The sequence below is a fragment of the Pseudomonas sp. GW460-12-10-14-TSB1 genome (genome assembly GCF_017349775.1).
In the GTDB taxonomy this organism is placed as follows: domain Bacteria; phylum Pseudomonadota; class Gammaproteobacteria; order Pseudomonadales; family Pseudomonadaceae; genus Aquipseudomonas; species Aquipseudomonas piscium.
The window spans coordinates 1-55,930 of record NZ_JACNAC010000007.1 but is presented as its reverse complement, the minus strand read 5'-3'; the positions used below and the strand labels follow the sequence as shown (position 1 = coordinate 55,930).

The following is a 55,930-nucleotide window of genomic DNA, read 5'->3' as shown; positions in this document are numbered from 1 at the left end:
CATCTACGGCGCCACCTTCTTCATGCTCACCGGCTTCCACGGCGCCCACGTGACCATCGGCACGCTGATCCTGTTCGTGATGCTGATGCGCATCATGAAGGGGCACTTCGACGCCGAGCATCAGTTCGGTTTCGAGGCGGCCAGTTGGTATTGGCACTTCGTCGATGTGGTGTGGATCGGCTTGTTTGTCTTCGTTTACGTGCTTTGAGCGCGGCGTTACCAGGGCGCGTGCGACACCAGCTGGCCGCTGAAGAAGCCCCAGGCGATCAAGCCGACGGTGAGCGCGGCCAGGCACACACGTACGGTCAGCGACCTGAGCAGGCGATGGGAGCTGCTGTCGTCCTTGACCAGAAAGAACAGGCCGCTGAACAGGCTGATGAGCGTGGCTATCAGCAACAGGACGATTGCCGCTTTAAGCATGGTGGGCTCCAGGGGAAACGCGATGCGCTTGAGTATAGCCAGTCGATCTCGCCACTTTCGGGCGCTGCCATGAACGGCTTTCGCCCGGGCGTGCTGCCGACCCTGGTGGTGCTGGCGTTGCTGCCGGTGCTGGTGACGCTCGGGTTCTGGCAACTGGGCCGGGGCGAACAGAAGCGCGAGCTGCTGGCCAGCTACGCCGAGCGGCGGGTGGCCGAGCCTTTGACCCTGGATGAGCTGCAGGCTGCCAACGATCCGGCTTTCCGCCGGGTGCAGTTACACGGCCGCTTCGATGCGGCCCACAGCCTGCTGCTGGATAACCGCATGCACGAAGGCAAGGTCGGGGTCGAGCTGCTGCAACCCTTTCTTGACCAGGCCAGCGGCCAATGGCTGTTGCTCAACCGTGGCTGGCTGCCCTGGCCGGACCGGCGCACGCCACCCGCATTCAATACCCCAGAACAGTCCCTGAGCCTCGACGCCTGGGTCTATGTCGCCCCCGGCGCGACCTTTCAACTGCATGCCGATCCGCTGAATGCCCAGTGGCCGCGGCTGGTGACGAGGGTCGATCCGGCCAGGCTCTGGAGCGAGCTGGGGCGCAGCGGTTTTGCCTATGAGCTGCGCCAGGAGGCTGGCCCGGGCGCCTACATGACCGAATGGCCGGTGGTGGCCATGGGGCCGGAAAAACATCTGGGCTACGCCGTGCAGTGGTTCGCCATGGCGCTGGCCCTGTGCGCTTTGTACCTCTATCTCGGATGGCATAACGCAAGGGAGAAACACCATGGGAGCGGCCATGAATCCACCCAACATTACTGAGGCCCAGGCGCCGCACAACCGGCGCCGCGGACGCTGGCAGCTGCTGCTGATCGTGGCCATGGTGATCGGCCCGATGATCCTCGCCACCGGCATGTACAAGTTGCAGTTCTGGGTGCCGGAAAGTCGCAGCTACCACGGCGAGCTGATCGGTAACGGCCAGAGCCGCGCCGACATCGGGGTCCAGGCCGACGAGAAACGCTGGCAGATCCTGGTCACGGCACCCAAGGACTGCGCCGAGGATTGCCAGCAACTGGTGTACCTGGCGCGGCAGATCCAGATCTCCCTGGGCCGCGATGCCTCCCGGGCCAGCCACGCCCTGGCCGCCGCCCAGCCGCTGGACGCCGACTACCAGGCCAAGCTGCAGCGCGAGTACCCGCAACTGCAACGCTACCCACTGGACCTGCCGACCTTCACCAAGGGCGCCAACGACCAGGGTGCGCCGCTGCTGTGGATAGTCGACCCGCACGGCAACCTGGTCCTGCGCTACGACGCCCGGGTCAAGGGCAAGGACCTGCTCAACGACCTGCGCCATCTGCTGAAACTGTCGAACATCGGATAAGGGCATCGTCATGGCCAAACCTGGATTTCGCCTCGCCTTGTTTGCCACCTTGCTGGCGCTGATCGTGGTACTGCTCGGCGCCTACACCCGGCTGACCCACGCCGGCCTCGGCTGCCCGGACTGGCCGGGTTGCTACGGCTTCATCAGCGTGCCGAAAAGCGAAGCCCAGCTGGCCCATGCCGAGCTGCATTTTCCCGACACCCCGGTGGAAGCCCACAAGGGCTGGAACGAGATGATCCACCGCTATTTCGCCGGCACCCTGGGCCTGTTGATCGTGCTGCTGGCGGCACGTTCCTGGACCCATCGGTATCATCCCGGACAACCGCTGAAACTGCCGCTGTTCCTGCTGTCGGTGGTGTTCGCCCAGGCCTTGTTCGGCATGTGGACGGTGACCCTCAAGCTGTGGCCGCAGGTGGTCACCGCGCACCTGCTGGGCGGCTTCGCTACCCTGAGCCTGCTGTTTTTGCTGACGCTGCGCCTGTCCGGGGTGCTGCCGGCGCTGATCGTGCCGCGCCGCCTGCAATACTGGGCCACGGCCGGGCTGGTGCTGGTGATCGGGCAGATCGCCCTGGGCGGTTGGGTCAGCTCCAACTATGCGGCGATGGCCTGCATCGACCTGCCGACCTGCCACGGCCAGTGGTGGCCGGCGGCGGATTTCGCCAACGGCTTTCACCTGACCCAACACATCGGGCCCAACTACCTGGGTGGGCAGCTCGACAGTGACGCCCGCACCGCCATCCACCTGACCCATCGCATCGGCGCGTTGCTGGTGACCCTGGTGTTGCTCGGTCTGGCCTGGCAACTCAAGCACGTGGGCATGACCCGCCTCGCCGGGCTGGTGCTGGTGGCGCTGGCGGCGCAGATCGGCCTCGGCATCAGCAACGTGCTGTTCCACCTGCCACTGCCAGTGGCCGTGGCGCATAACGCGGGCGGCGCTGCGCTGCTGCTGACCCTGGTGCTGGTCAACTATCACGCCCGCACCAGCCTGGTCCGCGCCCGCTCGCACCTGCCGCTGGGCTGGCGCCTGAGCCCGCGTAAACATGCCGCCGGGCCCATAACCATAAAAGGAGAGATGCCATGGCGACTCTGATCGGCGAGCGTCACCGCCAGGCGATCTGGCGTGACTACCTGGAGCTGACCAAGCCCAAGGTGGTGGTGCTGATGCTCATTACCTCGCTGGTGGGCATGTTCCTCGCCACCCGCGCCGGGGTGCCGTGGACGGTGCTGGTGTTCGGCAACCTGGGCATCGCCCTGTGCGCCGGCGCGGCGGCAGCGGTGAACCATGTGGTGGACCGGCGAATCGATGCGGTCATGGCGCGCACCCACAAACGGCCGCTGGCCGAAGGCCGGGTATCGCCGCCGGCGGCGCTGGGTTTCGCCCTGCTGCTGGCCATCGCCGGGCAAGCCTTGCTGCTGACGTTCACCAATCCGCTGACCGCCTGGCTGACCCTGGCGTCGCTGCTCGGTTATGCGGTGATCTACACCGGCTTCCTCAAGCGGGCGACCCCGCAGAACATCGTGATCGGCGGTTTGGCCGGGGCCGCGCCACCGCTGTTGGGCTGGGTCGCGGCCACCGGCCATGTGACGGCCGAACCGCTGTTGCTGGTGCTGATCATCTTCGCCTGGACCCCGCCGCACTTCTGGGCCCTGGCCATTCACCGCAAGGAGGAGTACGCCAAGGCCGACATCCCGATGCTGCCGGTGACCCACGGCGAGCACTACACCAAGGTGCATATCCTGCTCTACACCTTCGCCCTGCTGGCGGTCAGCCTGCTGCCCTATGCGATCCACATGAGCGGCATGCTCTACCTGATTTGTGCCCTGGGCCTGGGCGCGCGCTTTCTGCAATGGGCCTGGGTGCTGTACCGTGGCAGTCGGCCGCACGCGGCGATCAACACCTTCAAGTACTCTATTTATTACTTGTTCCTGTTGTTTATCGCGCTGCTCGTAGACCACTACCTATTGTTGAACCTATGACTCGAACTCAGAAAACCGTCTTTATTCTCGTGGCGCTGGTGGCCCTGGTGCTGGGGCTCACCGTCAACAAAGTGCTGACCGGCAAGAACCAGGGGGACCCGACCGCGTTGATCGACGCCGGGATCATCCTGCTGCCCCAGAGCCGCAACCTGCCGGATGTGAAGATGACCGACCAGGAAGGCCAGCCGGTGGTGCTCAATGAGCTCAAGGGCAAGTGGAGCCTGCTGTTCTTCGGCTACACCTTCTGCCCGGACATCTGCCCGACCACCCTCGCCCAGCTGCGCCAGATCAAGAGCGAGCTGCCCAAGGAGGCGGTGGACAACCTGCAGGTGGTGCTGGTCAGCGTCGACCCGAACCGCGATACGCCGCAGCAGCTGAAACAGTACCTGGGCTACTTCGACAAGGACTTCAAGGGCCTGACCGCGACCTCGGTGGCGGACGTGCAGAAGCTCGCCAATGCGGTGAGCATCCCCTTCATTCCGGCGGACACCAGCAAGCCCAACTACACCGTCGACCACAGCGGCAACCTGGCGGTGATCGGCCCGGACGGCACCCAGCGTGGCTTCATCCGCGCGCCGCTGAACAACCAGAAACTGGTGGCCCAGCTGCCGGTGATGTTGCAGCGCAAGTAATTCAAGGGGACCGCGTTATCGTTCATCGCGGGCAAGTCGGATCGCCGCCCGCTCGCTCCTACCAGGCTTCTGTAGGAGCACAGCTTGCGTGCGATGGGAGCACCGCGGTATCTCGTAAAACGAACAAGGGCGCCAATAGGCGCCCTTGTAGTGTCTCGGACCGGTATCAGAACGCCGGCAGAACGGCACCTTTGTACTTCTTGAGAATGAATTGCTTCACTTCCGGGCTGTGCAGGGCGGCAACCAGCTTCTTCATGGCGTCCGAATCCTTGTCGTCAGGACGGGCCACCAGGATGTTCACGTAAGGCGAGTCCTTGCCTTCGATCACCAGGGCGTCCTTGGACGGGTCCAGCTTGGCTTCCAGGGCGTAGTTGGTGTTGATCAGCGCCAGGTCGACCTGGGTCAGCACGCGCGGGATGGTCGCGGCTTCCAGCTCACGGAATTTCAGGTCCTTGCTGTTCTCGGTGATGTCTTTGACCGTGGACAGGATGTTGTTGGAGCCCTTGAGCTTGATCAGGCCGGCCTTGGCCAGCAGCAGCAAGGCACGGCCGCCGTTGGTGGCGTCGTTGGGGATCACCACGTTGGCGCCGCCTGGCAGTTCTTCGAGCTTCTTGAACTTGTTGGAGTAGGCGCCCAGCGGCTCCAGGTGCACGCCGGCGACGCTCACCAGGTGGGTGCCCTTGGCCTTGTTGAACTCATCCAGGTACGGCTGGTGCTGGAAGAAGTTGGCGTCCAGGCGCTTTTCGGCGACCTGCACGTTCGGCTGGATGTAGTCGGTGAAGACCTTGATCTTCAGGTCCACGCCTTCCTTGGCCAGCGCCGGCTTCACGAATTCGAGGATCTCGGCGTGAGGCACCGGAGTGGCGGCCACGGTCAGGGTGTCAGCGGCGTGCGCGGAGAACGCGGCAACGGCGGCGAAAGCGACGAGTAGTTTTTTCATCCAGCTAGCTCCTTGTGAGGCGCCCGGTGCCGGACGCCTGCCGGCCAGGGCCGACTTATTTTCGGGAAAAGTGCACCACCAGCTTGTCGCCGACGGTTTGCAGAACTTGAACCAGCACCAGCAACAGCACCACGGTGACCACCATCACATCGGTCTGGAAGCGCTGGTAACCGAAGCGGATCGCCAGGTCGCCGAGACCGCCCGCGCCTACCACGCCCGCCATGGCGGTGTAGGAAACAAGGGTAATCGCTGTCACGGTAATTGCCGCGAAAATACCCGGACGGGCTTCTGGCAGCAAAGCGTTGGTGATGATCTGCCGGGTGGTCGCGCCCATCGATTGGGTGGCTTCGATGATGCCGCGGTCCACTTCGCGCAGGGCGGTTTCCACCAGGCGAGCGAAGAACGGCGTGGCGCCAACCACCAGGGGCGGAATCGCGCCGGCGACACCCAGCGAGGTGCCGGTGATCAGCACGGTGAACGGAATCATCACGATCAGCAGGATGATGAACGGCAGCGAGCGCAGGATGTTCACCAGCAGCGACAGCAGGGCGTAGAGGCTCTTCTGCTCCAGCAACTGGCGTGGGCTGCAGAGGAACAGCAGCACGCCCAGGGGCAGGCCCAGCAGCACGGTGAACAGCAGCGAGCCACCGAGCATCAGCAGGGTGTCGCCGGTGGCCAGCCAGATTTCGTACCAGTCGATATTGGCGAAGAAACTTGTCAGCAGTTCCATTAGCGCAGCACCTCCATGTGGACATCCGCCGCGGTGAAGTGGGCGAAGGCCGCCTCCATGTCACCGCCGGTGATGGCCAGGGTCAGTTGCCCGTAAGGGACGTCTTTGATGCGGTCGATGCGGCCGGCGAGGATGCTGTAGTCCACCCCGGTTTCGCGGGCCACGGTGCCCAGCAGCGGCGCGTAGGTAGCATCGCCCTGGAAGGTCAGGCGCACGATGCGGCCCGGCACGTGGGCAAAGTCGTCGCGCTGTTCGCTTTCGTCGATCTGTTCGTCTTCCTGGACGAAACGCTTGGTGGTCGGGTGCTTGGGATGCAGGAACACCTCAGCCACCGAACCCTGCTCGACGATCACTCCGGCATCCATCACCGCCACCTGGTCGCAGACACGACGGATCACGTCCATCTCATGGGTGATCAGCACGATGGTCAGCTTCAGTTCGCGGTTGATCTCGGCCAGCAGTTGCAGGACCGACGCGGTGGTCTGCGGGTCCAGGGCGCTGGTGGCTTCGTCGCACAGCAGGATCTTCGGTTTGGTCGCCAGGGCGCGGGCGATGCCGACGCGCTGCTTCTGCCCGCCGGACAGCTGGGCTGGGTACTTCTTGGCGTGATCGGACAGACCGACGCGGGCTAGCAGCTCGGCGACGCGCTGGTCGATCGCGCTGCGCGACAGCTCGCCGGCCAGGGTCAGCGGCAGCGCGACGTTGTCGGCCACGGTCTTGGAAGCCAGCAGGTTGAAGTGCTGGAAGATCATCCCGACCTGCTGGCGGAAGCGGCGCAGGCCGTTGGCGTCCAGGGCGGTGACTTCTTCGTCGTCGACGACGATCTTGCCGCCGCTGGGGTTTTCCAGGCGGTTGATCAGGCGCAGCAGGGTACTTTTGCCCGCGCCGGAATGGCCGATCAGGCCAAATACCTGGCCATTCTCGACCTTCAGAGTGGTCGGATGCAGGGCGGGAATATCCTTACCGGCGACCCGGTAGGTTTTATGGACGTTTTGAAACTCGATCACGTAGCGAACCTTGTGGGGCGCGTTAGAAAAGGATCAGCGGTTAGCCGGGCGCGCATTTTAGCCTGTCCGTATAGAGGTTCTTAGCATTTATTTTGTATTCATCCTTCGATTTGGCAATAACGCGATCAAAGGTCATGGCACCGGCTCTGGGGGCGGGAGCCCAAGGCGATTGTGGCGAGATGTTTGTGTAGGAGCACAGCTTGCGTGCGATGGGGGCGCCACGGTTATCTGTAGTACCGCGTTATCCTTCATCGCGGGCAAGTCGGATCGCCGCCCGCTCGCTCCTACAGAAGCGGGCTTGCTTGCGACTGGCGTTATTGGGGCTTGCGCGGGCTCAACACCATCTGTGCCGGGACGTGGCGCAGGATCTGCCGTTCGATGTTCAGGTCGTAGTCGGCATCGAGCTTCTTCACCCGCTTGCTCAGCAGGGTCTTCAGCCAGGGGTAATCCTCGGTGCGTGGCGCCTGGATGCTCACGTCGCACTGGTAATTCACTACATCGGCGGCGATCCCATCGAGTTGTCGACGCAATTGCTTGATATCGCTGAGGTTCAGCGCAATGGTGGTGCTCTCGGCGGCCGGGTCGATCAGCTTGGCTGGCGGCCGGGCTTCAGCGGCCTTGAGCGCGGCTTCGGCTTTTTCCAGCTCGGCTTTACGGGCCTGGGTGATGGCGCCATCGACGCCACCGGTCAGGGCCGGAGCCTTGGGCATCAGCGCGCGGGCGCGGCTCAGGGCCGTGGCGGCGGCGTTGACATCACCCTTTTGCAGCACGATCTGGCTGCGCTGCAGGTAGGCTTCGGCCAGCTGGCGCTGGTATTGCTCGAGCTGCGGGTCGTTGGGCGACTGGGCCTGCAAGGCACTCAGCTGGTCTTCGGCGGTGGCCAGCTCGCTGCTGGCGATGTTTTGTTGCAGCTGTGCGATGGCCGTGGCGCGGGCGTCGGGCACTTCAGCCGGCGGCGTGCTCTGGCAGGCGCCCAGCAGCAGGGAAAATGCGACAAGGAGCAGATAACGGGAGGCGAACGGCTTCATTCCTGCGACTCTCTAATTGCGCAAAAAGCGAGCAAGTCTACACCCCTCGACGGGGCAGGACAAAACTCAGCAGAAACAATGCGGCCGCCGTAACCACAATCGACGGCCCCGCGGGGGTGTCCTTGAACCAGGACAACGCCAACCCGCCACAGACCGCGAGTATGCCCAGCAGGCTTGCGCCCAGCGCCATCTGCTCCGGGGAGCGGGCGTGACGTTGAGCCGCAGCCGCGGGGATGATCAGCAGCGAAGTGATCAGCAGCACCCCGACGATTTTCATCGCCACTGCGATCACCACCGCGATCAACAGCATCAGCGCCAGGCGCAACGACGCCACCGGCAAGCCTTCGACCCTGGCCAGCTCCTCGTGCACGGTGATCGCCAGCAACGGTCGCCACAGGGCCACCAACAGCAGCAGGACCGCGGCGCTGCCGCCGAGAATCCACGCCAGGTCGCCGGGGCTGATCGCCAGCAGATCGCCGAACAGATAGGCCATCAGGTCGATCCGCACGTCATGCATGAAGCTTAGTACCACCAGCCCGAGGGAGAGCGTACTGGGGGCGAGAATCCCCAGCAGCGTGTCGGAAGCCAGTGGCTGGCGCTGTTGCAGGGTGACCAGCAGCACCGCCAGCAGCAGGCAGCCGACGGTCACCGCCACCGCCGGGCTGACATCCAGCAGAAAGCCCAGGGCCACGCCAAGCAAGGCGGCATGGGACAGGGTGTCGCCGAAATAGGCCATGCGCCGCCAGACCACGAACGATCCCAGGGGACCTGCCACCAGCGCCAGCGCCAGACCTGCGAGCAGGGCGTAGAACAGAAAATCAGCCATGCTTGCAGCTATCTCCGTGAACATGAACGTGGCCGGCCGCGGCCCCGGTGACTACCGAGCCGTGCAGGTCGTGGGCGTGGTCGTGATGGTGGTGGTAGATCGCCAGGCTCGGCGCGTTCTGGCCGAACAGCTCGACGAAGGCCGGGTCGCCGCTGACCTGTTCCGGGTGACCGGAGCAGCACACGTGGCGATTGAGGCAGACCACCTGGTCGGTGGTGCTCATCACCAGGTGCAGGTCGTGGGAAACCATCAGCACGCCGCAGCCGTGGCGGTCGCGCAAACGGGTGATCAGGCTGTACAGCTCGGCCTGGCCGGCGACGTCGACGCCTTGTACCGGTTCGTCGAGTACCAGCAGTTCCGGCTCGCGCAGCAGGGCGCGGGCCAGCAGCACACGCTGCATCTCGCCGCCGGAAATGCTCTGCACCGGGCTGTCGATCACCTGTTCGGCGCCGACTTCGTTCAGCGCGGCCAGGGCTGTCGCGCGGTCCACGCCGGGCACCAGGCGCAGGAAGCGCAGCACCGACAGCGGCAATGTCGGATCGACGTGCAGCTTCTGCGGCATATAGCCGACCCGCAGCTTCGGCTTGCGCCAGACGCTGCCGCTGTCGGGCTTGAGCAGGCCGAGCACGGCGCGCACCAGGGTGGTCTTGCCGGCGCCGTTGGGGCCGATCAGGGTGACGATCTGCCCTGGCTCGACACTGAGCTGGATATTGTCCAGCACGGTCTGCCCGGCAAAGGTCACCGCGACCTGATCGAGGCGGATCAAGGCATTGCTCATCAAGCCCCCTGGCAACCCGAGCAGAGGCCGACCACTTCGACGGTCTGGCCTTCGACGACGAAACCGACATCACGGGCGCTGCTGATGATCGCGTCGCTGATGGATTTCTGTTCAAGCTCGATGGCTGCGTGGCACACGCGGCAGATCAGGAACTGACCCTGGTGCGCGTGTTCCGGGTGGTTGCAGCCGACGAAGGCGTTGAGCGAGGCGATGCGGTGCACCAGGCCGTTTTCCAGGAGGAAATCCAGTGCGCGGTACACGGTTGGCGGCGCGGCGCGGCGACCGTCCTGTTCGCTGAGCACGGCGAGGATGTCGTAGGCACCCAGCGGCTTGTGGCTTTGCCAGACCAGCTCCAGCACCCGCCGACGCAGGGCGGTCAGGCGCAGGCCTTGGCGCGCACACAGGGCATCGGCCTCGGACAATGCGCTGTGCACGCAGTGAGAGTGGTCGTGGGGGCGACTGGCGAGAGGGGTTTTAGGCATGAGCGGCGACGATAATTGTGAGAGACGTTATTATGTTACCCGTTCTCGCCTCTTCGAGTGGTCATCGTGTCCCGACTTTTTGCCCTTTTTGTCGCTTTTACCGCCAGTTTGTTCGTGATCAGCTCGGCCCAGGCCGAAGTCCGGGTCCTGACCAGCATCAAACCCCTGCAATTGATCGCCGCCGCCGTCCAGGATGGCATCGCTGTGCCCGAGGTTCTGCTGCCGCCGGGCGCCTCGCCGCACAACTATGCGCTGCGTCCTTCCGACGTGCGCAAGGTGCAGTCGGTGGAGTTGCTGTACTGGATCGGTCCGGACATGGAGAGCTTCCTGCCGCGGGTACTCAAGGGCCGCACGCTGCCATCGCTGGCGGTGCAGGACTTGCCTGGCCTGAAACTCCGTCATTTCGCCGAAGATAACCACTCGCACGCCGAAGAAGCCGACGAGCATGACCACGATCACCGTCCGGGCAGCCTCGATGCGCACCTGTGGCTGTCGCCGGTCAACGCGCGGGTTATCGCCGACCGCATGGCGGCCGACCTGAGTGCCGCGGACCCGGCCAACGCCGCACGTTACCAGAGCAACGCCAAGGCTTTCGACGCACGCCTGGATGCCCTGGATGCCCGTTTGAAAGCCCGCCTGGCCCCAATCGCCGGCAAGCCTTATTTCGTCTTCCACGAAGCCTTCGATTACTTCGAAGATGCTTATGGCCTCAAGCACGCAGGCGTGTTCAGCGTCGCGGCCGAAGTGCAGCCGGGCGCGCAGCACGTAGCGGCGATGCGCACGCGCTTGCAGGAAGTCGGCAAGACCTGTGTGTTCAGCGAGCCACCATTGCGCCCGCGCCTGGCCGAAACCCTGGTGGCGGGCTTGCCGGTGAAGCTGGCGGAACTCGATGCATTGGGCGGTTACACCCCGGCTACCGCGCAGGGTTACGAGCAGGTGCTGGAGAAACTGGGCAACGATCTGGCGGGCTGCCTGGAATCGTTGTAACGGCTGCTGACGCTATCGCGGGCAAGCCTCGCTCCTACAAGGGATCGTAGGGGCGGGCTTGCCCGCGATGCGTTCAGATGGCGAACGGTAATGGCGCGCTGACCTGCTGGCGCTGGGCCAGGCGCAGCTGGAACTCCATCGGGTCGTGAATCAGCACGTCTTGCCCGGCGAAGGACTCGGCGGCGATCAGGCGTGACAGCCAGAAGCGCACGCAGGCCACCCGCAGCATGGTTGGCCACAGCTCGGCTTCGGTGGCGGTGAACGGGCGCAGGGTCGCGTAGGCGCCCAGCAGGGCCCGGGCCCGCGGACCGTCGAGCAGGCCGTCGGCGTCGGAGCACCAGTCGTTCAGGGCAATCGCCACGTCGTACAGCATCGGCCCGGAGCAGGCGTTGTAGAAGTCGATCAGCCCGGTCAGGTGCGTGCCTTCGAACATTGCGTTGTCGCGGAACAGGTCGGCGTGGATATTGGCCCGCGGCAGCGCGAGGATCCTGGTCTTCTGCTCGGCGATTTCATCCAGCGCCCGCTGCAGCAGGTCCCGCGCCTGCGGGTCGAGATGGGAGAGCATCTGCGCGCCTTCTTCCTGCATCCAGTCCAGGCCACGATCGGTCTTGCGCTTGATCATGTTGTCCTTGGTCGCCAAGTGCAGATGGCCCAGCAACTCGCCGACCTGCGCGCAATGCTGGGCATTGGCTTGCTTGATGTGCTTGCCGGCCAGGCGCGGCTGCAGCAGCGCCGGCTTGCCGGCCAGTTCGCGCAGGGCCACGCCGTCGGTGGTGCGCAGGGCGTAAGGCACCGGCAGGTTGGCGTCGTGCAGCACGTCCAGCAGTTCGATGAAGAACGGCATTTCCTGGACCGGGCCGCGCTCGACCAGGGTCAGGACGAACTCGCCCTGTTCCAGGCTGATGAAGAAGTTGGTGTTTTCGCTACCAGCGGCAATCCCCTGGAAGTCAAGCAGGCGGCCGAGCCCGTAAGGGGCGAGAAAGGTTTCCAGCTCGGGCCGAGCCAGGGGAGTAAACACAGACATGGTTAAAAACTGCCAGTACGGGCGCTGCTGTCGAGCCAGCGCCGGTTGAAGTTAGGAGCGGCTTACCACTCGAAAATTTTCCACGCCGGAATCAGCATATCCGGCTGGTCCGAACGAATGAAGTTGCCATCGGAACCGTCGGCGCGCACCAGAAAGTAGGGTTTGCCGCCCTTCGGTGTGACCTTGATGGCGTACAGGAAACCGTTCTGGCGGTATTCCTGGATGGTCTTGTCGCCTTCCGTGCGAATGGTTACTTCCGGATCCGCCGATGGCGCATCCTCCGCGGCAATCACGGCCATCGGCGCGATTGCAATCAGGCTGGCCAGCAGCAAGCGATTTAGTGTGCGCATGATAACCTTGTCCCTTTGTCGTCAACGGTCCCGCTATTCTAGCGCCGGACCCGCCGAAAAGGTTGATCCTGCTCATGAGCCAAGCCCCCCTCGTCCTGGTGGACGGTTCGTCCTACCTGTACCGCGCCTTCCACGCGCTGCCACCTTTGACCACTTCCAAAGGCATGCCGACCGGTGCGGTCAAGGGCGTGCTGAACATGCTCAAGAGTCTGCGCAAGCAGTACCCGGACAGCCCGTTCGCCGTGGTGTTCGACGCCAAGGGCGGGACTTTCCGCGATGACATGTACGCCGAGTACAAGGCCAATCGCCCGAGCATGCCCGACGACATGCGGGTGCAGATCGAGCCGCTGCACGCCAGCGTGATCGCCCTGGGCTTTCCGCTGCTGTGCGTCGAGGGCGTCGAGGCGGACGACGTGATCGGCACCCTGGCCCGCAGCAGCGCGGCGGCCGACCGGCCGGTGGTGATCTCCACCGGCGACAAGGACATGGCGCAGCTGGTGGACGGGCACATTACTCTGGTCAACACCATGTCCGGTAGCAGCATGGACGTGGAGGGCGTGAAGGAGAAATTCGGCGTCGCTCCCGAGCAGATCATCGATTACCTGGCGCTGATGGGCGACTCCTCCGACAACATCCCGGGTGTGCCGGGCATTGGCCCGAAGACCGCTTCCGGCTTGTTGGTGGGGGTCAACGGTGGCCTGAACGAGCTGTACGCACAGCTCGATATCGTCCCGAGCCTGCCGATTCGTGGGGCCAAGACCCTGCCGGCCAAGCTCGAAGAGCACAAGGAAATGGCTTTCCTCTCCTATCAGCTGGCGACCATCAAGGTCGATGTGCCGCTGGATGTCGGCCTGGATGACCTGCACCTGGGCGAGCCAGACCGTGACAAGCTGGTCGAGCTGTACAGCCTGCTGGAGTTCAAGAGCTGGCTCGACGAGCTGCAGCGCGATGCCAAGCGCCTGGAACTGAGTGCTGCTGCAGCGCCCGAGCCGGTGGCCGACCTGTTGACCCAGGCCGAGGCCGAGATCGAAGCACCGGTGGCCGTTGAAGCGCAGTACGAAACCATCCTCGATCAGACGCGTTTCGATGTCTGGCTGGAGAAACTGAAGAACGCCAAGCTGTTCGCTTTCGACACCGAAACCACCGGCATCGACGCCCAGCAGGCGCAGCTCGTGGGGCTGTCCTTCGCCGTGCAGGCCAACGAAGCGGCTTATATCCCGCTGACCCACTCTTACATCGGCGCGCCGGAGCAGCTGGACCGCGACACTGTCCTGCGGGCCTTGAAGCCGATTCTCGAAGACCCGAACAAACTCAAGGTCGGCCAGCACGCCAAGTTCGACATGAACATCCTGGCCAACTGCGCCATCGGTGGCGATCAAGCCAGCGGCATCACGGTGCGCGGGGTTGCCTTCGACACCATGCTCGAATCCTACGTACTCAACTCCACAGCCACCCGGCACGACATGGACAGCCTGGCGGAGAAATACCTGGGCTACACCACCGTGAGCTTCCAGGACATCGCCGGCAAGGGCGCCAAGCAGCTGACGTTCGACCAGATCGCCCTCGAGCAGGCCGGGCCTTATGCCGCCGAGGACGCCGATGTGACCTTGCGTCTGCATCAGGCCCTGCATGAAAAGCTGGCCGCGATCCCGAGCCTGGCCAGCGTACTCAGCGATATCGAAATGCCTGTGGTGCCGGTACTGGCGCGCATCGAGCGCCAAGGGGCGCTGGTGGATGCCGAGCTGCTGGGTGTGCAGAGCATCGAACTGGGCGACAAGATGGTGGCGCTGGAACGGGAAGCCTTCGAGATTGCCGGCGAAGAATTCAACCTCGGCTCGCCCAAGCAACTGGGGGTGATCCTCTACGACAAGCTCGGCCTGCCGGTGCTGAAGAAGACCGCCAAAGGCCAGCCGTCGACCGCTGAAGAGGTGTTGGCCAAACTGGCCGAGGACGACTACCCGCTGCCCAAGGTGCTGATGCAGTACCGCTCCATGAGCAAGCTCAAGAGCACTTACACCGACCGCCTGCCGGAGCAGATCAACCCGCGGACCGGGCGGATCCACACCTCCTATCATCAGGCGGTAGCATCCACCGGGCGCTTGTCTTCCAGCGATCCGAACCTGCAGAACATCCCGGTGCGTACCGCCGAAGGCCGGCGCATCCGCCAGGCCTTTATCGCTCCGCCTGGCTACAAGCTGCTGGCGGCGGACTATTCGCAGATCGAGCTGCGGATCATGGCGCACCTGTCCCGCGACGAAGGCTTGATGAATGCCTTCCGCAATAACCTCGATGTGCACACGGCCACCGCGGCCGAAGTGTTCAAGGTCGAGCTCAAGGACGTCAGTTCCGACCAGCGCCGCAGCGCCAAGGCGATCAACTTCGGCCTGATCTACGGCATGGGCGCGCAGAAGCTCGGCAAGGACATCGGCGTCGATACCAAGACCGCCAAGGCCTATATCGACACCTACTTCGCCCGCTACCCCGGGGTGCGTGAATACATGGACCGCACCCGTGCCCAGGCCGCGGACCAGGGTTATGTGGAAACCCTGTTCGGGCGTCGCCTGTACCTGCCGGAGATCAACTCCAACAAGCCGCAGGAACGCGCCGGCGCCGAACGTACGGCGATCAACGCGCCGATGCAGGGCACGGCGGCCGATATCATCAAGAAAGCCATGGTGGCGGTGGACAACTGGCTGACGGCCTCAGGCCTGGATGCCAAAGTCATCCTGCAGGTGCACGACGAACTGGTGCTGGAAGTGCGCGAAGACCTGGTCGCTCAGGTGAGCGAGGAGATTCGCGGCTACATGAGCAAGGCCGCGACCCTGGATGTGCCGCTGCTGGTCGAAGTCGGGGTGGGCAGCAACTGGGACGAGGCTCACTGAGGCGAGATGGCAGTTACTTTCGCCGCGGCATAGTGCCGCGGCAAAGGCTGGCGAAGAGCTATTAGTGCGGAAAATTTCATCCACTATTACCAATAGTTTTTGAAAGCTCCCGGAACTTAATCGGCGAAAGCCCACTCAGAGTATCTGAATGGCTGGTGAAGCCCTTCGATGCTCCTATGTTGTGTTAAGTGTTGGCAGATATCTGGACCCCGCCCTAGCGGTCCGGAACTTGGACCCCGAACTTCCCCTCCCCATACGAAGTCCGGGGTTTTTTTTGCCCCAAAACTGCCTGTGGCGCGATCATGCTGCGTTAAAAAACAGGCGGAAAATGCTCATTTAGGCCCCTAAACTCCGCTTTTCCGCCTGTTTTTTGCCTTGCCTGATCACTCCACAGACAGTTTTATCTATGTCTTTCAGGCTTCGATTTCGGCGCCTTTGTCCGCCAGTTCCATCCAGCCCGCCAGTACAGTGTAGGCCTCTTCCAGGCCCATGCGTTTTGGCGCCGAGAACAGCTGGATGCTGACGTTGTCGCCCCAGCCTTTACGGATTTGCGACTGCACCTTGAGCAGGGTGTTCTTGGCCGCGCCGTAGGTCAGTTTGTCGGCCTTGGTCAGCAGGATGTGCATCGGCATGCCGCTGGCGACGGCCCAGTCGAGCATCAGCAGGTCGAAGTCGGTCATTGGATGGCGGATGTCCATCATCAGAATCAACCCTTTCAGACTCTCGCGGCTGCCCAGGTAGGCTTCCAGGTGACGCTGCCAGTGTTGCTTGAGCGGGATCGGCACTTTCGCATAACCGTAACCCGGCAGGTCGACCAGACGGCGATCGTCGTCTAGCTTGAAGAAGTTCAACAGCTGCGTGCGGCCCGGAGTTTTCGAGGTGCGTGCCAGGCTGGCATGGGTCAGGGTATTCAGGGCGCTGGATTTGCCGGCGTTGGAACGCCCGGCGAAGGCCACTTCGAAGCCTTCGTCGTCGGGGCATTGATCGACTTTGGCGGCGCTGAGCATGAAAGTGGACTGTTGGCACAGACCAAGAATGGGATTTTTGAGTTGCATGGGATTTCCGATAGGGGCGGTGCCGAGAATGGACGCGGCGAGCGGTGTCGTTTCCGTTTCAGTAGCGCCAGTATATAATGCCGCAGATTTTGTGTGCGCTTTGTCCCAGCGTAGGATGAAGTTCACGAGAGCGATAGACCTTGATTGCGCATTAGAACGCAGCACGCTCTCAACCCTGAAAAGGTCGTTTTATGACGAAATGGCTGCTGGCTGCCGGCGTCCTGATACCGCTTTACAGCGCTCAGGCTACACAGGATCCGGAAGCTGTGTACAACCGTGTTTGTGGGGCTTGTCATTCCGGCCAACTACCAACGGCTCCCCGCAAGGGGGACCAGGGAGCTTGGGCGCCGAGGCTGGCGCAAGGTATGGAGACGCTGGTGCAACACGTGACCCAGGGTTTCAAGGCGATGCCGCCGCGTGGTTTGTGCATGGACTGCAGTGCCGAGGATTACCGAGCCATCATCCTTTGGATGAGCGAGTGATCCCGGTCCATAACTCTTAACCCTTAGCCGTAGTTGGATTAGCTGATGAACAAATTACTCGTGAGTCTGCTGTTGACCTTGGGCATCACAGGTGTCGCCCATGCTGCAGGCGACGCTGCTGCCGGTCAGGCGAAAGCCGCTGTATGTGGTGCTTGCCATGGTCCGGATGGGAACAGCATGGCGCCTAACTTTCCAAAGCTGGCGGGTCAGGGTGAGCGTTACCTGAACAAGCAGTTGCACGACATCAAGTCCGGCAAGCGCCAGGTGTTGGAAATGACCGGCATGCTGACCAACCTGAGCGATCAGGACCTGGCCGACCTCTCCGCCTACTTCGCCAGCCAGAAAGGCAGCGTCGGCGCAGCGGACCCGAAAGTCGTGGCTCGCGGTGAAGAATTGTTCCGTGGCGGCAAGCTGGATCAAGGCATGCCTTCCTGCACCGGTTGCCACTCGCCAAATGGCACGGGTAACGCCGCTGCCGGCTTTCCGCACCTGGGTGGCCAGCACGCTCAGTACGTAGCCAAGCAGTTGACCGACTTCCGTGAAGGCAACCGCACCAACGACGGCGACACCATGATCATGCGCAGCATCGCCGCCAAGCTGAGCAACAAGGACATCGAAGCAGTATCCAGCTACATCCAGGGCCTGCACTGAGGCCGGCGATCATGTTGCGAAAGGGTCTATCTTGCGCAACGTTAATGATCGATTAATCTGTCGATGAAAGCATAAAGGGTGGCCCAGGCCGCCCTTTTTCATGGCGTCTGCCGCTACACTAACGAACTCAAGCCCCGCCATGACCTGTCTGCGACAGGCCGCGCGAGGCGACCTTACTTGTTCAGGAGTAAAGCATGCGTAATCTGATTCTCAGCGCCGCTCTCGTCACCGCCAGCCTGTTTGGCATGACTGCTCAAGCCGCCGAGCCCCTTGAAGCCGGTAAACAATACGTAGAGCTGAGCAGCGCCGTTCCGGTTGCGGTGCCTGGCAAGATCGAAGTGGTCGAGCTGTTCTGGTACGGCTGCCCACACTGCTACGCCTTCGAGCCGACCATCAACCCATGGGCTGAAAAACTGCCGGCCGACGTCAACTTCGTGCGTATCCCGGCGATGTTCGGCGGTATCTGGAACGTTCACGGCCAGCTGTTCATCACCCTGGAAGCCATGGGTGTCGAGCACAAGGTCCACAAAGCCGTATTCGAAGCCATCCATGGCGGCAAGAAACTCGCTTCCCCAGAGGAAATGGCCGAGTTCCTGGCCGGCGAAGGCGTCGACAAGGACAAATTCCTGAGCACCTACAATTCGTTCGCCGTCAAAGGCAAGGTCGAGGACGCGAAGAAGAAGGCCCAGGCCTATCAGATCTCTGGCGTACCGACCATGGTCGTCAACGGCAAGTACCGCTTCGACCTGGGCACCGCCGGTGGTCCTGAAGGTGCCCTGAGCGTCGCTGACCAGCTGATCGCCAAAGAGCGGGCGGCCAAGTAAGCGAGTCCCTGCCATGCGACGTTGGGGTACGGAACGCATCGTTGGCCTGCATGATCCGCGGGTCAACGAGCACCATGTGGCGTCCTCCGGCCTGCCGGCAGACAGCCGTCTGCGGCTGCTCAGTTTCAACATTCAGGTCGGTATCAGTACCGAACGTTATCGGCACTACCTGACCCGTGGCTGGCAGCACCTGCTGCCGCACAACGGGCGCGCCGACAATCTGCAAAAGATCGGCGATCTGCTGGGCGACTTCGATCTGGTCGCCCTGCAGGAAGCCGATGGCGGCAGCCTGCGCTCGGGCTACGTCAATCAGGTCGAGCACCTGGCCCATCTCGGTGCCTTCCCCTACTGGTATCAACAGCTCAATCGCAACCTCGGTCGCCTGGCCCAGCACAGCAATGGCGTGCTCAGCCGCCTGCGCCCCTGGGCGATCGAAGATCATCCGCTGCCCGGCCCCAAGGGCCGCGGTGCGATCCTCGTGCGTTTCGGCGATGGGCCCGAAGCCTTGGTAGTGGTGATGATGCACCTGGCCCTCGGTGCCCGTACGCGCACCCGGCAGTTGGCTTATATCCGCGAGATGATCGGCGGCTACAAGCATCAGGTGCTGATGGGCGACATGAATACCCATGCCAGCGATCTGCTGGAGCATTCGCCCTTGCGTGACCTCAGTTTGCTGGCGCCGCAATTGGAAGCGACTTTCCCCAGTTGGCGCCCACAACGCTGCCTTGATCATATTTTGCTCAGCCCCAGCCTGACGCTGGAGCGGGTCGAGGTCCTGGCCCAACCGATTTCCGATCACCTGCCGGTCGCGGTAGAGATTCGTCTGCCGGGTTCGCTCACGGCCGATGCATTGCCCGCGCTGAGTCCTGCCCCTCGCGGAACCCATGAATGAGCGACGACGCCCAGCGCTGGAAAGAGAAATACCTCAAAAGCATCGAACAACAGGAAAAACTCGAACGGCGCTGGAATGCCCGTCTCGACCTGCTTCGTCGTGGCCTGGTGCGCAGCACGCTGGCGGCCGAGGGCACTGACCGCGCTGTCGATCAGTGCATGAAGGAAATGCGCGAAGTAGTGCGCACCGACGACATGGACGCGGCCTTGGCGGCCCTGTTGCCGCGCCTGGAAAAAGCCGTGCTGGACTCCGAACAGCGCCGGGAGACCCGCATCGAGCAAATGAGCACGGCCCTGACCTCGCTGGTCAGCCAGTTGCAGAAGTTGCCGCTGCCCCGCGAGGTGAGCCGGCCGCTGAAAAGCTTCGCCAAGCAACTGGATGGCCGTGTCGGCCAGGCCCGGGAAATTCCGCTGCTGCTGGGCGAACTGAGCGGCCTGCAAAACAAGGCGCTGAGCCTGTTGGAGAGCCCCGCGGAGCCGAGCCGCCCAGGCTTGTTGCAGCGCCTGTTTGGTGGTCGCGACGCTGACGAAGCGGCGGTACCGTCCGAAGCTGCGCCGCTTGCGGTGGTGGCGAGCCCGGCTCCGGCCCCAGCCTCAGCTCCGGCACCGTCGCCGGCAACGGCTGAAACAGTCACGGCTGACATGCTCTCGCCTCAAGCCGAGGCCGAGCTTGCGCGGTGGTCCGAAGCGTTGGAGCCGGTGTCCCCTCCCAGGGTGGAAAAGGCTGTTGCCGCTGCCAGCCAGGCGCTCGAACCGCGGCCGGAGTCGCCGCCCGAGGAAGCCGCGACTCCCCAGGTCACGGCCTTTGTGCCGCCGGTGCTCGAGCCGGAGAAACTCGGCGTCGCGGAGCCGGCGCCACAGGTGCCAGACTTGTCCGCACCAGCACCAGCACCAGCACCAGCACCAGCACCAGCACCAGCAGTTGTACCTGCCCCCGCGCCGCAGCCGTCAATCGAGTCTGAACCCGACGATTCGCCGGTGCCTGCGCAGCCCCCGGTTCCCGAAGCTTCGGTCAGCAACCCGGACGAACTGATTTTTGCTGCACCCACCGAGGCGACTCCGGCGCCCGTGTTGCTCGACCGCTTGCCATTGCCGGCAGCCATGGCCGAGGCGCTTGCGGCGATCAACCCGCAGCAGGCCGAGCAGGATGTGCTGTATGCCCTGCCCGATTCGCCGGAGCCGTCCTACAGTTCGGTGGCCAAGCATATCGAACATACCCTGCTCGGCCTTCTGGATGACCTGAGCCTGCCAGAGCGCCATCGGCCGCAAGCCGAGTCCATGCGCGATCGTTTGCAACATGGGCTGAACTGGTACGAATTGCTGCCGATCCTCGACGATCTGGCGGTGTTGATGCTGGCGATCACCGACAGCGGCCAGCATGAGTTCGAGGCCTATCTCAAGCGGCTCAACGAGCGCCTGGAATCCTTCCAGAGCAACCTGCAGGCCGCCAGCGAGGGCCATGCCGACAGCAGTTCGGCGGCGCGGGAGATGGACTCGCAGATCCGCGAACAGGTCGATGGCTTGCAAAACAGCGTGCAGGAGGCGGCCGATCTGGACGACCTCAAGCAGGTGCTGGAAAGTCACCTGGAAGGCCTGCTCGGCACCATGGACCATCACCAGAAGCAGCGTGACGAGCGCGAGAAGGAAGTGGCCGCACGGCTGCAGAGCCTGGCCGAGCGGGTGTCGAGCATGGAGCAGGAAGCCCAGGGCTACCGCGAGCACCTGGAAGAGCAGCGGCAGAAAGCGCTGATCGACCCTCTTACCGGCCTGCCCAATCGGGCGGCCTGGAGCGAGCGCCTGGAGCATGAAGTGGCGCAGTGGCAGCAACACGGCAACACCTTGCTGCTGGCGATGCTTGATCTCGATCACTTCAAGAGCATCAACGACAACTACGGTCACCTGGCCGGCGACAAGGTGCTGAAGATCATCGCCGGCGTGCTGCGCAAGCGCCTGCGCGGCAACGATTTCATCGCCCGTTTCGGCGGTGAAGAGTTCGTCCTGCTGATGCCCGATACCACCTGGCCGATCGGGGCGCGCCTAGCGGAAACCTTGCGAGCGGCCATCGAAGCCTGTCCGTTCCACTTCAAGGGCGAGCGAGTGACCATCACCATGTCCATCGGCATGAGTGCCTTCAAACCGGGAGAACGCAGCGATCTGGTGCTCAAAAGAGCCGATCAGGCGCTCTATCGGGCCAAGGAGGCGGGGCGCAACCGGGTAGAACCGGGCTGACGCATAATTTGTTCCATTTTGTATAAACCGGTGCTTTTGCCGGTTTTCCGCCAAGGCAGTACGTTACACTGTTGCATTATTTTCCCCAGCGTACTGCCTTTTGCCATGAAAGTTCTTGTCCTCGCCTTGTCCCTTCTGTTGCTGGCCGGTTGCGCCAGCGGCCCACGTTTCAATACCAGCCACCCTTCGGTCAACTTCGATGAACGGGTGCAATTCGTGGTGGTGCATTACACCTCGGCCTCGATGGAGCGCTCCCTGCAACTGCTGACCCACGGCCAGGTCAGCAGCCACTACCTGATCGGCGACGACAAGGCGGCGACCATCTACAAGCTGGTGGACGAGCAATACCGCGCCTGGCATGCCGGCGAGAGCCAGTGGCAAGGCCGTACCTGGCTGAACTCCAGCTCCATCGGGATCGAGATCGTCAACCCGGGCTTTCGCGACCTGCCCACCGGACGTGTCTGGTACCCCTACAGCGAAGCGCAGGTCCAGAGCCTGATCGTCCTGCTGAAGGACATCAGCAAGCGCAACAACATCGCGCCACAGCACATCATCGGCCACAGCGATATCGCCCCCCTGCGCAAGCTCGACCCGGGCCCGCTGTTCCCCTGGAAGCGCCTGGCCGAAGCCGGGTTGGGCCGGTGGCCGAACGCCCAGGCGGTGGCGCGCCAGCAGGCGTTCTTTGCCGCGCAGTTGCCGAGCATCGCCTGGTTCCAGCAAGGCCTGGCGCGTCTTGGTTATGAGACGCCGCAGACCGGCGAACTGGATGTGGCGACCCGTCATGTGCTGGCCGCGTTCCAGATGCATTACCGGCCGTCGCGTTTCGACGGCCAGCCGGATGCGGAAAGCGCTGCGATCCTGCAGGTTCTCAACCAGACAAAATAATGACGCCCGCCCGACGGTCAGGGTTTTTTCTCAATCAGTAGCTATAACTCATTGGTAACCCTCGGATATCCAATGATGCCGGCCGCTCGCGAACCCCTGCGCAGTTGGTTCTATCGCCCCTGGCTGCTGGCGATGTGCGCGGCTGTGTTGAGTGCGGTCCTACTGCTGGCGGCAAGCCTGGGCATCGTGATGCACGAGGTGCAACTGCGCGAAAGCGAGCAGATGAATGCCCAGGGCCAGCGTTTTCTCGAACGCCTGGAGCAACTGTTCGGTCAGTTGCGCGAAGGTCTGGACGTACTCGAGGCGCAGCCCCTGCGCGAATGCAGCCCCGAGATGGTCGGGACCCTGCAGCAGATCAGCTTCAGCTATCGCTTCATTTATGAAGCGGCTTACATCGATGCCGCCCAGGCCTGCACCAACTGGCCACGCCAGGACAACCTGGCCCTGGCCCGGCCGCCGGATATCCGCGGCCCGACTTACAGCTACTGGCTGAACACTTCCACCGAACCCAATGAAAACCGCGCGGCGCTGATGCTCGGGCGCGGCAACTTCCGTGTGGCGACGTCTCGCGGGCATCTGACCGACATGGTCGATCTGCCCGCCAACAGCAGCCTGATGCTGGTTCTCGACCATGGCTCGCGGGCCATCCCGGTGCTGGGGCTGGCGCTGGACTGGCCGCCGATGGAGCCTTGGTCGCCAACCAGTCGCAGCCCGCTGCAGGTGACCCAGGACCAGTTGATCTACCGGATGCCCACCATCAACCCGGAGTATCAGCTGGTACTCGTCACCCCCCGCACCAACATGCAGCGAGAAATGTTCGAGGGGTGGTGGTGGCTGCTGCCCAGCAGCCTGGTGCTGGCGACTTTCATCGGTGGCCTGGTCTTTCAGTTGGCCCGACAGCGCCAAACCCTGGGCGCGGAATTAGAAGGTGCGCTGCGCCGTGGCGAACTGCAGGTGCTGTATCAACCCATCTTCGATCTGCAAACGCGTCAGTGTGTCGGCGCCGAGGCCTTGCTGCGCTGGCGCCGTCCGGACGGCACCCTGACCAGTCCGGAGCTGTTCATTCCCATGGCGGAGAACACCGGGCAGATCCGTCCCATCACCGATTTTGTCCTGCAACGCCTGCTCGAACAGTTGGGGCATCTGTTGCGGGCCAACCCGCACCTGTACATCTCGGTCAACCTGGCGGCCTGCGATGTCATGGTGCCGCGGATCGGCAAGGTGATGGCGCGCCTGTTGGCGCTGCATCGGGTGGCGGCGCGGCAGATCGCCTTCGAAGTCACCGAGCGCGGGCTGATCGATGTGGTGGTCGCCCGGCATAACCTGCAAGCCTTGCGGGACGTCGGCCATCAGGTGCTGATCGACGACTTCGGCACGGGTTATTGCAGCCTGGCGTACCTGCAGACCCTGCCGGTGGATTACCTGAAGATCGACAAGGCATTCATCGATGCCCTGGGGCATGACGCGGCCAGCAGCGGCGTCGCCCCGCACATCATTCGCATGGCCCATGCCCTGCAGCTCAAGGTGATTGCCGAGGGCATCGAATTCGAGGATCAGGCGCTGCTGCTGAGCAGCGAGGGCGTGCGTTATGGCCAGGGCTGGCTGTTCGCCCATGCGTTGAGCGCGGTGCAGTTCATCGACCTGATCACCCGCGGGCGCCGCCTGGGCCCGCGGCGCCTGGATGACGAGGCCTAGAGCGGTAGGGCCAGGTAAAACTGGGTTCCCTGCCCAGGCCGCGAATAGACCCCCATGCGCCCACCGTGCAATTGCACGATTTCCTTGCACAGTGCCAGGCCCAGGCCGGCGCCGCCTTTCTTGCGTCCGACCTGGACGAAGGGTTCAAAAATCCGCCCTTGTTGCCCGTAGGCGATGCCTTCGCCGTTGTCTTCGACGCTGATGATCACCCGCTCGCCATGCCGGCGTGCTTGCAAGCGGATCAAGCCACCCTCGGCGGTATGCCGCAGGGCATTGTCGATCAGGTTGTCCAGCACCCGCTCCAGTTGCACGCGGTCGGCATGCAGCCGTGGCAGCGGCGCCTGGATCTCCACCCGTAGCTCGATGCCCTGCGCCGTGGCTGCGCCGATGAAGCGGTTGCGCGCCTGCTCCAGCAGCTCTTCCAGGGTGCAAGGCGCCAGGGTGAGTTTCTGCAGGCCGTTCTGATAACGCGAGAAGTTCAGCAGGTCGTTGATCAGTTGCATCAGGCGCTGCATTTCTTCGTTGACGGTGTTCAGCAGGTCGGCTTCGCGGGACTCTTCAGGGAAGCGCAGGCGTTCCTGCAACAGGCCGAACGCCATGTGCATACCGGTGACCGGGGTGCGCAACTCATGGGAGGCACGCAATACGAACTCGCTGCGCACGCGCTCGAAGGCCCGCTGCTCAGTGACATCGTGCAGCACCATTACCGCGCCGAGGATATGCCCCTGGGGATGGCTGACCGGGGTCAGGCTGTACGTCAGCAGGCGCGACTCGCCATCGACCTCGATGCTGAGGTCTTCCGGCGCCCGTTCCAGGTTGCCGCCGCGCAGCACCAGTTGCAGCTGCTCGTCCAGCTCCGGACGCTCCAGGGCGCTGCCCAGTCCTTGTCCAAGGCGTTCCTCGTCCCAGCCCAGCTGACGCTGCGCCACCGGATTGAGGTGTTCCAGGCGGCCCTGGCGGTCGATCATCAGCAAGCCGTCGTCGATGCTGTCGAGCACCGATTGCAGGCGCTGCTGGCCGGCAAGCAGTTCGTCGACGTTGGTGGCCTGATGCTCGCGCAGGGCTTCGGCCATGATCCCGAAGCGCCGGGTCAGCAGGTTCATCTCGGCCGCCGAAGACAGGGGCAGGGTCACGTCGAAGTTGCCCTGGCCGATATTGTCGGCGGCCTTGGCCAGGGCTTCGATGGGGCCGCCAAAGCGCTGGGCGATGCCGTGGGCGGTAATGAAACCGATGACCAATACGGCCAGTCCGACCAGGCCGAGCAGGCCAGCGATCATCAAGGCGCGATCGCGGGCCTGGTGTTCGATGTCATTGATGTTGTCCAGGGCTTGCTGGTGCTCGCCGATCAAGCCGTTGCGCAGGGTATTGAAGCTGTGGGTCAGTTCCGTATTGCCATTGACCCCGGCCGAGGTCCCGTCGGCGCGCTCGAAGGCTTCGAAGAAACGCTGGTAGTCGTCGCGTGCCTGGCTGAAGCCGTTGCGTATATGGTTTTGTCGTTCATGCGCGATGCCCTGGTCGAGCAGGGCCAGGTATTCCTGCCTGGAGTTGTCCAGCGCCGCCCGGTCAGGGTTGTGGTTGAGCATGATGATCAGCTGGTCGCCCAGGGTCTGGCGCAGCTTGAGCCCCAGGTCCAGGGTGATGAAGTTGTCGCGGATCAGCGCTTCCTGGGTCTTGGCCATCTGCATCACGCTGACCAGTCCGAGCAGCAGGCCGAGCAGCGCCACGGTGATCAGCGCCGAGATGCTCAGAAACAGTCTCGTGCGCAGTTTCATCGCTAACTTCATGAGGTGCGGCTCACAGGTTGTACTGTTTGCGTTTGCGGTACAGCGTCGAGGCGTCGATGCCGAGCGTCTTGGCCGCCTGGTCGAGGGTATCGCTGGTGGCCAGCACGGCGCCGATATGGGCTTTCTCCAGCTCGTCCAGGCTCAAGGCGGCGCCGATGCGCGGGGTGTTGTTGGTGGGTTGCTCGGCCATGCCCAGGTGGCTGATCTCCACCTTCTCCTGGGGACAGATGATGCTGGCGCGTTCCACCACGTTGCGCAGCTCGCGGATATTGCCCGGCCAGCGATAGTTGAGCAGCGCTTCGCGGGCCTCGTCGCTGAAGCAGCGGGCGGGACGGGCATACTCCTTGACGAAGCGCGCGAGGAAACGGTCGGCCAGGGTCAGGATGTCTTCGCTGCGTTCGCGCAGCGGCGGCAGGTGCAGGGTGATCACGTTCAGGCGGTACAGCAGGTCTTCACGGAAGCGTCCGTCGCGCACCATGTCCTCGAGGTTGAGGTTGGTCGCGGCGAGGATGCGCACGTCGGCGCGGCGGGTCACCGGGTCGCCGACCCGCTCGTACTCCTTGTCCTGGATGAACCGCAGCAACTTGGGTTGCAGGGTCAGCGGGAAGTCGCCGATCTCGTCGAGGAACAGCGTGCCGCCGTCGGCCTGGTTGACCCGACCGAGGGTGCTTTCGCTGGCGCCGGTGAAGGCTCCTCGGCTGTGACCGAACAGCTCGCTCTCCATCAGCTCGGCGTTCAGCGACGGGCAGTTGATGGTGATGCAGGATTTCCTGGCGCGCTTGCTCCAGCCGTGAATGGCCTGGGCCAGCTCGCCCTTGCCGGTCCCGGACTCGCCGAGGATCAGGATGTTGGCGTCGGTGCCGGCGACCTGGCGGGCGGTTTCCAGCACCACTTTCATCGCCGGGCTGTGGGAGTCCAGGCCGTCCTTGGGTTTGCGCACTTCGCCTTCGAGGGCCTCCAGGCGCGCCGAGAGCTGGCGGACTTCCAGTTGCTTGGCGGTCGCCAGGCGCAGCTGATCGGGGCTGCAGGGCTTGACCAGATAGTCGGCGGCGCCAGCCTGGATCGCATCCACCGCAGTGTCGACGGCCGAATGGGCGGTGACTATGACCACCCGCATCCAGGGGGCCTGGATGCGCATCTGGGCCAGTACGTCCAGGCCGTTGTCCTCGCCCAGGCGCAAGTCGAGGAAACACAGGTCGAACACCTGGCGTTGCAGCAAGGCATCGGCCTGAGCGGCGCTATTGGCTGTGGCGACGGTATAGCCCTCGTCTTCCAGACAATAACGGAAGGTACGAAGGATCGCGGACTCATCATCTACCAGAAGAATGCGGCCTTGATTTTCCGGTGCTGATTCCATGTCCGAGGCTCCTGAAGTGAGTGATCTTATTTAGTCCCGGAAAAATCGGGCAAGTTGCATGGTTAATTCTGGTCGATTCCCAGGCGTGCCGGTTAGTCATCTCCGGGGTTCTTTACTAATCGATTGAAAATATTAGGTTTTCTATCGTTTATCAGGTCTTGCCCACAGTCCTTTCCCGATTTTTCCACTGTACGCCCTGCATTTTCAGCCGCGTTTTTGTCCTCAAGTACCAGGCCAATCGTGCAATTCGCACGGTATCCAGGACGGCATCGTGCAGGATGGCGTATGGGGAGCCTCCTTTGTTGTTATCAAGCCATTGTTTTTATTGAATTTATTTCAATAGTGAAAGCTGGCATGCAGGCTGCAACGGTCTGATCAGACTCGGCTGAACAAGCCGCAAGCGCAGCAACAAGCGTTTGAGAACAATGACCCGCGTGGGAGGAGCTTCCGGATGAAACGCCAACGTCTCGCTCCATTCTCTATTTCGCCCCTGCACCTGCAGCAAGGGTTGGTCGCCAGCCTGGCATTGCTGGTGACCTTGATTGGCGGTCAGCAGTTTTCACGTTGGGAGCAGAGCCAGCAGCAAGAGGCAGTGAGGTTGCCGGCTTATCACACCACTCAAACCCACTTCAGTGCAGTCAGCACTCGGTTTGCGGATTCCGCCCCGATGCTTCTGATGGACGTCGACCAGGCCCGGCCTGTCGCCGACACGGCTTATCAGGAGCGCTGGGTGTTCTAGGCAGGACAGCCGGTGCGCAACTGGGCGGACCGGCCAGGCAGTACCTCTAAATAGAAGCGTAAGGAGAATGACCATGTTGAGCTGGGCAATCACATTCCTGATCATTGCCATCATCGCCGCGGTACTGGGCTTCGGTGGTATCGCGGGCACCGCCACGGGTATCGCCAAGATTCTCTTTGTCGTTTTCCTGGTGATGTTCATTGCTTCCTTCTTCTTTGGCCGTCGTGGTCGAGGTTGAACATGAGCCTTTCTTTAAAAGCATTGGCCGCCGCCCTGCTGCTGGGCGGCGCGGCCACGGCGATGGCGGCCAACGACGGTCAGGCCCGGGTCAACGAGTTGTTGAACAGTGACCCGCAATACCGCGAAACCTGGCAGGAAGTCGTCGAAAAGGAAGAGCGCCTGCCGGAATGGGTGATGAACCTGTCCGGTGATGCGCAGCAGATGAATGCGCTGGAAGAAGACGGCGACAAGTACCTGGTCGGCCCGCTTTGCGAAACCCGCGATACTTGTCGCAACCAGCGCCTGATCGTGGCGTTCAGTTTCGACAAGAAAAACGCCTACGCCATGTTGGTCGAAGTGCCGGCGGGCCTGCCCGCGGACAAGTCGCCGACCCGCCATGCCGAATACCGCTTTCTCGGCAAGCCGGACCCTGGCATGCAGGGCTTGCTCAAGGAACAGCTGAAAAAGGACCCGAACTGGTACTGAGTTGGACCCAGGGGCACAGGGAGTGCCTCCGCGAGGGCCGGGTCAGGAAAAACTGCGGCGCAAGCTCGCAAGGCGCCGAGGCTTGACGACTTGCGCCGTGTTTGAATGCCACAAACCTTTGTGGCAGAGCGCTGGCCTGCTTTTTCAGGCTGGGGTTCGCGGCAAACATTCCCAGATGTACGGCCTAACCGTTTCACGGTGTTTCTTTGCGACCGTACATCGAGAAACTTTTGGTTTTTTCCAGATGAGATTTCTGGTTCTAACGTAAGAACTTTCCCTTCTTTCAAAGGTCATTCCCAACCCACCCAAAAGCGCTGAATGCCGCCTGAAATGGCCGTTTCACGGTAGGTCGCCAGGCCGAAATGTCGCATTCGAACCGGTTGGGACGCCCGTTTCGTTTAGAAAAACTCATGCCGATTCGGCATAGGGTAGGCGTTTACGGCATTAGACGCGCTCCCCTTGCGTCGGAATAGTTGCGCCTTTTTTCGCCTGCAGAGAGCCGTAAATGCTCGCTCGGGGTGACCTTATACGGGGGCCGATGCACAGACTTTTCCGCCATTGAGCGTTCCAGTTCGCGCATCAGCCCGAGTCCAACTGAAGTAAGGGTAATGATATGAAGAAGGCAAAACTAAGCCTCGCCTGGCAGATCCTCATCGGTCTGGTGCTGGGGATTGCAATTGGTGCGCTGCTCAACCATTTCAGTGCCGAAAAAGCCTGGTGGATCAGCAACGTCCTGCAACCTGCGGGCGATATCTTTATCCGCTTGATCAAGATGATCGTGATCCCGATCGTGATCTCCTCGCTGATCGTCGGTATCGCCGGCGTGGGCGACGCGAAGAAACTCGGGCGCATCGGCCTGAAGACCATCATCTACTTCGAAATCGTCACCACCATCGCCATCCTGGTCGGTCTGGTGCTGGCCAACGTGTTCCACCCGGGCGCCGGCATCGACATGAGCACCCTGGGTACCGTGGATATTTCCAAGTACCAGGCGACCGCCGCCGAGGTGCAGCATGAACACGCGTTCATCGAAACCATCCTCAACCTGATCCCATCGAACATCTTCGCGGCCATGGCCCGCGGCGAGATGCTGCCGATCATCTTCTTCTCGGTGCTGTTCGGCCTCGGTCTGTCGAGCCTGCAGGCCGACCTGCGCGAGCCGCTGGTGAAGATGTTCCAGGGCGTCTCGGAAAGCATGTTCAAAGTCACCCACATGATCATGAACTACGCCCCGATCGGCGTATTCGCCCTGATCGCGGTGACCGTGGCCAACTTCGGTTTCGCCTCCCTGCTGCCGCTGGCCAAGCTGGTGATCCTGGTTTACGTGGCGATCGCCTTCTTCGCCTTCGTGGTCCTGGGCCTGATCGCTCGCCTGTTCGGCTTCTCGGTGATCAAGCTGATGCGCATCTTCAAGGATGAGCTGGTGCTGGCCTACTCCACCGCAAGCTCCGAAACCGTGCTGCCGCGGGTGATCGAGAAGATGGAAGCCTACGGTGCGCCGAAAGCCATCTGCAGCTTCGTGGTGCCAACCGGTTACTCGTTCAACCTCGACGGCTCGACCCTGTACCAGAGCATCGCGGCGATCTTCATCGCCCAGCTGTACGGCATCGACCTGTCGATCAGCCAGCAGCTGCTGCTGGTCCTGACCCTGATGGTCACCTCCAAAGGCATCGCCGGCGTACCGGGCGTGTCCTTCGTGGTCTTGCTGGCGACCCTGGGCAGCGTGGGCATTCCGCTGGAAGGCCTGGCCTTCATCGCCGGTGTCGACCGTGTCATGGACATGGCCCGTACCGCCCTGAACGTGATCGGCAACGCCCTGGCGGTACTGGTCATCGCTCGTTGGGAAGGCATGTACGACGACGCCAAGGGCCAGCGCTACTGGAACTCCCTGCCGCACTGGCGCAGCAAGGAGCCGCTGCCGGCCGGTGAAGTCACCAAGGGCTGACAGCTGTAGCCGTCATCATCGACAAACCCCGGTCAATCCGGGGTTTGTCGTTTCTGCCCGCCCCGCTATCATTCGCCGCATCTTCTGGGGGAATAACTGATGCTCAATGGCCTGTGGCTTGGCTTCTTCATCGTGGCGGCCGTTTCAGCGCTGACGCAGTGGCTGGTTGGCGGTAACGCCGGGATCTTCTCGGCGATGGTGGAAAGCATCTTCGCCATGGCCAAGCTGTCGGTGGAGGTGATGGTGCTGCTGTTCGGCACTCTGACCCTGTGGCTGGGCTTTTTGCGGATCGCCGAGAAGGCCGGGATCGTCGACTGGCTGGCCAAGGCCCTGGGCCCGCTGTTCAGCCGCCTGATGCCGGAAGTGCCGCCGGGGCACCCGGCCATCGGCCTGATCACCCTGAACTTCGCGGCCAACGGCCTGGGGCTGGACAACGCCGCCACGCCGATCGGCCTCAAGGCCATGCGCGCCCTGCAGGACCTCAACCCCAGCGCGACCACGGCGAGCAACGCGCAGATCCTGTTCCTGGTGCTGAACGCCTCGTCCCTGACCCTGCTGCCGGTGACCATCTTCATGTACCGCGCCCAGCAAGGCGCCCCCGATCCGACCCTGGTGTTCCTGCCGATCCTGCTGGCCACCAGCGCCTCGACCCTGGTCGGCCTGCTGTCGGTCGCGGTGGTGCAGCGCCTGCGCCTGTGGGACCCGGTGGTGCTGGCCTATCTGGTCCCCGGTGCCCTGGTCCTGGGCGGCTTCATGGCCTTGCTGGCCACTCTGTCGGCCACCGCGCTGGCGTCGCTGTCGTCGATCCTGGGCAACCTGACCCTGTTCGGCCTGATCATGCTGTTCCTGGTGATTGGCGCGTTACGCAAGGTCAAGGTCTACGAGGCCTTCGTCGAGGGTGCCAAGGAAGGTTTCGACGTCGCCAAGAACCTGCTGCCGTATCTGGTGGCCATGCTCTGCGCGGTGGGTGTGTTGCGCGCCTCCGGGGCTCTGGACTTCGGCCTGGATGGCATCCGGCATCTGGTGGAGTGGGCCGGCTGGGACACGCGCTTCGTCGATGCCCTGCCGACGGCCCTGGTCAAACCCTTCTCCGGCAGCGCCGCGCGGGCCATGCTGATCGAAACCATGCAGACCCAGGGCGTGGACAGTTTCCCGGCGTTGGCCGCGGCGACGATCCAGGGCAGTACCGAAACCACCTTCTACGTGCTGGCGGTGTACTTCGGTTCGGTCGGCATCCAGCGCGCGCGCCATGCCGTCGGTTGCGCCTTGCTGGCCGAGCTGGCTGGCGTGGTGGCGGCGATTGCGGTGTGCTACTGGTTCTTCGGCTGATCGCGAGCAAGCTCGCTCCTACAAGGACGATAAAAATCCTGTAGGAGCGAGGCTTGCCCGCGATGCGGCCGTCAGCGTCTGACCAGCTGACTGCCCTGTTTCACCGTCCACTCCACCACCTGCCGGTTCAAGGCATCCCCCGCCTGACCAAACCCGGCGACCACCGCCGGCACCTTGGTATCGTTCAGCGGCTGGCGCACTTCGAAGCGCTGGCTGGCCAGGATCTTCTGGTCGTAGCCGCGCACCAGGCGCGCATCCAGGCGGATCACCACCGCCACAGCCTTGCCCTGGTATTCGCTCTGGAATGCCTGCAGGTTGCCGCCCAGTTCAAGATCGGTCTGTACATCGCTGTCATCGGTGCCCAGCAGCTGCACCCGACCGTCGGCGAGGAATCCGTCCAGCAGCCGATTGCGCAGCAGCACCGGCGCCGGATCGCTCCAGCGCGCGTCCTTGTAGCTGCTGATCACATCGCCCTGGGGGATCACAGCGATTCTCGCGCTGTTCAAGGCGTCGCTCGCCAGGGGTTTGGTCAGGCGCAGGGACCAGGGCTGTGCGTGGCCCTGAGGCTGGGCTGTGGCGCTCTGGGCCGTGGGCAGGCGATAGATATCCACCGGATCGGCCTGGGGCAGGATCGAGCAGGCGCCACTCAAGGCGAAGCCGGCGGCCAGGACCAGCCGGCCGAATGGGCGATAGGCACGTTTCATGGCGTGAACTCCTTGTTCTTGTCACTGCCCAGCAGGTAGCCGCTGGGGTTGGCTTCCAGGCGACGCGAAATGGCCCGCAGCGAGCTCAGGGTGTCGCGCAGCTCGCGCACGGCCGGCGCCAGGCCATTGAGGCCCTGGATGCCGTTGTTCAGCGAGTCCTGGTTGTCGGTCAGCAGTTTGTTGATGGTGGCGCTGCTCTGTTCCAGCGATTGCATGGCTTGTTCGGCGCTGCCGAACATCTGCTTGCCCTGCTCGTTGAGCAGGCCGTTGGCGTTGCGCATCAGCGCGGTGGTCTGTTCCAGGGTGGCGCTGGCCTGCTTGCCGATGGAGGCCAGCTGCTGCATGGCCTGGCGCACGTCGCCGCGCTGTTCGGCGATGGCCCCGGTGGTCTGCTCCAGGTGTTCGAGGGTGTTGCTGATGCGCTCGACGTTGTCTGGCGAGAACATGCCGTTGGCGTTGTGCAGCAGCAGGTTGACGCTGGTCATCAGGTCATCGCTGTTGTTCAGCAGGCGGGCGATCGGCGAAGGCGAAGCGACGATCAGCGGCAGCTTGCCGTCCTTGCCCTGGAGCGGCTGGCTTTGCGGAGTGCCGCCGCTGAGCTGGATGATCGAGGTTCCGGTGATACCGGTCAGGGCCAGCTTGGCCTGGGTGTCTTCCTTGATCGGGGTTTCGCCGCTCAGGCGGACCCGCGCCAGGACCCGGCGCGGGTCCTTCGGGTCGAGGCGCAGGCTGATCACATCGCCGACCTTGATCCCGCTGTACTGCACGGAGCTGCCTTTGGACAGGCCGCTGACGGCCTCGTTGAACACGACCTCGTAGTCCTTGAACTCCGTGTCGACGCTGGACTTGGCCAGCCACAGGCCGAACAGCAGGGCGCCGACCACCACAATCACGGTGAACAGGCCGATCAGTACATGATGGGCTCGGGTTTCCATGTCATACCTCGTTGAGCTGTGTAGCGGCCTGATATGCCGCGCGGCCGCGAGGGCCATGGAAGTACTCGTGAATCCAGGCGTCGTCGGTCTCGGCAACCTGGTCGATGGCATCCGCCACCAGCACCTTTTTCTGCGCCAGCACCGCCACCCGGTCGGTGATGGTGTACAGCGTATCCAGGTCGTGGGTGACCAGGAACACGCTCAGGCCCAGGGCGTCACGCAGGGTCAGGATCAATTGGTCGAACGCCGCGGCGCCGATCGGGTCGAGGCCGGCGGTGGGTTCGTCGAGGAACAGGATGTCCGGGTCCAGGGCCAGCGCCCGGGCCAGGGCGGCGCGCTTGATCATGCCGCCGGACAGCGAGGCCGGGTATTTGTCGGCCGCCGACAGCGGCAACCCGGCCAGCGCCAGCTTCACCGCCGCCAGGTGCTCGGCGTCGGCGCGGCTCAGGCCGGCATGCTCGATCAGCGGCAAGGCGACGTTTTCGGTCACGGTCAGCGACGAGAACAGCGCGCCCTTCTGGAACAGTACGCCGAAGCGCCGTTCGATCAGCGAGCGTTCATGTTCCGCCAGGCTCGGCAGGTTCTGCCCGAACACCCGCACCGAACCTTCGCTGGGCTGGCGCAGGCCGATGATGCTGCGCAGCAGCACCGACTTGCCGCTGCCCGAACCGCCGACCACGGCGAGGATCTCGCCCTTGTACAGGTCCAGGTCGAGGTTTTCGTGCACGCTCTGCGGGCCGAAACGATTGCACAGGCCGCGGACTTCGATCACCGCCTCGGCGGGCGGACGGGTTGAACGGTTCACCAGCCCATCTCCATGAAGAACAGCGCGGCGACGGCATCGAGGACGATCACCACGAAGATCGATTGCACCACGCTGGACGTGGTGTGGGCGCCCACGGACTCGGCGCTGCCGCTGACCTTGAAGCCTTCCAGGCAGCCGATGGCGGCGATCAGGAAGGCGAAGATCGGTGCTTTGACCATGCCCACCAGGAAGTGCTGCACGCCAATGTCCGATTGCAGCAAGGCGAGGAACATCGCCGGCGAGATATCCAGCGACAGCGCGCAGACCACCCCGCCACCGACTATCCCCGAGAGCATCGCCAGGAAGGTCAGCATGGGCAGCGCCACCAGCAGCGCCAGGACCCGGGGCAGCACCAGCAGCTCCATCGGGTCCAGGCCCAGGGTGCGGATGGCGTCGATCTCTTCGTTGGCCTTCATCGAGCCGATCTGTGCGGTGAAGGCGCTCGCGGTCCGCCCGGCCATGAGGATCGCCGTGAGCAGCACGCCGAACTCTCGCAGGAAGGAGAACGCCACCAGGTCCACGGTAAAGATGCTGGCGCCGAAACTCTGCAGCACCGTGGCGCCGAGGAAGGCCACCACGGCGCCCACCAGAAAGGTCAGCAAGGCGACGATGGGCGCGGCGTCGAGGCCGGTCTGCTCGATATGCGCGACCATCGGCGTGATGCGCCAGCGCTTGGGACGCAGCAGGCCACGGACCAGGGTTTCCAGGATCAGGCCGACGAAACCCAGCAGCTTCAGGCTGTCTTGCCAGATGGCATCAACCGCCTTGCCGATCCGTGTCAGCAACAGGATGCCGACCGATATTTCCGGCTCCTTGAGCGGCACGCAGAAGTCGCTCAGCGAGCAGTAGACGGTCTGCAGCAGCGCGCGGTCGGCCGAAGACAGGGTGCAGTCGGGGTGTTCGGTGGACTTGCCGAGACGCTCGGAGCCCAGCAGCTCGACCAACAGCGAGGCGCCCGCGGTATCCAGGGCGCCGAGGCCATTGAGGTCGATGTGGGTGCTGCTGTCGTACTGCCCGGTGAGCTTTTCGCAGAGGTGCTTGAGCTCGGTGTAATGGACGAGCGTCCAGTCCCCCGTGACTCGCAACCGCGAGGGGGAACTCGACGTATCCAATTGGGCACTGCCGGCCGTCGTGCTCTGAGTCATAAGCTCCGTGCTTGTATGGTTTTTACGCAGTGCTACGTAATACCACGATCGAGACGACTTTGCCTTGTACTAAGGTGCTGTGTTTTGTCCGTTGGTGCCGGTGATCTTGAAGCGCAGCACGCCGATCACCTGCCCGTCTTCGGTCAGCACCCGGACCTGCCAGCTGCCGGTCGGATCGCCGGGGAAGTTCTGCTTGTGCGACCAGGCGCGGTAGCCCTCCTTGCGCCCGCCGTGGATGTCCAGGGCCACCCGGTCGACCTCTTTGCCGTTGAATTGCCAGACGTGATAAATGCGCTCGTCCAGCCCGCGCGGCGCATTGATCGCGGTGTAGGCATACAGCCCGGTGCTGCGCACATCGTTGGCGCTGACCACCTTGAGGCTGGCGCCGGGGGTGCGGTCCTGCAACTGGGTGCTGATGGCTTCCTCGGCGATCCACAAGGTCGCCGGCGGAACCCAGGAGCGCAGCAGCCAGCCAGTGCCGCCGATGGCCAGGGTCATGCCCAGCAGCATCAGTGCGCCGCGCAGGTTGCGGATCGGGAAGATCGACGCGAGGCTGGGGAACGACAGCAGCATGGCGATGCCCAGGGCCAGCTTGAAGCTCTGCGCGGTGGTCAGGTGCAGGATGATCGGTAGCGCGGTCAGCAACGCGGCGAACAGCGTCAGGGTGTGCAGGGCGAGGAACAGCCAGCGCCGTGGGGCCAGCCATTTGTAGTACAGCGGGTCGATGATCGAGACCAGCGCCGAGGCGCCCAGCAGGCCGGTGAATACCAGCTGCCCGCTGTTCCAGGCGGTGGTGATGAAGAAGAACGGCAGGACGAAAAACAGGCTTTCCTGGTGAATCATCTGCGTTGCGTAACGCAGCAGCGGCTGGGGAATTTCCCGCTTGAAGATCTTGGTGAACAGCTGGGTCAGGCTGTTTTCCAGCATCAGCCAGATCCAGCTCACCAGCATGATCACGGCGATCCAGGTGGCCAGGCCCTGTTGGCGGTCCACCAGGATGAAACTGCCGACACCGGAAATGAAACCGCCGAGCGCAATGACCCCTGGGTAGCGCTTCATCAGTTCCAGGATGCGCTGCATGTAATGAGTCAGGTTTGGCATTCGGCGATCACACTAGAAAAAAATCCCCGACAGAATAACGGTTTAGCGTGACAAAAGACGCATCAGCCACGGATTCGTTGGCGATAAGCGCGCCAGCCGAACAGCGCCAAAACAATCAATAGCAGGGCGCCGAGGAGCAACCCGCTCAAGGACGCGTAGCTCAGCAGCGGTTTTTCGATCCGCAGATAACCGGGCTGCTCCAGCAGCTTGCGCATGGCCAGGTTGGCCTGCTTCAGGCTGACGGCTTTCAGGCGCTTGGCCGGGTCGCTGAAACGCCCGTCCGCGTAGTCGCTCAAGGCGCCCCAGTAATAGTCCGCCAGGGCGCTGTTGCCCTGCACCGCCCAGGCCTGGCGGGCAATGGCGGCCTGTTGCAGACGGGCGAAGGTAGCGGGCTCCAGGCCGTCCTTGAGCAGTTGTGTCTTGAGCTCATCGATCGCCTGTCGGGCCTGGGGCAGGTCCGCGCGTTCCAGGTCGGCATTCAGGCTGAGAAAGCCGACGCCGCCGAACACCTCGCGTTCGCTGTTCGGTCCGTAGGACAGCTCGTGCTGCAGGCGCAGCTTCTGGTACAGCGCCCAGTCCAGGTAATCCTTGAGCAGATCGAAGGTTTCATCGTGCTGCCGGTCGAGGGTCGGCTCGGGGAACAGCCAGTGCAGTTTGGCGCTGTCGCCGACCCAGCCGTGGATCAGGCTGCGCTCGGCGGCGGCTGTTTGTTGGATATTCGGCAGGCCTTGGTGCTCGCTGGGTTCCACCGGCTCCAGCGCACCGTAGCTGCGCTCCAGGTAGGCCGGCAACAGGCGGTCAAGGTCACCGACGACGATCAGGGTCATGTTGTTCGGCGCGTACCAGTCCTTGCGCAGTTGCTCCAGCTGTTCCAGGGTCAGTTGGTCGACTTCGGCCCGTTCGGCGCACTTCAGGCCCAGCTCCACCGCCAGCTGATTGCTGGCGGTGTGGCCCAGGTCCTGGCGGTCCAGCCAGCGCTGCAGGTGCGAGTAGTGCCCGCCGTCCTCGCGCTCGACCACCCGTTTCGCCGTTTGCAGGGCGTTGTCGTCGAGTTCGGTGCGGGTCAGCAGGGCCAGCAGCAGGTCCAGCACCTTGCGCTGGTTTTGCGCCGGGGCCTCGATGACGAAGGTGGTGTCGGCGTTGCTGGTGTAGGCGTTCCACTCGCCGCCCAGGGCTTGCATGCGTTCCTCCAGCCCGCCTTCGCCGCTGGCGTCGATGCCGCTGAACAGCAGGTGTTCGAGCAGGTGCGGCAGCTCCTTGTCGGCGCAGCCGAAGTCGTCCAGCCCTACCCCGACCACCAGGCGAATCGCTACGTGGCCGCGCTCGTTGCCCGGCTTGAGCAGCAGCTGCAGGCCGTTGGGCAGCATGTAGCCCTCGACCTGGAAGCGATCCAGGGCAAACGAATGGGCTGATCCGAGCAGCAGGCAGGCGAATAACAGGCAACGCATAACAGGCTTCCTTACGACGGGCGTAAGTTCAACAGACTTCGAGTAACTCTGGACGTTCAGGGTGAATGGGTGATGTCAGCCATATCGTCCACGGCGAGCGCGCCGGTTTCGGACGTTCCCAGCACCACGTAGGCGCTGCCGCAGAACAGCGAATTCAAGCGTTTCATATCGGCGATCAGCTCCAGGTGCAGCGAACTGGTCTCGATGCTCTGGACGATTTTACGTTGCAAACGGCTGACATGGGCATGGGCCAGGCGACGTTCCTGAGCGCGAAAGCGGCGTTTTTCCCGCAGCAACTGCCGGGCGCTTTCAGGATCGGCGCTGAGAAACACCGAAAGTCCGAGGCGCAGGTTGGCGATCAGCTGTTCATGCAGGCCGGCCAGTTCTTCCAGGCCGACTTCGGAAAAGGAGCGGCGTTGCGCGGTCTTCTGCTGCTGGACCTTGCGCAGCATGCGTTCGATCAGGTCGCTGGCCAGTTTCAGGTTGATCGCCAGTTCGATGATCTCGGCCCAGCGCCGGCTGTCCTGTTCGCCGAGGTCTTCCCGGGGCATCTGCGCCAGGTAGAGTTTGATTGCGTTGTAGAGCACTTCGACGTCGTCGCTGAGGTTGCGCATTTCCTGGGTGATCGCGGTCTGCTTGCCGTGCAGCACATCGCGCATGGCCTCGAGCATGTTATCGATCAGGTCGCCGATGCGCAGGGTTTCCCGCGCCGCGTTGGCCAGGGCCAGGCTGGGGGTGGTCAGGGCGGTCGGGTCGAGGTGGCGAGGCTTGGCCCGGCCGTTGGTTTCCGGGCGCTCCGGCAGCAGCCAGGCACAGACCTTCGCCATCGGTTCGACCGTCGGCAGCAGCACCAGGCAACGCAGGGTGTTGTAGAGCAGGTGGAAACCGATCACCACCTCTTGCGGGCTGAAGTCCAGACTGTCCATCCAGTGGGCGAGCGGGTCGAGCACCGGAATGATCAGCAGCAGGCCGATCAGCTTGTACAGCAGGCTGCCCAGCGCCACCTGGCGGCCGGCGGCGTTCTGCATGTTGGTGCTGAGAAAGGCCAGCACCCCGCTGCCGATGTTGGCGCCGATCACCAGGCCGATGGCCACTGGCAGGCTGATCACACCGGCCCCGGCCAGGGTCGCGGTGAGCAGCACGGCCGCCAGGCTGGAGTAGGAAATCATGGCGAACAGCGCGCCCATCAGGGCGTCGAGCAGGATGTCGCCGGTCAGCGAGGCGAACAGGACTTTCACGCCCTGGGCATGGGTGATGGGCGCGGCGGCTTCGACGATCAGTTGCAGCGCCAGGATGATCAGCCCCAGGCCGATCCCTACCCGCCCGAGCTGGCCGGCGCGGGTCTGTTTGCGCGACAGGAAGAAGATCACCCCGAGAAAGATCAGCAGCGGCGACAGCCAGGACAGGTCGAAGGTCAGCACCCGGGCCATCAGCGCGGTACCGACGTCGGCGCCGAGCATGGTCGCCAGGGCGGGTGTCAGCGCCATCAGCCCCTGGCCGACGAACGAGGTCACCAGCATCGCCGTGGCGTTGCTGCTCTGGACCATGGCGGTGACGAGGATCCCGGCGACGAAGGCCAGCGGACGCTTGGCCATGTTCTGGCTGATGAGGTGACGCAGGTTCGAGCCATAGACCCGCAGGATGCCGGTGCGGACGATATGCGTGCCCCAGATCAGCAAGGCCACGGCGGACAGCAAATTGAGCAGGGTGAGCATAACGGCCCCCTGTGGTGAATAGCGCCCCAGAGGGGCAAGTTAACGGTGCCGCGCGTCGTTCTACGTTCTGTACTTAAGCTGTAGTTGGCTAACGGTCTGTGCGCCAGCATCGCATAGCTGATGCGGCGATTGAAACAAAACTGTCATAAAGAAAGCGGCTTTTCGCGGGCGTGAAAAAGGGGCTCGAAAGCCCCTTTTTGTGTTGCGCTCTCGGGTTATTGACCCGGGATGTCCTTGCGCAGTTTCACCGGGTCCTGCTGCTTTTTCTTTTTCGCGATGGCGGTGCGCATCTTGATGTTGATCGCCTCCACCGCCAGCGAGAAGGCCATGGCGAAGTAGACGTAGCCTTTTGGTACGTGCACTTCGAACGCCTCGGCGATCAGTACGGTACCGACCACCAGCAGGAACGACAGCGCCAGCATCTTCAGCGACGGGTGCTTGTCGATGAACTCGCTGATGGTGCCCGAGGCCAGCATCATCACCAGTACCGCGACGATGATCGCAGCGACCATGACCGGCACATGGGAGACCATGCCGACCGCGGTGATCACCGAGTCCAGGGAGAACACGATGTCGATGATCGCGATCTGGATGATGGTGTAGAGGAAGTTGCCGCCCTTGCCGCTTGGCTCATCGGCGGTTTCGTCCTCGCCTTCCAGGGCGTGGTACATCTCCTGGGAGCTTTTCCAGAGCAGGAACAGGCCACCGAAGAACAGGATCAGGTCACGCCCGGAAATACCCTGGTCGAAGACCACGAACAGGTCGGCGGTCAGGCGCATGACCCAGGTGATCGACAGCAGCAGGAGGATCCGCGTGATCATGGCCAGCGCCAGACCGAAAATCCGGGTCCGTGCCTGCATGTGTTTGGGCATGCGGCTGACCAGGATCGAGATCATGATGATGTTGTCGATACCCAGGACGATTTCCAGGGCGGTCAGGGTAAAGAAGGCAACCCAGATTTCCGGGTTGGTCAGCCATTCCATGTGTATTCCTTTGAGCGAGTGTTGTACCGCGCCAGTCGAGATTTCAGAGAGCGAAGTCTAGCGGCCGACGCGGTGAGTCATTGCTTTTTATAGAGTGCTGAACAGCGGAAAAATCCCCATCAGCAAGGCGGCGAACATTATGCACAGGCAAACCAGTACTGCCCACTTGAGGGTGAAGCGCTGGTGATCGCCGAACTCGATACCGGCCAGGGCTACCAGCAGGTAGGTGGATGGTACCAGCGGGCTGAGCAAGTGGACGGGTTGGCCGACGATCGAGGCACGTGCCATTTCCACCGCGGTGATGCCGTAGTGACTGGCAGCCTCGGCGAGAACGGGCAGCACGCCGTAATAGAAGGCATCGTTGGACATGAAGAAGGTGAACGGCATGCTCACCAGCGCGGTGATCACCGCCAGGTACGGGCCCAGTGCATCCGGAATCACTGCCAGCAGGCTCTTCGACATGGCGTCGACCATGCCGGTACCGGACAGGATGCCGGTGAAGATACCGGCGGCGAAGATCAGCCCGACCACTGCCAGTACGCTGCCAGCGTGGGCCGCGACGCGGTCCTTCTGCTGTTGCAGGCACGGGTAGTTGACGATCATCGCGATACTGAAGGCCACCATGAACAGCACCGGCAGCGGCAACAGGCCGGCGATCAGTGCGCACATCAGGGCGAAGGTCAGGGCACCGTTGAACCAGATCAGCTTCGGACGGCGGGCATCCGGGAACTGCGAGACGCTGATTTCGCTGTGGTCGATCTCGTCGCCCTGCAGGTGCAGTTCACCCAGGCGCGCACGTTCGCGCTTGCCGTACATGTAGGCGATCGCCAGGATCGCCACCACGCCGGCCAGCATCGCCGGGATCATTGGCACGAAGATGTCCGACGGGTCGACATGCAGCGCACTGGCGGCACGGGCGGTCGGGCCACCCCAGGGGGTCATGTTCATCACGCCGCCGGCCAGGATGATCAGGCCGGCCATGATCCGCGGGCTCATGCCGATGCGGCTGTACAGCGGCAGCATGGCTGCCACGCAGATCATGTAGGTGGTGGCGCCGTCACCGTCCAGGGACACCACCAGCGCGAGCACGGCGGTACCGACCGAGACCTTGAGCGGGTCACCCTTGACCAGCTTGAGGATCTTGCGCACGGCCGGGTCGAACAGGCCGGAGTCGATCATCAGGGCGAAATACAGGATGGCGAACATCAGCATCACGCCGGTCGGCGCCAGCTTGGTGATGCCTTCGAGCATCATCGGGCCGATCTTCGGGGCGAAGCCGCCGAACAGCGCGAACAGGATAGGAACGATGATCAGAGCGATCAGCGCGGACAGGCGCTTGGTCATGATCAGGAACATGAAGGTGATGACCATGGCGAAGCCAAGGAAAGTCAGCATGGGAATACTCCAGGCGTAGCGCGGCTAGGGAATGGCGAACCGGATGGGGTCAGCGCAGAACGGGAAGCGCGGGACGGGCTGGAGGAAGCGGGGCGAAAAGGCGGGTACGAACGGACATCAGAATCACCATTGTTGTTGTTAATTGGGCCTGGAGGCGTGAAAAAACACCCATTGGCCAACCGGTCTGTTGCCGGCAGTGGAGGCGATCCTAATCGCGGAAGCTTTCAGCTACCTTTCGTTGTAGAAAGCAATGATCGGATGTGTCGCGAGCCGACGTGCGGTTAAAAAACAACCAGATTGACCTGCCGGCGGAGTTTTCCGCTGGCCCGGCCATTCGATGGGAGGTCCTTGTATGAGCCTGTTGCATACCGGCGGTTGCCACTGCGGCCAGCTGCGTTATCAGTTCAGTGGGCCACTGCGCGATATCGCCCATTGCCATTGTTCGATCTGCCGGCGGGTCAGCGGCGGCCTGGTGACCACCTGGATCACCCTGCCCCGCCCGGCCTTTCAGTGGCTGGCCGGGACGCCGGGGTGTTACCACTCCTCGCCCGGCTGCGCGCGGTACTTCTGCCCGAACTGCGGTGCCCATCTAGCGTTGGTCACCCAACTGAGCCCGGACAGCATCGATGTGACCATCGCCACCCTGGATCATCCGGAGCTGGCAGCGGCCGAGCGGCATATCTGGACCGACAGCCGTTTGCCCTGGCTGCACCTGGATGAGCAGTTGCCGGGAGAGGCCGAGGAGACGTTGTAAGGTTGTGGGATCGCTTTGCGGGCAATGCGTCCTTGTAGGAGCGAGGCTTGCCCGCGAAGCTGTTGGCGTCAGGGCAGCTCGAGCCCGCCCGCGGCCCTGTGCAAGGCCCGCAAATGTTCGCCCAGCTGTTTCAGGTTGGCTTCGTTGGCGGCGATTTCGGCGGCGCGGTTCGGTTCCAGCAAGGCCCGTACTTCCTTGTCCAGATCGCCGGTCAGGGCCTGCAACTGTTTCTGGCGCAGGCTGCTTTCCGATTCCAGGCGTTGCCATTCGCTCGGCTGCGGCAGGCCGTAGCCGCTGCTACCCAGCAATTCGGCCGGGCGGCTGAGGAAGCCGCTGTTGGCGAGGATTTCCTGCAGAGTCTTGTTGGCCTTGTCCATGCCGCCGTTCTGCAGGTCGCGGGCCCCCAGGTAACGCTGTTTGACCTCGTCCTGGGCCAGCAACAGCTGGCGCCGGAAGCTCGCCTGTTCGAGCAGCAACAAGGCAGCGCTGGTGCGCAGGTCTGCCTGGCCGAACCACTGGCGGCGCTCCGCGGCGCTCAGGGACAGCCAGTCTTCGACGCTGTTCTGTTTGATCGGCAGGTGCTTTTTCAACACCTCGAACATCGCCTGGTAACGGTCGCGGAAGGAGTCGAAGCGATACCCCAGGCGCAAGGCTTCGCGAGGATCGTCCAGTACGCTGGTGTCGGCCAGGCCGCGGCCCTTGAGCACTTCCAGCAGGCCGTTGGGCATGATGCTGTCGAGCCCGGTGAGCTGGGCATTGTTGCTGCCGCTGCGCAGCAGCTTCAGGCTTTCCACTGCGCAGTTATTGGACAGGAAGTAATAGTTGCCGTCGTAGCTCCAGTGCATCTCGGCGGCACGCTCGACCACCTCTTCGATCTCGTTGCGTGACAGGTTCAGCGGCACCGAGGCCAGGCTGCGCAGCTCGGTCTTGGTGTATTCATCGATGACCTGGGCCAACGGCAGGATAAACAGGCGGGACGGGTATTTGCCGACCAGGCCATCCCAGCTCGACAGTTGCACGTCACCGACAAAGGCGCGATAGGACAGCACCAGGTGCTGCTCGAGGTCCAGCCGGCAATCCGGCCCACGCGGCCGGCCGGGCGCGCAGATCACCAGGCGCAACATGCTGTGCCCCCAGCGGCTGACCCAGTTCTGGTTGGCCTCGGCCAACAGGTAATCCACGGCATAGACCCGCTCCGGGTCGACCTTGCCCAGCGGCTGTTTGGCGAAGTCGTTGCCGGCGTTGAGAAAGGCGAAGGACTGGGTGCAGGTGTCCTTGGCCTTCGGCGCCCAGCCGAAGTGTTCCTGGTAATAACGGTACAGCGCCGGCCGGCGGCAGGCGTAGCTCGGGTCCAGGAGGAAGTACTCCATGTTCACCGCGACAAACTCTTTCGGGTTGGTCGTTTCGTAGATATCCGGGCTGCGGGCGACCTGGCGGTTGTACTGCTCGCGCTCGCCCCGGCGGCCGACGTATTGCGGCCAGCCGGCGAGGTCGAGCAGGCGCGGGTCGTCGCTGAGGGTGAAGCGGCGCGCGGTCTGGCCGCGGCACTGGTCTGGCAACCCGATCAGGCCCGAGGCGCTGTTCTGGCGGCTGCAACGCTGGATCAGCGTGCGTTCGGCGCCCGACCACAGGCGCGAACGGTCATAAATATGGGTGAGTTCATGCAGCACGGTGGCGAGCATTTCCCGGCGCACGGTGCCATGGGGGCGATGGGTTTTCTGGGTGGCCGCGCTGCCGTCGGTGAGGCCGGCCAGCAGTTTGCGATTCAGGTCGAGTTCGTCGACCAGCGATGCCTGGCCATAGGCGTTATGAGGCATGTCGTCGGTCCAGCCGACATCGATGCGACGGTCCAGTTGCTCGATGAAGCGCGGCGGCAGCGCTTGCATCGCTTCATCCAGCAGCGCCTGGCTGGCGTGCTGCTGCTCCGGGCTCAAGCCTTCGGTCTTGAGCCGCAGTTGCAGGTCGGCCTGAGCGCTGTTGCCCAAGAGTAACAGCGCTGCACCCAGCAGCCAGGCAGCGAGCGGCCTCACAGTGCGAGGATGGCTTCGGCGAGAACCTGATCACTGGCGTCGCGGGCTTCCGGCACGCGGTTACGCAAGGTATCGAAGGCGGCTTCCAGCTGGGCGCCACGAATATCGCCGTCGCTGGCGACGAAGCTGGCGGCGTCGTCATGAGCGGCTCGCACGATTTTCGAGTCGCGGATGGAGGTGGTGGTGTCCGAGGTGAAATCGATGGTACGACCAAAGGCTCGAACGATGATGTTACTGGTGGCTACCAGGGTTTGCGCCTGGGCCACATCAGCCAACAGCAACAGGCCAAGGGTGGCAGCAATCAGCGGGCTACGCATGGAACGACTCCGGGATGACAGGGATATTTATTGGACGAGAATTGCCTGCGCCAGTTCAAGGTCGCCGGCATGAAGTTGTGGCTGGGTTTTACGCAGGTATTTCAGGGCTGATTCCAGCCGGGCTCCGCGCAGGTGGCCGTCAGTGGCAACGAACGCCGCGGCATCATCTTGGGCAGCCAGTACGCGTTTGTTGTCGAACGGTGCGGAGGTCACCTTGCTGGTGGCGTAGCCAGTGATGACCAGGCCTTGTGTGCTCAGGTCGAAAGCGGCGGCCGAGCCAGTCCAGCACAGGGCAATCAAGGAAGGGACGGTAAGCAAGGTGGAAAAACGCATGAGTCTCGACAGCTGAAAAACCAGCGACAAGGCTAGCGCAATGCCCGGGCGAGAGCCAGCGCCCAGGGTTTCGGGTGCGTTGGGCGCACCCGTCACCGGACCGGCGGTCAGATCGTCAGGATGGCCTGAGCGAGCTGGGCGTCGGTGGCGCTCAGTTGTGGCAACTGTTGGCGGATGTGGTCAAACGCGCTTTCCAGTTTCACACCGCGAATGGCGCCTTCGGTGGCGACAAAACTGGCGGCGTCGTCACGAGCGGCGCGCACGATTTTGTCGTCACGGAACGAGGAGGTGACATCGGAAGTCGCATCGGAAGTGGCCTTGAGTGCGCCGACTACCGCGTCGGTGGTGACGATAAAGCTGGAGGCGTGGGCGTTGGAGGCCAAGGCCAGCAAGGCAGCAGCGCTGAGCAGGCGAAGACGGGACATAGGTAAAACTCCTTGATAACAGATAGGGTGGTGCTGAGTGGGCACCGGGTAGCCACTGCGGGGCAGATGAATCAGACGCCCCTTCAGGAAAATCGCTATCCACTACGGGATATTAGGCCCACCCCATCTGTTCGAATAGCCCTCTTCTGCTGTCCTGGTGCGAACTAGCGCCAGAAGGGCTTATCCAGTTCGGCCATGCGATCACTGTGGCTGATACCTACATCGGATAATTGCTGATCGTTGAGCCCTGCCAGCACACGACGTGTTCGGGCGTTCTGCTGCATCTGGCACAAGGCGCGGAACAAGCGTTTCCACACGCTTATCTGAGGATGGGAAAAGCTGAGAGGTGCGATACGTCCTGGTATGTGGTTCATGGTGCGGTCCTTTCGGCAGGCCGAAGTCAGGGACTTGGGACACCATGTTGCTATTCCCGCAGGCACGTATACAGATACACCAGTGTGAAATTGTACTGGTCCAGATCTATTTATTTTTGAACTGTACCTGTCTGGTCTTACCCCTTCTGTACCGGCTGCTTCCAGCATTGCTAGGCCTTAAACGACAAAACCCGTCGCGGTTGCCCGCGACGGGTTTTGTTTTTTCAATTCGGGGTGCTGGCGGTGGACCCGGTGGGTCAAGGCCAGCGACGCTAACTTAGCGCCAGAACGGCTTGCTCAGCTCTTCGTAACGTTGAGCTTCGCTGATACCTGCGTCAGCCAGCAGACGCGAATCCAGGCGAGCCAGTTGGTGGCGGCTGGAGATGCGGCGCTGCCACAGCATCAGGTTGGCGAGAACGCGCAGAGGCATGGAGGCCTGGGTTTTTGCAGCTTTGTCTTCAAAGAACAGTTCGGAACTGAGTGTACGTTCCATGGTGTGCATCCTTCCGCTTGTGGCGGGATTAGGTAGTGGTTTAACTGGTGCCCATGATCCTCCTCTCGCGCCAGTCTCTGTAGATACAGTTCATCTGTATTGTGAGGGACCAGTTAACTGTTTATAGGTGCTGTACTGTTCGGAAATGATGCAACTGTACCTGTCAGCACCATTTAGGTGCGTTTCAAGGTGTTTTCTCGAAAAAGGCGGGGATTGGAGAGGGTAAAAGACCGGTACAGTAGTACAGTTTTTTAAGGTTTCTTGAAGGGTGTCGATGGGCTGACGCAACTGTGCTTGCGTCAGCCATCGACTGTACCCATCACACGGCGAGCATGCGCCCGGTTTCTTCCAGGTTCATGTGCCAGCGCAGGGCATCGCGCAGGATGTGCGGCGTGTGGCCGCCCAAGGCGCAGGCTGCGGTGAAGTAGTCATTCAGGGGCTGGCGATAGTCCGGGTGTACACAGTTGTCGATGATCACCCGTGCCCGCTCCCGTGGCGCCAGGCCGCGCAGGTCGGCCAGGCCGACTTCGGTCACCAGGATGTCGACGTCGTGTTCGGTGTGGTCGACGTGACTGACCATCGGCACCACGCTGGAAATTGCCCCGCCCTTGGCGATGGACTTGGTGACGAAGATCGCCAGGTGCGCGTTGCGCGCGAAGTCCCCCGAACCACCGATGCCGTTCATCATCCGCGTGCCGCAGACGTGGGTGGAGTTGACGTTGCCATAGATGTCGAACTCCAGGGCGGTGTTGATGCCGATGATGCCCAGGCGACGCACCACTTCCGGATGGTTGGAGATCTCCTGCGGGCGCAGCACCAGCTTGTCCTTGTAACGCTCCAGGTTGCCGAACACATCGGCATTGCGCCGGCTCGACAGGGTGATCGAACTGCCCGAGGCGAAGCTCAGCTTGCTGGCGTCAATCAGGTCGAAAGTCGAGTCCTGCAGCACTTCGGAGTACATGGTCAGGTCTTCGAACGGCGACTCGATCAGGCCGCACATCACCGCGTTGGCGATATTGCCGATACCCGCCTGCAGCGGGCCGAGCTTGTTGCTCATGCGTCCAGCGTCCACTTCCTGCTTGAAGAAGTTGATCAGGTGGTTGGCGATCCCCTGGGTCTCGCTGTCTGGCGTCGAAACGGTGGATGGCGAGTCCGCCTGGTTGGTGATGACGATGGCGACGATCTTCTCCGCCGGGATCGGGATGGCGGTGCTGCCGATACGGTCGTCGACCTTCACCAGCGGGATAGGCGTGCGGGTCGGCCGGTAGGTCGGGATATAGATGTCGTGCAGGCCTTCCAGGTTCGGGTTGTGCGCCAGGTTGATCTCGACGATCACGTGCTTGGCGAAGATCGCGAAACTGGCGGAGTTGCCCACCGAGGTGGTCGGCACGATATGGCCCTGCTCGGTGATCGCCACGGCTTCGATGACGGCGATGTCCGGCAGCTTGAGCTGCTGGTTGCGCAGTTGCTCCACGGTTTCCGACAGGTGCTGGTCAATGAACATCACCTCGCCGGCATTGATCGCCTTGCGCAGGGTGCTGTCGACCTGGAACGGCATGCGTCGGGCCAGGACACCGGCCTCGGTGAGTTGCTTGTCGAGGTCGTTGCCCAGGCTGGCGCCGGTCATCAGGCTGATTTTCAGTGGGGTTACCTTGGCGCGCTCGGCCAACGCATGGGGCACGGCCTTGGCTTCGCCGGCGCGGGTGAAACCGCTCATGCCGACGGTCATGCCGTCCTGAATCAGAGCGGCAGCGTCAGCGGCGCTCATCACCTTATCCAACAACGAAGGCAAGCGGATACGATCACGGTACATGGATTGTTATCTCGGGCAGCGGAAGCAAGATGCGCAGTCTAGTGATTTCAAAAAAATTCGTCCCGCTACCAAGGTCGAATGAAAGGCCGCGATTTAGAGCCTTTTGTCGGGTTTGTGCGGGAAATAAAAAACCCCAGCCTACTAAAGGCTGAGGTCTTGGGTGTTGCGCTGGAGCAGGTTTTACTCGACGGCTTTGACCATGTCTTCGATGACTTTCTTGGCGTCGCCGAACACCATCATGGTCTTGTCCAGGTAGAACAGTTCGTTGTCCAGGCCGGCATAGCCGCTGGCCATCGAACGCTTGTTGACGATGACGGTCTTGGCTTTGAACGCCTCGAGAATCGGCATGCCGGCGATCGGCGATTTCGGATCGTTCTTCGCCGCCGGGTTGACCACGTCGTTGGCGCCGAGCACCAGCACCACGTCGGCCTGGCCGAACTCGGAGTTAATGTCTTCCATCTCGAACACCTGGTCGTACGGCACTTCGGCTTCGGCCAGCAGTACGTTCATGTGGCCGGGCATGCGCCCCGCTACCGGGTGGATCGCGTACTTCACGGTCACGCCACGGTGTACCAGTTTCTCGGTCAACTCCTTCAGTGCGTGCTGTGCCCGCGCGACCGCCAGGCCGTAACCCGGAACGATGATCACGGTGTCGGCGTTGGTCAGCAGGAAGGTCGCGTCGTCGGCCGAGCCGGACTTCACCGGACGGGCCTCTTGCGCGCCCGCCGGGCCGCCAGCGTCGGCGGTGTTGCCGAAGCCGCCAAGCAGTACGTTGAAGAACGAACGGTTCATCGCCTTGCACATGATGTACGACAGGATCGCACCGGACGAACCCACCAGGGAGCCGGCGATAATCAGCATCGAGTTGTTCAGCGAGAAGCCGATCCCCGCCGCTGCCCAGCCCGAGTAGCTGTTGAGCATCGACACCACCACCGGCATGTCGGCGCCGCCGATCGGGATGATGATCAGCACGCCCAGCACGAAGGCCAGGACCAGCATCAGGGCGAAGGCGCTGAGGTTGCCGGTGAACATGAAGGTCACGCCCAGGCCCAGGGTCGCCAGGCCGAGAATCAGGTTCAGCTTGTGTTGGCCGCCGAACTGTACCGGTGCGCCCTGGAACAGGCGGAACTTGTACTTGCCCGACAGCTTGCCGAAGGCGATCACCGAACCGGAGAAGGTGATGGCACCGATGGCCGCGCCGAGGAACAGCTCCAGGCGGTTACCGGCCGGAATCGAATCGCCCAGCTGTTTGACGATGCCCAGGGACTGTGGCTCGACCACGGCGGCGATGGCGATGAACACCGCCGCCAGACCGATCATGCTGTGCATGAATGCCACCAGCTCCGGCATCTTGGTCATTTCCACGCGCTTGGCCATGATCGAACCGGCGGTGCCGCCGATCAGCAGGCCGACGATCACGTAGCCAATGCCAACGGTCGCCAGTTCCGCGCCGAGCTTGAACACCAGGCCGACGGTGGTGACGATTGCCAGAGCCATGCCGAGCATGCCGAACAGGTTGCCGCGACGCGAGGAGGTCGGGTGCGACAGGCCTTTGAGGGCCTGGATAAAGCAGATCGACGCGATCAGGTAGAGCGTCGTTACCAGATTCATGCTCATTACTTGGGCGCCTCTTCTTTTACGGCTTTCGGGGCTTTTTTCTTGAACATCTCAAGCATGCGGCGGGTTACCAGGAAGCCGCCGAACACGTTGACCGCGGCCAGGGCCACGGCCAGCGTGCCCATGGTCTTGCCCAGCGGCGTCACGGTCAGGGCGGCGGCCAGCATGGCGCCGACGATCACGATCGCTGAAATGGCGTTGGTTACCGCCATCAGCGGTGTGTGCAGTGCGGGTGTAACGTTCCAGACCACGTGATAACCGACATAAATCGCCAGCACGAAGATGATCAGGTTGTAGATACCGGGGGAGATAAGCTCTTCCATCGTCTGAATCCCTGCTTAGGCGTTTTTACGGATGACTTGGCCGTCGCGGCACATCAGGCACGCGGCGACGATGTCGTCTTCTAGGTTGACCTCGAACTGACCTTCTTTGGTGAAGACGAGCTTCAGGAAGTCCAGCAGGTTGCGGGCGTACAGCGCCGAGGCGTCGGCAGCGACAGCACCGGCCAGGTTGGTCGGGCCGACAATGGTCACGCCATTCTCGACGACCACCTGGTCCGCCACGGTCAGCGGGCAGTTGCCGCCCTGGGCCGCAGCAAGGTCGACGACCACCGAGCCTGGCTTCATCTGGGCCACGGTTTCGGCGCTCAGCAGTACTGGCGCCTTGCGGCCTGGAATCAGGGCGGTGGTAATCACGATGTCGGCCTGCTTGGCGCGTTCGTGCACGGCCTGGGCCTGGCGCTGCATCCAGCTGGCAGGCATCGGGCGCGCGTAACCACCGACACCGACGGCGCATTCGCGCTCTTCATCGGTCTCGTAAGGCACGTCGACGAACTTGGCCCCCAGGGATTCGATCTGTTCCTTGACCGCCGGACGCACGTCCGAGGCCTCGATCACGGCGCCCAGGCGCTTGGCGGTAGCGATGGCCTGCAAACCGGCAACCCCGGCACCGAGAATCAGCACGCGAGCGGCTTTCACGGTGCCCGCGGCAGTCATCAGCATCGGCATGAAGCGCGGGTAATAGTGGGCAGCCAGCAGCACCGCCTTGTAACCGGCGATGTTGGCTTGCGAAGACAGCACATCCAGGCTCTGAGCCCGCGAGGTACGTGGCGCTGCTTCCAGGGCAAAGGCGGTGATGCCGCATTCGGCCATCTTGGCAATGGTTTCATTGCTGAACGGATTGAGCATGCCCACCAGAACGGTGCCGCTTTTGATCAGGGCCAGCTCACTGTCGCTGGGAGCCACGACCTTGAGAATCAGCTCCGCGCCGAATGCATCGTTGGCGCTGCCAATGGTTGCACCTGCCGCTTCATAGGCACTGTCGACAACACTGGCGTTGATGCCGGCGCCGCTCTGCACAGTGACTTTATGACCCTGGCCGATCAGTTTCTTGATGGTTTCCGGGGTTGCAGCAACCCGTGTTTCACCCGTTTGGGTCTCGAGAGGAACACCAATGTGCACGTCAAATCTCCTGCGTGATCTTATTGCTTTCGATCTTTTTTAGAAGGCCAGCGCACTACGGATGGTGCAGCTGGGGCGGCCGATCAGCACGATCCCGCCAGAATCAAGGCGGGGCGCGGCATTTTGCAGGCGAACATTACGCCCTTCAAGGGATTATGAGGGGTGACGGAAAATTAACTACAAGTCACCCCGTGACCGAATGTCGCAAGGGTAGGGCTCAATCCCTTGTAAGCCGTGCCTTGTAAGGATTTCGACGAAAAATAAAACATTTTTCACATTGCTCATGTGAATGAACGTTTATGGCCCTAAAAAAGCCCTACAAGCCGCGTGGTTAGGCGCTTATAGGACGGTTGTTCCGCTTATCGATACAGTCTGTCTGAATGCGACATTTAGTTATATCTGTAGTGTTTTGTTTTTTCTGACTACGAGGTCAGCTTGTCGCCCTGCCCTGCTATTTCTCAAGGCTGTAGCTCTGTGCCTGCTCCACCAGCCAATCGCGAAAAGCCCGTAAAGACGCTGATTCCACCTTGCGCTCGGGAATCATCAGGTAATACGCCTTGATACTCGCCAGTGCTTCGGGGTTGGCGATCACCAGACGCTTTTCCCTCAGCTCCCGTTGAATAAGGAATGGCGGGATCAGAGCGATACCCATGTCGTGCATGGCGGCCTGCGCCAGCATGGAGAATAGTTCGTAACGCGGGCCTGTCATGTCTCGCGGGATATTCAGGTGCTGTGAGTTGAACCATTGCCGCCAGGCATAGGGGCGCGTGGTCTGCTGTAGCAGCGGCAGCTCGGCGATTTCTTCGGCGCTTAGCCGGGTGTGGTTGCCCAGGGTTGCGGGGCTGCACACCGGCATCGGGTTTTCTCCCATCAGGCGATGGGACTGGGTGCCCGACCAGTCGGCGTCACCAAAGTAAATCGCGGCGTCGAAGTCGGTATCGGCGAACAGGAAAGGCTGGGTGCGGTTGGTCAGGTTGACCGTGACTTCCGGGTGTCGCTGCTGAAAATCCTTGAGTCGGGGCAACAGCCATTGGGTGCCAAAGGTCGGGACCACCGCCAGCTCGATGACATTGGCGCCCTGCTGGCCCATGACAGAAAGCGTGTCGCGTTCCACCGCGTCCAGTTGGGTGGCCACGCGGCGGCTGTAGGAGAGCCCGGCTTCGGTCAGCTTGACACCGCGTCGGGAGCGGCGGAACAGTTCGACCCCGAGAAACTCTTCCAGGCTGGCGATTTGTCGGCAAATAGCACCTTGCGTCAGCGAAAGCTCCTGCGCCGCCTTGGTAAAGCTCTCGTGACGTGCCGCAGCTTCGAAGCTGATCAGGGCGGCAGTGCTGGGGATCTTTCTGCGCATGTACGGCAATCTCACTAATGGAATCGTTAAAAGCCGCTTACGGCTGTTACGGAGTGAGAAATTAGCACAACAGTATGCGAAATCCTCGTTTGCCGCGCCCGCAAAGCCGGCCTAGGATCAACCCACGAACGTTGACCTACTTCACGAGGACTCACTCATGGGCGGTAAAGCAAGCTTCAACTGGATCGATCCCCTTCTGCTGGATCAACAGCTCACTGAAGAAGAGCGCATGGTGCGCGACAGTGCCGAGCAGTTCGCTCAAGGCAAGCTGGCGCCGCGTGTGCTCGAAGCTTTCCGTCATGAAAAGACCGACCCGGCGATCTTCCGCGAAATGGGCGAAGTCGGCCTGCTGGGTGCCACCATCCCCGAGCAGTATGGCGGCAGCGGTCTGAACTATGTCTGCTATGGCCTGATTGCCCGTGAAGTGGAGCGTGTGGACTCCGGCTACCGCTCGATGATGAGCGTGCAGTCCTCCCTGGTGATGGTGCCAATCAACGAATTTGGCACCGAAGCCCAGAAGCAGAAGTATCTGCCGAAGCTGGCTTCCGGCGAGTGGATCGGCTGCTTCGGCCTGACCGAGCCCAACCATGGCTCCGACCCGGGCGCGATGATTACCCGTGCTCGTAAGGTGGATGGCGGTTACAGCCTGACTGGCAGCAAGATGTGGATTACCAATAGCCCGATCGCTGACGTATTCGTGGTGTGGGCCAAGGACGATGCCGGCGATATCCGCGGCTTCGTACTGGAGAAAGGCTGGAAAGGTCTGAGTGCTCCGGCGATTCACGGTAAGGTCGGCCTGCGCGCTTCCATCACCGGCGAAATCGTCATGGACAACGTCTTTGTGCCGGAAGAGAACATCTTCCCGGACGTGCGTGGCCTGAAAGGTCCGTTCACCTGCCTGAACTCTGCCCGCTACGGCATTTCCTGGGGCGCTCTGGGTGCGGCCGAATTCTGCTGGCACACCGCTCGCCAATACACCCTGGATCGTCAGCAATTCGGTCGCCCGCTAGCGGCTACCCAACTGATCCAGAAAAAACTGGCAGACATGCAGACCGAGATCACCCTCGCCCTCCAAGGCTGCCTGCGTCTGGGCCGGATGAAGGATGAAGGCACGGCGGCGGTTGAAATTACCTCGATCATGAAGCGCAACTCTTGCGGCAAGTCGCTGGACATCGCTCGCATGGCTCGCGACATGCTGGGTGGTAACGGCATCTCCGACGAGTTCGGTATCGCCCGTCACCTGGTCAACCTGGAAGTGGTGAATACCTACGAAGGGACCCATGACGTCCATGCGCTGATCCTGGGGCGCGCGCAGACCGGCATCCAGGCGTTCTACTAAATAGGAGAACGACCATGGGCGCGTTATCTCATTTGCGGGTGCTGGACTTGTCGCGAGTGCTGGCCGGGCCTTGGGCCGGTCAGATCCTGGCGGACCTGGGGGCCGAGGTGATCAAGGTCGAGCGTCCGGGCAATGGTGACGATACTCGCGCCTGGGGGCCGCCTTTCCTCAAGGACGCTTATGGCGAGAATACGACGGAGGCTGCCTATTACCTGTCGGCCAACCGCAACAAGCAATCGGTGACCATCGACTTCACTCGACCGGAAGGTCAGCGCCTGGTGCGCGAACTGGCGGCCAAGTCCGACATTCTGATCGAGAACTTCAAGGTTGGCGGTTTGGCGGCCTATGGGTTGGACTACCAGTCGCTGAAGGCGCTCAACCCTGACCTGATCTATTGCTCCATTACCGGCTTCGGCCAGACCGGGCCTTATGCCAAGCGTGCCGGCTACGACTTCATGATCCAGGGACTGGGCGGGCTGATGAGCCTGACCGGGCGTCCTGAGGGCGACGAAGGCGCCGGGCCGGTGAAGGTCGGGGTGGCGTTGACGGATATCCTGACGGGGCTGTATTCGACTGTGGCGATTCTTGCCGCGCTGGCGCATCGGCAGCACAGCGGTGGTGGGCAGCACATCGATATGGCGCTGCTGGATGTGCAGGTTGCGTGTCTGGCCAACCAGGCGATGAATTACCTGACCACTGGAGTCGCTCCCAAGCGCCTGGGTAATGCCCACCCGAATATCGTGCCTTATCAGGACTTTCCTACGGCGGATGGCGATTTCATCCTTACCGTGGGGAATGATGGGCAGTTCCGCAAGTTTGCCGAGGTGGCGGGCCAGCCGCAGTGGGCGGACGATCCGCGCTTTGCGACTAATAAGTTGCGGGTTGCCAATCGGGCGCTGCTGATCCCACTGATTCGTCAGGCCACTGTGTTCAAGACCACCGCTGAGTGGGTCACCCAGTTGGAGCAGGCAGGGGTGCCTTGCGGCCCTATCAACGACCTGGCGCAGATGTTCGAGGATCCGCAGGTCAAGGCGCGCGGGTTGGCGATCGAGCTGCCCCATGCGTTGGCCGGGCTGGTGCCTCAGGTGGCGAGCCCGATCCGTCTCTCCGAAACGCCGGTCGAGTACCGTCATGCTCCTCCTCTATTAGGAGAGCATACCGCCCAGGTTCTGCAGCGGGTGCTGGGGCTTGAGCTTGAGTCCGTGGATGCCTTGCGAGCCTCAGGCGTGCTGTGAGTGCGCTCTTCTATATAGAGAGCAACTGACCCCTTCTATATATGGGGTCTGAAAACACCCCTTTTGGGGTGTTTTCAGGTTTATTCATAGTAAAAGCAAATTAGGGGTTGACGGCAGATTCTACAGGTCTATAATTCGCCCCACTTCCGGCGCAG

Annotated in this window: 56 protein-coding genes (1 of these 56 cut by a window edge); 23 read left to right on the top strand and 33 right to left on the bottom strand. The window is 62.6% G+C overall.

All coding sequences use genetic code 11. From position 1 onward, the window contains the following. Positions 1-208 carry the end of a cytochrome c oxidase subunit 3 gene (locus J4D52_RS06860; RefSeq protein ID WP_102676289.1) on the top strand. The gene continues 680 nt to the left of window position 1, outside the view, so only the last 208 of its 888 coding nucleotides appear in the window; its start codon lies beyond the left edge, outside the window; it ends in the stop codon at positions 206-208. A gap of 8 nt (positions 209-216) precedes the next feature. Here the strand turns inward: J4D52_RS06860 and J4D52_RS06855 are convergent, their stop codons facing one another. After that, entirely contained in the window at positions 217-420 is a 204-nt protein-coding gene (locus J4D52_RS06855) for a twin transmembrane helix small protein (RefSeq protein WP_007924318.1), read from the bottom strand. A 69-nt stretch (positions 421-489) separates the two neighbouring features. Between J4D52_RS06855 and J4D52_RS06850 the strand changes: the two genes are divergently transcribed. The 5 genes from J4D52_RS06850 to J4D52_RS06830 are packed head-to-tail and all read left to right on the top strand — an operon-like array spanning position 490 to position 4,398. Further along, on the top strand, positions 490-1,230 hold the full coding sequence (locus tag J4D52_RS06850) for an SURF1 family protein (protein ID WP_025806827.1): 741 nt from the start codon (positions 490-492) through the stop codon (positions 1,228-1,230). Continuing rightward, the gene (locus J4D52_RS06845; RefSeq protein WP_063433600.1) at positions 1,196-1,789 is read left to right on the top strand and encodes a hypothetical protein; all 594 of its coding nucleotides are present in this window, start codon (positions 1,196-1,198) and stop codon (positions 1,787-1,789) included. The genes J4D52_RS06850 and J4D52_RS06845 overlap by 35 nt, the downstream gene beginning before the upstream one ends. Positions 1,790-1,799: 10 nt before the next feature. Further along, positions 1,800-2,879, top strand: a complete 1,080-nt coding sequence (locus J4D52_RS06840; RefSeq protein ID WP_102676288.1) for a heme A synthase — start codon at positions 1,800-1,802, stop codon at positions 2,877-2,879. Continuing rightward, positions 2,867-3,766, top strand: a complete 900-nt coding sequence (cyoE, locus tag J4D52_RS06835) for a heme o synthase (RefSeq protein WP_097306327.1) — start codon at positions 2,867-2,869, stop codon at positions 3,764-3,766. The genes J4D52_RS06840 and cyoE overlap by 13 nt, the downstream gene beginning before the upstream one ends. Beyond that, positions 3,763-4,398 (top strand): SCO family protein, encoded by a 636-nt coding sequence (locus J4D52_RS06830; RefSeq protein ID WP_009041520.1) that lies wholly within the window; start codon positions 3,763-3,765, stop codon positions 4,396-4,398. The genes cyoE and J4D52_RS06830 overlap by 4 nt, the downstream gene beginning before the upstream one ends. A 166-nt stretch (positions 4,399-4,564) precedes the next feature. Here the strand turns inward: J4D52_RS06830 and J4D52_RS06825 are convergent, their stop codons facing one another. The 7 genes from J4D52_RS06825 to zur form a co-directional block, all read right to left on the bottom strand. Beyond that, entirely contained in the window at positions 4,565-5,338 is a 774-nt protein-coding gene (locus J4D52_RS06825; RefSeq protein ID WP_102676287.1) for a MetQ/NlpA family ABC transporter substrate-binding protein, read from the bottom strand. Between the two features lie 55 nt (positions 5,339-5,393). Beyond that, positions 5,394-6,068 (bottom strand): methionine ABC transporter permease, encoded by a 675-nt coding sequence (locus tag J4D52_RS06820; protein WP_007924307.1) that lies wholly within the window; start codon positions 6,066-6,068, stop codon positions 5,394-5,396. Further along, entirely contained in the window at positions 6,068-7,075 is a 1,008-nt protein-coding gene (locus J4D52_RS06815; protein WP_063433604.1) for a methionine ABC transporter ATP-binding protein, read from the bottom strand. Before J4D52_RS06815 ends, J4D52_RS06820 begins: the two co-directional genes overlap by 1 nt. Before the next feature lie 314 nt (positions 7,076-7,389). Next, positions 7,390-8,103, bottom strand: coding sequence for a PA5502 family lipoprotein (locus J4D52_RS06810; RefSeq protein WP_025806821.1), 714 nt, complete (start codon positions 8,101-8,103; stop codon positions 7,390-7,392). 37 nt (positions 8,104-8,140) lie between these two features. Then, complete coding sequence (gene znuB, locus J4D52_RS06805; protein WP_009046274.1) at positions 8,141-8,929, bottom strand: zinc ABC transporter permease subunit ZnuB; 789 nt, start codon at positions 8,927-8,929, stop codon at positions 8,141-8,143. Then, positions 8,922-9,707: a zinc ABC transporter ATP-binding protein ZnuC gene (gene znuC / locus J4D52_RS06800; RefSeq protein ID WP_007924302.1), complete on the bottom strand. Its 786-nt coding sequence runs from the start codon at positions 9,705-9,707 to the stop codon at positions 8,922-8,924. Before znuC ends, znuB begins: the two co-directional genes overlap by 8 nt. Beyond that, positions 9,707-10,189 (bottom strand): zinc uptake transcriptional repressor Zur, encoded by a 483-nt coding sequence (gene zur / locus J4D52_RS06795; RefSeq protein WP_007924301.1) that lies wholly within the window; start codon positions 10,187-10,189, stop codon positions 9,707-9,709. The genes znuC and zur overlap by 1 nt, the downstream gene beginning before the upstream one ends. A gap of 57 nt (positions 10,190-10,246) precedes the next feature. On the opposite strand from zur, the gene J4D52_RS06790 reads away from it, so the two are divergent. Next, entirely contained in the window at positions 10,247-11,176 is a 930-nt protein-coding gene (locus tag J4D52_RS06790) for a zinc ABC transporter substrate-binding protein ZnuA (RefSeq protein WP_063433606.1), read from the top strand. 73 nt (positions 11,177-11,249) lie between these two features. On the opposite strand, the gene J4D52_RS06785 is transcribed toward J4D52_RS06790, so the two are convergent. After that, positions 11,250-12,200, bottom strand: a complete 951-nt coding sequence (locus tag J4D52_RS06785) for a homoserine kinase (RefSeq protein WP_063433608.1) — start codon at positions 12,198-12,200, stop codon at positions 11,250-11,252. 62 nt (positions 12,201-12,262) lie between these two features. Then, a complete protein-coding gene (locus tag J4D52_RS06780; RefSeq protein WP_025806817.1) occupies positions 12,263-12,550 on the bottom strand; it encodes a DUF2782 domain-containing protein in 288 nt (95 codons plus the stop codon). A 74-nt stretch (positions 12,551-12,624) separates the two neighbouring features. On the opposite strand from J4D52_RS06780, the gene polA reads away from it, so the two are divergent. Then, positions 12,625-15,432, top strand: a complete 2,808-nt coding sequence (gene polA / locus J4D52_RS06775; protein WP_063433610.1) for a DNA polymerase I — start codon at positions 12,625-12,627, stop codon at positions 15,430-15,432. Between the two features lie 413 nt (positions 15,433-15,845). On the opposite strand, the gene yihA is transcribed toward polA, so the two are convergent. Continuing rightward, positions 15,846-16,487, bottom strand: a complete 642-nt coding sequence (gene yihA, locus J4D52_RS06770; RefSeq protein ID WP_063433612.1) for a ribosome biogenesis GTP-binding protein YihA/YsxC — start codon at positions 16,485-16,487, stop codon at positions 15,846-15,848. A gap of 191 nt (positions 16,488-16,678) precedes the next feature. Between yihA and J4D52_RS06765 the strand changes: the two genes are divergently transcribed. From J4D52_RS06765 to J4D52_RS06735, 7 genes are all read left to right on the top strand, one after another. Beyond that, on the top strand, positions 16,679-16,969 hold the full coding sequence (locus J4D52_RS06765) for a cytochrome c5 family protein (RefSeq protein ID WP_009041528.1): 291 nt from the start codon (positions 16,679-16,681) through the stop codon (positions 16,967-16,969). A 45-nt stretch (positions 16,970-17,014) separates the two neighbouring features. Continuing rightward, positions 17,015-17,620 carry a cytochrome c gene (locus J4D52_RS06760; RefSeq protein WP_025806815.1) on the top strand — a complete coding sequence of 202 codons (606 nt, stop codon included), beginning with the start codon at positions 17,015-17,017 and terminating at the stop codon, positions 17,618-17,620. Positions 17,621-17,814: 194 nt separating this feature from the next. Further along, positions 17,815-18,444: a thiol:disulfide interchange protein DsbA/DsbL gene (locus J4D52_RS06755; RefSeq protein WP_009041530.1), complete on the top strand. Its 630-nt coding sequence runs from the start codon at positions 17,815-17,817 to the stop codon at positions 18,442-18,444. Between the two features lie 13 nt (positions 18,445-18,457). Next, entirely contained in the window at positions 18,458-19,336 is an 879-nt protein-coding gene (locus J4D52_RS06750) for an endonuclease/exonuclease/phosphatase family protein (RefSeq protein ID WP_025806814.1), read from the top strand. Further along, on the top strand, positions 19,333-21,564 hold the full coding sequence (locus J4D52_RS06745) for a GGDEF domain-containing protein (RefSeq protein ID WP_102676286.1): 2,232 nt from the start codon (positions 19,333-19,335) through the stop codon (positions 21,562-21,564). The genes J4D52_RS06750 and J4D52_RS06745 overlap by 4 nt, the downstream gene beginning before the upstream one ends. Positions 21,565-21,669: 105 nt before the next feature. After that, positions 21,670-22,449 carry an N-acetylmuramoyl-L-alanine amidase gene (locus tag J4D52_RS06740; protein WP_025806812.1) on the top strand — a complete coding sequence of 260 codons (780 nt, stop codon included), beginning with the start codon at positions 21,670-21,672 and terminating at the stop codon, positions 22,447-22,449. A 72-nt stretch (positions 22,450-22,521) separates the two neighbouring features. After that, complete coding sequence (locus J4D52_RS06735; RefSeq protein ID WP_173678529.1) at positions 22,522-24,144, top strand: EAL domain-containing protein; 1,623 nt, start codon at positions 22,522-22,524, stop codon at positions 24,142-24,144. Here the strand turns inward: J4D52_RS06735 and J4D52_RS06730 are convergent. Both J4D52_RS06730 and algB read right to left on the bottom strand, forming a co-directional pair. Continuing rightward, on the bottom strand, positions 24,141-25,928 hold the full coding sequence (locus tag J4D52_RS06730) for a KinB sensor domain-containing domain (RefSeq protein WP_097306317.1): 1,788 nt from the start codon (positions 25,926-25,928) through the stop codon (positions 24,141-24,143). The genes J4D52_RS06735 and J4D52_RS06730 overlap by 4 nt on opposite strands. 10 nt (positions 25,929-25,938) lie before the next feature. Further along, positions 25,939-27,285: a sigma-54-dependent response regulator transcription factor AlgB gene (gene algB, locus J4D52_RS06725; RefSeq protein ID WP_025806809.1), complete on the bottom strand. Its 1,347-nt coding sequence runs from the start codon at positions 27,283-27,285 to the stop codon at positions 25,939-25,941. Between the two features lie 451 nt (positions 27,286-27,736). Between algB and J4D52_RS06720 the strand changes: the two genes are divergently transcribed. The 5 genes from J4D52_RS06720 (at position 27,737) to J4D52_RS06700 (ending at position 32,003) form a co-directional block, all read left to right on the top strand. After that, the gene (locus J4D52_RS06720; RefSeq protein ID WP_025806808.1) at positions 27,737-28,024 is read left to right on the top strand and encodes a hypothetical protein; all 288 of its coding nucleotides are present in this window, start codon (positions 27,737-27,739) and stop codon (positions 28,022-28,024) included. Between the two features lie 73 nt (positions 28,025-28,097). Continuing rightward, positions 28,098-28,262 carry a DUF1328 domain-containing protein gene (locus J4D52_RS06715; protein ID WP_003177151.1) on the top strand — a complete coding sequence of 55 codons (165 nt, stop codon included), beginning with the start codon at positions 28,098-28,100 and terminating at the stop codon, positions 28,260-28,262. Between the two features lie 2 nt (positions 28,263-28,264). Further along, positions 28,265-28,729: an inhibitor of vertebrate lysozyme family protein gene (locus tag J4D52_RS06710; protein WP_025806807.1), complete on the top strand. Its 465-nt coding sequence runs from the start codon at positions 28,265-28,267 to the stop codon at positions 28,727-28,729. A gap of 613 nt (positions 28,730-29,342) precedes the next feature. After that, positions 29,343-30,674: a glutamate/aspartate:proton symporter GltP gene (gltP, locus tag J4D52_RS06705; protein ID WP_023967611.1), complete on the top strand. Its 1,332-nt coding sequence runs from the start codon at positions 29,343-29,345 to the stop codon at positions 30,672-30,674. Between the two features lie 99 nt (positions 30,675-30,773). Further along, positions 30,774-32,003, top strand: coding sequence for a nucleoside recognition domain-containing protein (locus J4D52_RS06700; protein ID WP_025806806.1), 1,230 nt, complete (start codon positions 30,774-30,776; stop codon positions 32,001-32,003). 71 nt (positions 32,004-32,074) lie between these two features. Here J4D52_RS06700 and J4D52_RS06695 read toward each other — a convergent pair whose 3' ends face one another. The 9 genes from J4D52_RS06695 to J4D52_RS06655 form a co-directional block, all read right to left on the bottom strand. After that, the gene (locus J4D52_RS06695) at positions 32,075-32,707 is read right to left on the bottom strand and encodes an ABC-type transport auxiliary lipoprotein family protein (protein WP_102676285.1); all 633 of its coding nucleotides are present in this window, start codon (positions 32,705-32,707) and stop codon (positions 32,075-32,077) included. Continuing rightward, positions 32,704-33,642, bottom strand: coding sequence for an MlaD family protein (locus tag J4D52_RS06690; protein ID WP_102676284.1), 939 nt, complete (start codon positions 33,640-33,642; stop codon positions 32,704-32,706). The genes J4D52_RS06695 and J4D52_RS06690 overlap by 4 nt, the downstream gene beginning before the upstream one ends. A gap of 1 nt (position 33,643) precedes the next feature. Continuing rightward, the gene (locus J4D52_RS06685) at positions 33,644-34,447 is read right to left on the bottom strand and encodes an ABC transporter ATP-binding protein (RefSeq protein ID WP_007924271.1); all 804 of its coding nucleotides are present in this window, start codon (positions 34,445-34,447) and stop codon (positions 33,644-33,646) included. Continuing rightward, the gene (locus J4D52_RS06680; protein ID WP_063433622.1) at positions 34,444-35,592 is read right to left on the bottom strand and encodes an ABC transporter permease; all 1,149 of its coding nucleotides are present in this window, start codon (positions 35,590-35,592) and stop codon (positions 34,444-34,446) included. The genes J4D52_RS06685 and J4D52_RS06680 overlap by 4 nt, the downstream gene beginning before the upstream one ends. Positions 35,593-35,661: 69 nt before the next feature. Then, positions 35,662-36,693, bottom strand: a complete 1,032-nt coding sequence (locus tag J4D52_RS06675; protein ID WP_025806801.1) for a DUF5924 family protein — start codon at positions 36,691-36,693, stop codon at positions 35,662-35,664. Between the two features lie 62 nt (positions 36,694-36,755). Next, positions 36,756-38,141 carry a pitrilysin family protein gene (locus tag J4D52_RS06670; protein ID WP_102676283.1) on the bottom strand — a complete coding sequence of 462 codons (1,386 nt, stop codon included), beginning with the start codon at positions 38,139-38,141 and terminating at the stop codon, positions 36,756-36,758. 56 nt (positions 38,142-38,197) lie between these two features. After that, positions 38,198-39,856, bottom strand: coding sequence for a Na/Pi cotransporter family protein (locus tag J4D52_RS06665; protein WP_102676282.1), 1,659 nt, complete (start codon positions 39,854-39,856; stop codon positions 38,198-38,200). Between the two features lie 215 nt (positions 39,857-40,071). Continuing rightward, positions 40,072-40,839: a TerC family protein gene (locus J4D52_RS06660; protein ID WP_025806798.1), complete on the bottom strand. Its 768-nt coding sequence runs from the start codon at positions 40,837-40,839 to the stop codon at positions 40,072-40,074. Positions 40,840-40,926: 87 nt separating this feature from the next. Next, a complete protein-coding gene (locus tag J4D52_RS06655; protein ID WP_007924260.1) occupies positions 40,927-42,234 on the bottom strand; it encodes a CitMHS family transporter in 1,308 nt (435 codons plus the stop codon). A 352-nt stretch (positions 42,235-42,586) separates the two neighbouring features. On the opposite strand from J4D52_RS06655, the gene J4D52_RS06650 reads away from it, so the two are divergent. Continuing rightward, the gene (locus tag J4D52_RS06650) at positions 42,587-42,988 is read left to right on the top strand and encodes a GFA family protein (protein WP_025806796.1); all 402 of its coding nucleotides are present in this window, start codon (positions 42,587-42,589) and stop codon (positions 42,986-42,988) included. A 68-nt stretch (positions 42,989-43,056) separates the two neighbouring features. Here the strand turns inward: J4D52_RS06650 and J4D52_RS06645 are convergent, their stop codons facing one another. From J4D52_RS06645 to J4D52_RS06595, 11 genes are all read right to left on the bottom strand, one after another. Further along, positions 43,057-45,018: a DUF4105 domain-containing protein gene (locus J4D52_RS06645; RefSeq protein WP_025806795.1), complete on the bottom strand. Its 1,962-nt coding sequence runs from the start codon at positions 45,016-45,018 to the stop codon at positions 43,057-43,059. After that, complete coding sequence (locus tag J4D52_RS06640; RefSeq protein ID WP_009046300.1) at positions 45,015-45,335, bottom strand: DUF2388 domain-containing protein; 321 nt, start codon at positions 45,333-45,335, stop codon at positions 45,015-45,017. Before J4D52_RS06640 ends, J4D52_RS06645 begins: the two co-directional genes overlap by 4 nt. A gap of 27 nt (positions 45,336-45,362) precedes the next feature. Further along, entirely contained in the window at positions 45,363-45,668 is a 306-nt protein-coding gene (locus tag J4D52_RS06635; RefSeq protein ID WP_025806794.1) for a DUF2388 domain-containing protein, read from the bottom strand. A 107-nt stretch (positions 45,669-45,775) separates the two neighbouring features. Then, complete coding sequence (locus J4D52_RS06630; protein ID WP_009046302.1) at positions 45,776-46,093, bottom strand: DUF2388 domain-containing protein; 318 nt, start codon at positions 46,091-46,093, stop codon at positions 45,776-45,778. 164 nt (positions 46,094-46,257) lie between these two features. After that, positions 46,258-46,467, bottom strand: coding sequence for a DUF1127 domain-containing protein (locus J4D52_RS06625; protein ID WP_169915331.1), 210 nt, complete (start codon positions 46,465-46,467; stop codon positions 46,258-46,260). 277 nt (positions 46,468-46,744) lie between these two features. After that, positions 46,745-46,960: a DUF1127 domain-containing protein gene (locus J4D52_RS06620; protein ID WP_009041553.1), complete on the bottom strand. Its 216-nt coding sequence runs from the start codon at positions 46,958-46,960 to the stop codon at positions 46,745-46,747. Positions 46,961-47,279: 319 nt separating this feature from the next. Then, a complete protein-coding gene (locus J4D52_RS06615) occupies positions 47,280-48,773 on the bottom strand; it encodes an acetyl-CoA hydrolase/transferase family protein (RefSeq protein WP_102676281.1) in 1,494 nt (497 codons plus the stop codon). 180 nt (positions 48,774-48,953) lie between these two features. Then, on the bottom strand, positions 48,954-50,390 hold the full coding sequence (locus tag J4D52_RS06610) for an NAD(P)(+) transhydrogenase (Re/Si-specific) subunit beta (protein ID WP_016703896.1): 1,437 nt from the start codon (positions 50,388-50,390) through the stop codon (positions 48,954-48,956). Then, positions 50,390-50,713, bottom strand: a complete 324-nt coding sequence (locus J4D52_RS06605) for an NAD(P) transhydrogenase subunit alpha (protein WP_003187010.1) — start codon at positions 50,711-50,713, stop codon at positions 50,390-50,392. The genes J4D52_RS06610 and J4D52_RS06605 overlap by 1 nt, the downstream gene beginning before the upstream one ends. 15 nt (positions 50,714-50,728) lie before the next feature. Then, positions 50,729-51,850, bottom strand: a complete 1,122-nt coding sequence (locus tag J4D52_RS06600; protein WP_016703895.1) for a Re/Si-specific NAD(P)(+) transhydrogenase subunit alpha — start codon at positions 51,848-51,850, stop codon at positions 50,729-50,731. 451 nt (positions 51,851-52,301) lie between these two features. Then, on the bottom strand, positions 52,302-53,201 hold the full coding sequence (locus J4D52_RS06595; protein WP_063433632.1) for a LysR family transcriptional regulator: 900 nt from the start codon (positions 53,199-53,201) through the stop codon (positions 52,302-52,304). 157 nt (positions 53,202-53,358) lie between these two features. Here J4D52_RS06595 and J4D52_RS06590 point away from each other — a divergent pair, with 157 nt between their 5' ends. Both J4D52_RS06590 and J4D52_RS06585 read left to right on the top strand, forming a co-directional pair. Next, positions 53,359-54,540, top strand: coding sequence for an acyl-CoA dehydrogenase (locus J4D52_RS06590; protein WP_025806792.1), 1,182 nt, complete (start codon positions 53,359-53,361; stop codon positions 54,538-54,540). 14 nt (positions 54,541-54,554) lie between these two features. Continuing rightward, positions 54,555-55,775, top strand: a complete 1,221-nt coding sequence (locus tag J4D52_RS06585; protein ID WP_102676280.1) for a CaiB/BaiF CoA-transferase family protein — start codon at positions 54,555-54,557, stop codon at positions 55,773-55,775. The last annotated feature ends 155 nt before the right edge of the window (positions 55,776-55,930 follow it).

Bases quoted from the DNA above. Each gene is read 5' to 3' on its own strand.
- J4D52_RS06855 (WP_007924318.1), bottom strand. From the start codon at position 420: ATGCTTAAAGCGGCAATCGTCCTGTTGCTGATAGCCACGCTCATCAGC.
- J4D52_RS06850 (WP_025806827.1), top strand. From the start codon at position 490: ATGAACGGCTTTCGCCCGGGCGTGCTGCCGACCCTGGTGGTGCTGGCG.
- J4D52_RS06845 (WP_063433600.1), top strand. From the start codon at position 1,196: ATGGGAGCGGCCATGAATCCACCCAACATTACTGAGGCCCAGGCGCCG.
- J4D52_RS06840 (WP_102676288.1), top strand. From the start codon at position 1,800: ATGGCCAAACCTGGATTTCGCCTCGCCTTGTTTGCCACCTTGCTGGCG.
- cyoE (WP_097306327.1), top strand. From the start codon at position 2,867: ATGGCGACTCTGATCGGCGAGCGTCACCGCCAGGCGATCTGGCGTGAC.
- J4D52_RS06830 (WP_009041520.1), top strand. From the start codon at position 3,763: ATGACTCGAACTCAGAAAACCGTCTTTATTCTCGTGGCGCTGGTGGCC.
- J4D52_RS06825 (WP_102676287.1), bottom strand. From the start codon at position 5,338: ATGAAAAAACTACTCGTCGCTTTCGCCGCCGTTGCCGCGTTCTCCGCG.
- J4D52_RS06820 (WP_007924307.1), bottom strand. From the start codon at position 6,068: ATGGAACTGCTGACAAGTTTCTTCGCCAATATCGACTGGTACGAAATC.
- J4D52_RS06810 (WP_025806821.1), bottom strand. From the start codon at position 8,103: ATGAAGCCGTTCGCCTCCCGTTATCTGCTCCTTGTCGCATTTTCCCTG.
- znuB (WP_009046274.1), bottom strand. From the start codon at position 8,929: ATGGCTGATTTTCTGTTCTACGCCCTGCTCGCAGGTCTGGCGCTGGCG.
- znuC (WP_007924302.1), bottom strand. From the start codon at position 9,707: ATGAGCAATGCCTTGATCCGCCTCGATCAGGTCGCGGTGACCTTTGCC.
- zur (WP_007924301.1), bottom strand. From the start codon at position 10,189: ATGCCTAAAACCCCTCTCGCCAGTCGCCCCCACGACCACTCTCACTGC.
- J4D52_RS06785 (WP_063433608.1), bottom strand. From the start codon at position 12,200: ATGTCTGTGTTTACTCCCCTGGCTCGGCCCGAGCTGGAAACCTTTCTC.
- J4D52_RS06780 (WP_025806817.1), bottom strand. From the start codon at position 12,550: ATGCGCACACTAAATCGCTTGCTGCTGGCCAGCCTGATTGCAATCGCG.
- polA (WP_063433610.1), top strand. From the start codon at position 12,625: ATGAGCCAAGCCCCCCTCGTCCTGGTGGACGGTTCGTCCTACCTGTAC.
- yihA (WP_063433612.1), bottom strand. From the start codon at position 16,487: ATGCAACTCAAAAATCCCATTCTTGGTCTGTGCCAACAGTCCACTTTC.
- J4D52_RS06765 (WP_009041528.1), top strand. From the start codon at position 16,679: ATGACGAAATGGCTGCTGGCTGCCGGCGTCCTGATACCGCTTTACAGC.
- J4D52_RS06760 (WP_025806815.1), top strand. From the start codon at position 17,015: ATGAACAAATTACTCGTGAGTCTGCTGTTGACCTTGGGCATCACAGGT.
- J4D52_RS06755 (WP_009041530.1), top strand. From the start codon at position 17,815: ATGCGTAATCTGATTCTCAGCGCCGCTCTCGTCACCGCCAGCCTGTTT.
- J4D52_RS06750 (WP_025806814.1), top strand. From the start codon at position 18,458: ATGCGACGTTGGGGTACGGAACGCATCGTTGGCCTGCATGATCCGCGG.
- J4D52_RS06745 (WP_102676286.1), top strand. From the start codon at position 19,333: ATGAGCGACGACGCCCAGCGCTGGAAAGAGAAATACCTCAAAAGCATC.
- J4D52_RS06740 (WP_025806812.1), top strand. From the start codon at position 21,670: ATGAAAGTTCTTGTCCTCGCCTTGTCCCTTCTGTTGCTGGCCGGTTGC.
- J4D52_RS06735 (WP_173678529.1), top strand. From the start codon at position 22,522: ATGATGCCGGCCGCTCGCGAACCCCTGCGCAGTTGGTTCTATCGCCCC.
- J4D52_RS06730 (WP_097306317.1), bottom strand. From the start codon at position 25,928: ATGAAGTTAGCGATGAAACTGCGCACGAGACTGTTTCTGAGCATCTCG.
- algB (WP_025806809.1), bottom strand. From the start codon at position 27,285: ATGGAATCAGCACCGGAAAATCAAGGCCGCATTCTTCTGGTAGATGAT.
- J4D52_RS06720 (WP_025806808.1), top strand. From the start codon at position 27,737: ATGAAACGCCAACGTCTCGCTCCATTCTCTATTTCGCCCCTGCACCTG.
- J4D52_RS06715 (WP_003177151.1), top strand. From the start codon at position 28,098: ATGTTGAGCTGGGCAATCACATTCCTGATCATTGCCATCATCGCCGCG.
- J4D52_RS06710 (WP_025806807.1), top strand. From the start codon at position 28,265: ATGAGCCTTTCTTTAAAAGCATTGGCCGCCGCCCTGCTGCTGGGCGGC.
- gltP (WP_023967611.1), top strand. From the start codon at position 29,343: ATGAAGAAGGCAAAACTAAGCCTCGCCTGGCAGATCCTCATCGGTCTG.
- J4D52_RS06700 (WP_025806806.1), top strand. From the start codon at position 30,774: ATGCTCAATGGCCTGTGGCTTGGCTTCTTCATCGTGGCGGCCGTTTCA.
- J4D52_RS06695 (WP_102676285.1), bottom strand. From the start codon at position 32,707: ATGAAACGTGCCTATCGCCCATTCGGCCGGCTGGTCCTGGCCGCCGGC.
- J4D52_RS06690 (WP_102676284.1), bottom strand. From the start codon at position 33,642: ATGGAAACCCGAGCCCATCATGTACTGATCGGCCTGTTCACCGTGATT.
- J4D52_RS06680 (WP_063433622.1), bottom strand. From the start codon at position 35,592: ATGACTCAGAGCACGACGGCCGGCAGTGCCCAATTGGATACGTCGAGT.
- J4D52_RS06675 (WP_025806801.1), bottom strand. From the start codon at position 36,693: ATGCCAAACCTGACTCATTACATGCAGCGCATCCTGGAACTGATGAAG.
- J4D52_RS06670 (WP_102676283.1), bottom strand. From the start codon at position 38,141: ATGCGTTGCCTGTTATTCGCCTGCCTGCTGCTCGGATCAGCCCATTCG.
- J4D52_RS06665 (WP_102676282.1), bottom strand. From the start codon at position 39,856: ATGCTCACCCTGCTCAATTTGCTGTCCGCCGTGGCCTTGCTGATCTGG.
- J4D52_RS06660 (WP_025806798.1), bottom strand. From the start codon at position 40,839: ATGGAATGGCTGACCAACCCGGAAATCTGGGTTGCCTTCTTTACCCTG.
- J4D52_RS06655 (WP_007924260.1), bottom strand. From the start codon at position 42,234: ATGCTGACTTTCCTTGGCTTCGCCATGGTCATCACCTTCATGTTCCTG.
- J4D52_RS06650 (WP_025806796.1), top strand. From the start codon at position 42,587: ATGAGCCTGTTGCATACCGGCGGTTGCCACTGCGGCCAGCTGCGTTAT.
- J4D52_RS06640 (WP_009046300.1), bottom strand. From the start codon at position 45,335: ATGCGTAGCCCGCTGATTGCTGCCACCCTTGGCCTGTTGCTGTTGGCT.
- J4D52_RS06635 (WP_025806794.1), bottom strand. From the start codon at position 45,668: ATGCGTTTTTCCACCTTGCTTACCGTCCCTTCCTTGATTGCCCTGTGC.
- J4D52_RS06630 (WP_009046302.1), bottom strand. From the start codon at position 46,093: ATGTCCCGTCTTCGCCTGCTCAGCGCTGCTGCCTTGCTGGCCTTGGCC.
- J4D52_RS06625 (WP_169915331.1), bottom strand. From the start codon at position 46,467: ATGAACCACATACCAGGACGTATCGCACCTCTCAGCTTTTCCCATCCT.
- J4D52_RS06620 (WP_009041553.1), bottom strand. From the start codon at position 46,960: ATGGAACGTACACTCAGTTCCGAACTGTTCTTTGAAGACAAAGCTGCA.
- J4D52_RS06615 (WP_102676281.1), bottom strand. From the start codon at position 48,773: ATGTACCGTGATCGTATCCGCTTGCCTTCGTTGTTGGATAAGGTGATG.
- J4D52_RS06610 (WP_016703896.1), bottom strand. From the start codon at position 50,390: ATGAGCATGAATCTGGTAACGACGCTCTACCTGATCGCGTCGATCTGC.
- J4D52_RS06605 (WP_003187010.1), bottom strand. From the start codon at position 50,713: ATGGAAGAGCTTATCTCCCCCGGTATCTACAACCTGATCATCTTCGTG.
- J4D52_RS06595 (WP_063433632.1), bottom strand. From the start codon at position 53,201: ATGCGCAGAAAGATCCCCAGCACTGCCGCCCTGATCAGCTTCGAAGCT.
- J4D52_RS06590 (WP_025806792.1), top strand. From the start codon at position 53,359: ATGGGCGGTAAAGCAAGCTTCAACTGGATCGATCCCCTTCTGCTGGAT.
- J4D52_RS06585 (WP_102676280.1), top strand. From the start codon at position 54,555: ATGGGCGCGTTATCTCATTTGCGGGTGCTGGACTTGTCGCGAGTGCTG.